Genomic DNA, 57,057 nt, shown 5'->3' on the forward strand with positions numbered 1-57,057 from the left:
CTCACAGAGCTTTTCCTGATAAATTTCTGGCCTTCACGGAAGGATGTAAAGAACAGTTCAGTATGGATAAGATTTATGATGTAAGTCTGGGAGAATTGTACAGCAAAAATATGCTGAATGATTTCAACAAAGGGAATGCACTATGGACCGACTGGAATATTCTGTTGGATGAAACCGGAGGACCTAATCATAAAGGAAATTTCTGCTTTGCCCCGATTATTGCAGATACCAAAACAGGAGAGGTGTTCTATACCTATGAATACTATTATATAGGACATGTTTCAAAATATATCAAACCAAATGCCCAGAGAATAGGAAGTTCTTCAAACAGGGCTGCGCTGACGTCTTCTGCCTTTATGAACGAAAACGGACAGCTGGTAACTGTAATTATGAATGATTCAGACAATGATATTGAAACCAATCTATGGATTGAAGGAATGGCTGCCAAACTTAATGCTCCTGCACACTCTATACAGACCGTAATTTTATAATATCATATTAATATTATTTTTGACAGACCCGGCGGCCTCGAAGAGGCCGCCGGGTTTATTTTATATTAATTATTCATTCAATTTGATCACTGAAGTTTTCTATTTGAAAAGCCTTTTATAGTTGCTCCAAATGAATGGATGAGGTTTCAGGTAGTAAAAAAAGAAAACCCATGAATCTGTTTCATGGGTTTTCTTTTATGGTAAAACGAAACGTTATCAGTTCGTTATTTTTTCGATGAATTATTATTCAGTATCATATTTACTGATTACTCTCTGAGTAACACCTGAGCTGCTGAAACCACCATCATGGAAAAGGTTCTGCATCGTTACTTTTTTCGTAAGATCAGAGAATAAAGTTACACAATAGTCTGCACATTCAAGAGCTGTGGCGTTTCCTAGTGGAGACATATCTTCTGCATATCCAAGGAATCCTCCGAAACCTTTCACACCACTACCGGCAGTAGTCATTGTAGGAGACTGAGAAACTGTATTTACACGTACTTTTCTTTCACCCCAATAGTTTCCGAAAGTTCTTGCAATGCTTTCAAGATAAGCTTTGTTATCAGACATATCATTATAATCCGGGAATGTTCTCTGAGCAGCAATGTATGTAAGCGCTAAAATACTTCCCCATTCATTCATGCAGTCTTTTTCCCAGGCTACACGCATTACCTTATGGAAAGAAACAGCGGAAATATCCCAGCCTTTTTCCAACCAGTCGTAGTTCATTTCTGTATAATGTTTTCCTTTTCTTACGTTGATAGACATTCCGATAGAGTGAAGGATAAAGTCGATTTTTCCAAATTTTGCAACAGCGGCATCAAAAAGTTTTTCAAGATCTTCTATAGAAGTAGCATCTGCTGCTATTACTTCAGAACCTGTTTTTTCTGCTAATCCATTAAGTTCCCCCATCCTCAAAGCAATAGGAGCATTGGATAAGATAAATTCAGCACCTTCCTCATGGCATCTTTCAGCAACTTTCCATGCGATAGATTGTTCATTAAGGGCTCCAAAAATAATTCCCTTTTTGCCTTTAAGTAAACCGTATGACATAATTTTTTAATGTTTATTATAATACAAATGTAGCAATAATTGTGGTTATGGCATAATAAAAAATGGAGCCTTATCAATTTAAGACTCCATTTTATTGAAAATATTTATATGACTGAAATACTAATTGGTTTTCTTATTCCATTCTGCCTTTACATCCTCTGCTGCATCTTTGGTTTTTTCCCATGCCTCATCTGCTTTATCCTTGATATCCTCCCAGGCATCAGATACATTAGCTTTTACCCTGTCAAGCCAGTCTTCCTGGCTGGCCTCCTGATCATTGTTTCTCTTCTCATTGATATAATCTTTGGCCTTGTCTGCCAATTCATTGATTTTCCATTTGGTTTTATCCGTTGCATTCTGTAAAGAGTTTTCTACATTATTTACTGCATTTTCCGCTTTGTTGTACTCTGAATTGTTCATAATATTATAAATTTGGTTAGGTATCAGTAATTAAACAATAACCATTCCTAAAACAGGACACCTCTGTTAAACTTTTCATAATCTTTTGTTATATTTTTCTAAATCAGCAGTATCTTTAGTTGATAAAATTTGATAATTATGGAAACAGTACGATGTGGATGGTGCGAAAAAGATGACCTCTACAGAAAGTATCACGATGAAGAGTGGGGAAGACCCGTGTATGATGATGAAACAATATTTGAATTCCTGATTCTTGAAAGCTTTCAGGCCGGCCTGAGCTGGTACACTATCTTATCTAAAAGAGAAAACTTCAGAAACGCTTTTGATCATTTTGATTATAAAAAAGTAGCCGCCTATTCAGAGAAGAAGATCGAAGAATTAATGAACAACTCCGGAATTATCAGAAACAGACTTAAAATTCTGGCAGCAGTTACTAATGCTCAGCGATTTATGGAAATTCAGAAAGAATTCGGGAGTTTTTCCAGCTATATCTGGAGCTTTACAGGCGGAAACCCCATAGATAACCGTCCTGAAAAATTGTCTGATGTTCCTGCTACAACGGAAATTTCCGATCTTATTTCCAAAGAACTTAAAAAAAGAGGGTTCAAATTCGTGGGTTCTACGGTAATTTATGCCCATATGCAGGCTACCGGAATGGTAAATGACCACATAAAAGACTGCTTTACGAGGAAGCAATAGTTGGGTTTTATTTGAAATTTGGTGATTTTTTATTTATCCCGGACATTTTTATGTGATGATCAACGAGTTTTTAAATAATAGATTTTAATTGACCTTTCGGGACCGAATTTCCTTTCGGACATTTTGCCAGCTATTTCTTATAATCAGGTACAAGGGAAAAAAAGCTAAAGGGAGTGGAGTTATTCCATTGAAACCTTTCTTTATGGTAACATAGATACAGGCTGCTATTAATATTCCCATAATAATACAAAAGGTAGTATGAGCCGCAGAACGTTTTTTTTCTTCTTTTGTAAGTTGCTCAATAGAAAGTTCGGAAAGCTTACTGACGTCAGACTGTTTGGTGTTTTTCATGTTCAATGGTTAGTTTTTACTTTCGCTAAAGTAATAAAATAATCATAGCCTGGAACAAAAATATATTCTGGGTTCTATTAAATGATTCTAGTTTCTCATGTCACTTACAAGAATAAATATTTTAAGCAAAAATATTGTGCACAAAATAAATAAACTATCTTTGTTTATAAAAAAACGATGATCCCTTTATCAGAACATTTATGTTTTAAAACCTATGCCGTTTCCCGGTATATTACAGGCTTATATAAGCCTTATCTGGATGAAATTTCATTAACCTATCCTCAATATCTTGTAATGATTGTTTTGTGGGAACATGGTGAAATGAATATCGGAAAGATTGGCGAACACCTTCATCTGGATAATGGAACATTGACTCCACTCCTGAAACGAATGGAAAAAAATGGACTGATCATCCGAACCCGAAGTTCAGAAGATGAAAGAGTAGTACTGATCAACCTTACAGAGAATGGAACAAAGCTCAAAGAAAAAGCAAAACATATTCCTGAAGCTGTTCAGAGCTGTATACATCTGAGTGATGAAGTGAAAACTCAGCTGATGGGTTCTTTAGATGAAATATTATCAATTCAATCTGTATCCGAAATATGAAGAAAATAGGAATTATTGGCTATGGCTGGCTGGGAGAGAGAATAGCGTCTTCCTTATCCGGAAAATATACCATATCTGCAACGACAACAACTGAAAATAAAGCAGAAGATCTGAATAACAAAGGAATGAATGCTGTCGTGGCATCTTTTCCGGACTATCAGTTGAAAGAACCTGTTCCTCAATGGGAGGAAGTTAAAAATATAGATATTTTGATTATTACTATTCCGGTTTCTGAAAAAAGTTGCTGTGTAAGTTCTTTATATAATAGAATCCAAAATTTATCAGCATTTATCGGTGATTTTACAGGGCAGATGTTTCTGATGAGCTCCACAGGAGTTTACCCGGATCTTCCCAAAGAGTTTACAGAAGAGGATGTTCCTTTTGAGAATGTATCAGGAGAAAGAATGTTGAGAAACAAATATCCTCAGCTTAGTATTCTGAGATTAGGAGGTCTGATGGGAGATAACAGACTTCTGAAAAACTATAACGTGGGTAATCTTGATCATGCAGTGAATCATATTCATTATGCTGATATCAGTGCTATTATCACACAAATGATTGAAAATAAAGCAGAAGCTAAACTTTATAATGTTACGGCCCCGGTTCATCCGGCAAAAAGTCAGGTGATTAATGTACAGAAAAATATACCTGATGAGGAAGTTTTTGAAATAAAAGGTAAGAAGGTTTTATCTTCAAAACTGATTTCAGAACTGGATTATGTTTTTCAGTATCCCGATCCAAGGACTTTCCATTTGTAATCATTGTATCGATTCCTATCCGTTTTTACCTACGAAACTTCTTTTGACCTCTTTGTCATTCCGTAGGAATCTCTATTCTGTTTTTAAAAGTTAGTATTTGGATTCCTACGGAATGACAAGGAAGGATGTGGAGTTCTATTGATTGTGAAGGGATCAAAATTCAATAGGAACGGGCTTTAGCCCGTTTTTAAAATAAACAAATACCATTGGCTTTAGCCAAAACCTATAAAAAAACTCCGGAAATAGTTTCCGGAGTTTTTTTATGTAAAATAAAAGTAATTACTTAATAATTCTTTCCAATACCCAATCAATAAGGTTTTTCTCTGAAGCATGGTGGTCTGCAGAGAACTCCCCGCGTCTTCTGTTGGCAATAACGTTATTTACGGTAATGGCTTTGTGTCCTAATAGTTTTGAAAGCGCATAGATTGCAGACGTTTCCATCTCGAAATTGGTAATTCCAAGATCGTTCAATGTTTCTAGGAATTGATCATCTACTGCTTTCAGACGAAGCTGTCTTCCCTGTGGCGCATAGAATCCTGGGAAGGTTGCCGTATTTCCGTGGTATTTGGCATCTTTGTAGTAGTCACCCATTTCTTCAGCCCAGTCTGAGAAGTAAAGCATCGGCTTAATTTTTTCGTAAGGGAATTTTTCTAAGAAGTTTTTGGAAAACTCATTTTCAAAGCTATAATCCTGATAGAAATGCATCAGTCCGTCTAATCCTACTACATTTTGGGTAACCAGCATATTGTCAACCTGTACATCAGGGTTTACACTTCCACAAGTTCCCATACGGAATAGTTCAAGAGCTTTATGCTCAGTCTTAAATTCTTTATTTTTAAGATCGATATTCACCAAAGCATCCAGTTCGTTCATTACGATATCGATGTTTTCAGTTCCGATACCGGTAGACATTACAGTAATTCTTTCTCCACGAAGCGTTCCTGTATGCGTATAGAATTCTCTTTTATTTTTTTTGATCTCTACAGTATCAAAATATTTTGAAACTTTTGCCACTCTGTCAGGGTCACCCACAAGGATGATTTTGTCAGCAATATCTTCAGGTAAAAGATTCAGGTGGTATACACTTCCGTCTTCATTCAGAACAAGTTCTGAGGCAGCAAGTTTGTTTAGCATAATATGTATAATTTTGTTTTTTTAATTAATGATAATCGCATCTTTATAAGGAGATGCCATCACTTCATAGATGTCATTATATTCTTCTACAATTCTTTTCTGGCCGTTCATCACTTCGTATACCGTAACAACAGTTTTTTCAATGTTTTTGGGATCTTTTCGCTGTGATGTGATTTCGTAGAAATGATTATCTTTTGTAAGAATGGAAATCAGTTCTTCCTTTGTAGAATTGTTGGAAGTCATCATTCCCGGGAATTCTGTTACGATATCTTTAAGATCAGAATAATTTTTGTAAGGCTTGGTAACACCGTTGGAATACACATACACATTGGGAATGTTTTTATCCTTTTCAAGGCGGACCAGATAATAATCAGAACCTCTTTTCTCTGCGTAGACAGCCATTTCCTGCGGCTTTCCGGACTGTTTTTCAGGCTGCTTTTTTTTCTGTGAAAATGCAGTCAGAGAAAGGAAACTTGCTGCAACAGCAAACCATAGTTTTGTTTTCATAATACTATTTTAGTTTTTTTGATGTGTTGAATTCAATTAAAAAAATCCTCGCCCAATAATCTCCCGCCATTATTTTTACCGGTATTTCGAATAACCGTTTTCTTTAGAATAATGAATTTGATTTCGGGGTTTAAAATTAGTGAAAAATATGATATCAGAAATATAAACATTATTTAATCTGTTATTAAAACTGAGATAACATCAGAGTAATACTTTTGCCGCTAAAAATTCATGAGATCTTATCCACTGCTTGTAATCGTCCTTTTGATAGGATTTGCAGTAATGTCTTTTAATCCTGTTTATAAAGGAAAAGAAAGCGAAAATACATTTGTCAATAAAGGGTTGTCCGACTTCAAAACCAAGCTTGAACAGCTGAAATCAGATGTTGATAAATTCTCAGAAGACCGTATTTCCCTTGAAGAACTGCAGAAATCACTGAGCAGTACCAGAAATTCATTCAAAGAAATAGAATTTTATGTGGCTTATCATTATCCTGAATTTACCAAAACCCATCTGAATGCGGCCCCTTTGTTTCATATTGAAGCTGCAGGAACATCCGCATATACACTTCCTCCGGAAGGATTACAGGTGTTGGATGAATTGATATTTTCAGAGGAAGCAGGAAATGAAAAAGAAAAGATCAAAACAATTACTACCTTTTTATACAACAGCTATTCCGGATTTTATCTAAGTGCTTTAAAAAATGGTTTAAGCAAAGGCAATAACAAGACATTGCCCTTACGAATTGAGCTGATTAGAATCTATTCTCTCGGAGTGACAGGTTTTGATACTCCGGGTTCTTTAAATATTTCCGGGGAAGCAAGCCATGCTTTTTCAGGAATGCAGAAATACATTAATGATGATCCTTATTTTAAAAATTATAATACTCAGAAAGCTAATCAGATTTTAACGGAAGCCATCAGCTACCTTTCAAAAAATACTGATTTTGAAAATTTTGACAGGATTGAATTTTATAAAAAATACATACAGCCTTTATATGAAGAGCTTGGAAAATGGGACGGAAGACCTGATGATCTTAAAGAATTTTCCGGCTGGAATGTAGGAAACAAGAACTTTTTCAGCAGTGATTTTTTAGATCCGTATTTTTATACCTTATTGAAATCCTCAGAAGATAATCCTGAACTCCGCAATCTTGGAAAATCAATTTTCTATGATCAGAATTTAAGTGGCAGCGAGAAAATGAGCTGTGCCACATGCCATCTTCAGGAAAATGCTTTTACAGACCTTAAAGCAAAATCACAAAGCAATGTGGAAGGAAAAACAGTACTGAGAAATTCCCCGTCTTTATATAATGCTGTTTTTGCCAAGAGGTTTTTCTATGACCTTCGTGCTTTTTATCTGGAACAGCAGGCGGAACACGTAATTTATAATGACCAGGAATTCAATACAAGTTATGAAAGCATTATTCAGAAATTAAAAACAAAACCTGAATATAAAAAGGCTTTCCGTGCAGCTTTCAAAGATGGAAAGATCAGTAAAGAGAACTTTTCGAAGGCATTAAGCTCTTATGTAGCTTCATTGTACTCATTTGACAGCGATTTTGATCGTTTTATGAGAAATGAAAAGAATGTTTCTGATGATGTGAAAAAAGGATTCAACCTCTTTATGGGAAAAGCCAATTGTGCGACATGCCATTTTGCCCCTCATTTTTCAGGATTGGTACCGCCGTTTTTTAATGAAAATGAATCTGAGGTTCTGGGAATTACTACGAAGCCCATTAAACAGCTTCCTGTAGAGCTTGATCAGGATTTAGGAAGAGGAAACAGCCCTGTGAAAAAGGAAAAATCATGGATTTATGATTATTCATTCAAAACAGTCACGGTCAGAAATATTGCCCTTACCAAACCTTATTTCCATAACGGAGCTTTCAATACGCTAGAAGAAGTTCTTGACTTTTATAATGAAGGAGGCGGAGAAGGATTAGGATTAAAAATGAAAAACCAAACTCTTGCACCGGATAAATTAAACCTTACTGAAACAGAAATAAAACAGATCATAGCCTTTCTGAATGCCCTTACAGATGTGAGTAAAGCGAAATAGGTGAGGTGAGGGATTCGAGTTTGTGAGATTTCGGGATGCAGGTGCGAATACATACATCATAACTCGAATCACGTACCTCGAATCTCAAAACCCCGCATCTCGTAACCCGTACTATTTAACAAAAAATTAATCCCATTAACATTAGGTTTTTGATAAGTTAATATTTGTCGATTTATATTTAAAATCCTATTAACAGAAGGAAAGCTCTAAAAAAATAGTTTTGCAGTGTCTAATAAATCAAATAAAAAATGAAGAAAAAACTACTAACAATGGGAGCGTTGGCTATACTGGCAAGTTCAGGTATTCAGGCGCAGACTCTGATATTCAATAAGAATGCGTCTTGGAGCTACAAAGATAACAACCAGGCACAGCCTGCCGGATGGAATGCCCAGGCCTTCGATATTTCAACATGGGCGGTAGGAAACGGTCCGTTAGGATATGGAGATCCGGTAACCACAACAATCAATTCAGGGCTTACTACAGCTTATTTTGCTAAAGATTTCACAGTAGATCTTTCAACGCTTTCCGATACTATGGAGTTGGGAGTAATGAGAGATGACGGTATTATAGTATACCTTAACGGAGAGGAAGTCGTAAGAGACAATATGCCTGCTGGTGCTGTTACATTCAATACTTTTTCCAGTACAACTATTGATGGAGCGGCAGAAAGTGTTTATAATATTTTCTCTATTCCAAAATCAAAATTTGTAAACGGTGTCAACAGATTTTCTATAGAATTGCACAACAGAAGCACAACCAGTTCAGATTTAAGAATTGATGCTTACCTGAAAACAACAGCCAATACAACGATCCCTGTAACTTGCAACGGAACACACATCAGCTGCTTTACTTCAATTGTGCCTACAGCACAGACTGATAAATTAATTATCCCTGCTGAACACAAATACCAGCTTATTTTAAAAGAAGGAGACAGTTATACAGAAGGAGGAGGATTAGTTGGAGGTCAGAATGACTTTACAGCTTATGTTCCAAAAACAGGAAGCAGTACCAATGGATATCTTTCTGTAAACCATGAAACGAATCCTGGAGGAGTTACCATGGCAGAAATCAATTATAATGCGACTTCAAAGCTTTGGCAGTTAACAAAATCAAGAGCGGTAAGTTTCTCAGACCCAAGTTTGGTACAAACCATCAGAAACTGTTCAGGAGGAATTACACCTTGGGGAACAGTGGTGACCGCTGAAGAATCTGTGACTTCCAATGATGTGAACAATGATGGATATAAAGATTATGGTTGGTTGGTAGAGATTGATCCTGCAACAGCTCAGGTAATTTCTAAAAATACCGACGGATCCAAAGGGAAACTTTGGCAGATGGGAATCATGAACCACGAAAATGTAGTGGTGAATAACGCAGGAACAACTGCTTATTATGGGGAAGACGGTGGAACACACATGGTATATAAATATGTAATGGATACTCCAAACAACCTTTCTTCAGGAAACCTATATGTTTTAAAATTAGATCAGGGATTATCAACTGCGGGAGATCCGGTAGGAACTACAGCAACATGGATTCAGGTTCCTAATAAAACCAAAGCAGACCAGAATAATACAGCAACACTTGCACAATCATTGGGCGGAACAAAGTTTAATGGAGTAGAAGATGTTGACATCAGCCCACTGGATGGAAGAATCTATTTTACAGCAAAAGGATTAGACAGAGTATACCGTTTACAGGATAACGGAACAACAGCTTCACAAGTAGAAACATTTGTAGGAGGAGGTTCTTCAGTATATTCTTTCAATACCGCTCAGGGAATGAAATCTGAAGCTTGGGGAGACGGAAATGACAACCTTACTTTTGATGAGCTTGGAAACCTTTGGGTACTTCAGGATGGAGGTAAAAACTATATCTGGGTAATTGCTCCGGATCATACACAGGCCAACCCTAAAGTAAAACTATTTGCTTCTATGCCAGCTGGGTCAGAACCTACAGGATTGACATTTACGCCTGATCATAAATTTGGTTTCTTCTCTATTCAGCACCCGGATTCAACAATCTCTACAGATGTGGATGCTACAGGGAATACAATCAATTATAAAGGAAAATCTGCTACCATCGTCATTGCACTTAAAAACAACTTGGGAACTGAAGGAACTTTAGGGACTATCGACAGCAAAACTGTAGAAAATACAGTAACAGTAGCACCAAACCCAACTTCCGGAATCGTAAAAATCAATTCAGTAAAAGGATTGAAAGATATTTCAGTGACAGCTTACAGCATGGACGGAAAAATCGTTTATACGAAGAAGTTCAACGGTACAAACAAAGTATTGGACCTGGATTTCACACAACAGTTGGAAGGATCCCGTATTTTAGTTTTAAATATTGAAGCTGAAGGAGGTTTCCAGAAAACAGTTAAACTTTTAAAGAAATAAATTATTTATAATTCTTGTCTGTCAGTGACTTCTGTTGCTGGCAGACTTTTTTATGTTTATGAAAAAGCTTTTCTTACTTATTTCCATACTATCACTTTCTCAGATCAAAGCACAGATTGATCCGGTGAAATATCCTACTTTTACCAATATTGAAGATGCTTTAAGCAGTAAAAAAGCAGTATACAGTATGAGTTTCAGAGAAAAGGGATTGTTTAATCTTCCCCCTCAGATCGTGAAACTGGATTCATTATTTTTTCTGAATATCATGGCTAATAAGCTTGAAAAAATGGATCATGAACTCTTTGAATTGAAAGAACTGGAAATTTTAAATGTGAATGAAAACAGCATTAAATATATTCCGGATGAAGTAAGCAGGCTTAAGAAACTGACCACTTTTTCAATGAATCTGAATAGTCTGACAAGCATTAATCCCAATATTGCAAAGCTTCAGAACTTAAAAGTAGTACATTTTGATGCCAACAATCTGAATACCTTCCCCGAAGCACTTATGGAAATTGCAGCGTTGGAAGAAATTAACCTTCAGGGAAACCAGATCAGTTTTATTGCAGACAGACTGGATCAGATCAGAAACCTGAAATTTCTGAACCTTTCTGATAATCAGATCAATGACCTTGGAAATTTGTCTTTTCCTAAAAACTTAAAATATCTTGAACTGCAGCAGAATGCCATCAACAAGCTTCCGGAAAACCTTTTCAAAGCTCGGCATCTTGAATTTCTGAATGTAAGTGGAAACAATATTTCGGAAATCTCACCCAAAATAAAAGGACTGAAAAGTGTAGTCAGCATGAATCTGGCCAACAATAATCTGAAAGATATTCCTGTAGAAATCAAACAGCTGAAAAATCTGAAAACTTTGATTCTTACAGGAAATCCTATAGAAAAATCTACAATTGAAAATTTAAAAACCTTACTGCCGGATACGCAGATCTATTTCTAGATCTATCCGCCAACACGTTTGGTTTTATATCCCATTTCTTTAAGGATATTCATGATTTTATCACGGTTGTCCCCTTGAATGATAATCGTTCCATCCTTCTCAGAACCGCCTATACCTAAGGTGGTTTTTATTTTCTTTGAAATTTTTTTCAGGTCTTCCTCACTGCCTTCCCAGCCTTCAACAACGGTGACAGGCTTACCATTTCTTCCTTTTTTCTCAAATTTGCATACCAAAGGCTCTTTCTGCTTGAATTGTTCTTCAGGCATCTCAAAATCCTGCTCTTCATGCTCAGGAAAAAGATTCTTCAATTGATCTCGTAAATCCATACCGCAAAATTAAAAAGATTTACTGATTAATGAACTGAAATAATCAATGAAATTTCAATTTTTCAATCGTGTCAAGGTTTTAAACCTTGACACGGTTGAGTGTTTACAAATTAACCCGGTTTTTACCTTATAACTTTAAATGGAACTGGTTGATGATCAGTAATCAATAAAATTCAAGACCTCAAATTCTTCTATTCATAGGAAATTAGGTAAATTTGTCTAACAAAAGTTTTACAAAATGTCAAAAAAAGCAATACTGGCAATTCTTGACGGATGGGGATTGGGAACAAACCCTGACGTTTCTGCAATAGATAAAGCAAATACACCATTCATAGACAGCTGTTACCAAAGATTTCCACATACTACGCTTGAAGCGAGTGGGCTGGCTGTAGGGCTACCTGCCGGGCAGATGGGAAATTCTGAAGTTGGGCACATGAACCTTGGGGCAGGTAGAGTGGTTTACCAGAATCTGGTGAAACTGAACATGGCGGTTGAAAACGGAACATTGGGTCAGGAAAAAGTGATTCAGGATGCATTTGAATACGCAAAAAAAGAAAATAAAAAAGTACACTTTATCGGTTTGGTTTCCAATGGAGGAGTACATTCACATATCAATCACTTAAAAGGATTACTGACTGCTGCCAAAGAATTCGGTTTGAATGAAAACGTTTTTGTTCATGCATTTACCGATGGCAGAGACTGTGATCCACATTCCGGATTCGGATTTATTGATGAACTTCAGAAGCATATGGAAGCCACTACCGGAAAACTGGCAACAGTGACAGGAAGATACTATGCGATGGACAGAGATAAGAGATGGGAGCGTGTAAAATTAGCTTATGATGCCCTTGTTGAAGGAGTAGGCGAACCAACAACTGATGCTTTGGCAGCAATTAAGACTTCCTATGATAATAATGTTACAGATGAATTTCTGAAACCAATCATTTTAATGAATACTACCGCTACAGGAAATGTGGTGCCGGTAGCAAAAATTATTGATAATGATGTTGTGATCTGCTTCAACTTCCGTACAGACAGAGGGAGAGAAATTACAGAAGTTCTTTCTCAGAAGGATTTTCCGGAATATTCTATGAAGAAACTGAACCTTTACTATATCACGTTAACAAACTATGATAAAACATTCCAGAATGTACAGGTTGTTTTTGATGAAAATGTATTAACGGAAACAATGGGGGAAGTTCTTGAAAGAAATGGAAGATCTCAGATCAGAATCGCAGAAACAGAGAAATATCCTCACGTTACTTTCTTCTTTTCAGGAGGAAGAGAAAAAGAATTTGAAGGCGAAAGAAGACTGCTTTGTCCAAGCCCGAAAGATGTTCCTACGTATGACCTGAAGCCGGAAATGTCAGCTTATGATATTACCAATGCTATTGTACCGGAACTGGAACAGGGAACTGCTGACTTTGTCTGTTTAAATTTTGCCAATACAGATATGGTAGGACATACAGGCGTTTTTGAAGCTGCTGTAAAAGCTGCTGAAGTAGTAGATCAGTGCATCGAAAAAGTAGCAACCGCTGCTTATGAAAACGGATATGCTGTTTTTATCCTTGCTGATCACGGAAACTCAGACGTAATGATGAATCCGGACGGAACTCCTAATACACAGCACTCAACCAATCTTGTACCTTTCATCGTAATGGATAAAGATCATACCTGGAATTTAAAACCAGGAAAACTGGGAGATGTAGCCCCTACAATCCTTAACGTAATGGGCGTTGAAATACCGGCTGCAATGACCGGAGATATTTTAGTTGATTAAAATTCAATAATATTGTCAAAAGAATGCCGTTATACTTTGTATGACGGCATTCTTTTATGATTTATGTCAGATAAGGTATGACTTGCATACTTTATTATGCGTTAAATAATAAATAAATCATATCTTTGTAAATTAAAACTGAATAGTAAAATGTATCAAAAGCTTGTTAGGAAAGAAGTAATGGGATTATTGGAAAAGGAAGTAGGTTCTTTTCTTGATAAATTTTTAACGCCAATTGAAAAAATATGGCAGCCTTCCGATTATTTACCAGATCCTTCAAGCGAAGAATTTAAACACGACTTAGAAGAAATTCAGACTTTTGCCCGCGAAATGCCTTATGATCTTTTCGTAACATTGATCGGGGACTGTATCACAGAAGAAGCTCTTCCTTCCTATGAGTCTTGGTTAATGGGAGTTGACGGAATCAATCAGGAAGAAAGATTAGGCTGGTCCAATTGGGTAAGAGCATGGACTGCTGAAGAAAACAGACACGGAGATTTATTAAACAAATATCTTTATCTGTGTGGAAGAGTAAACATGAGAGAGGTTGAAATTACTACTCAATACCTGATTAATGATGGTTTCGATTTGGGAACAAGTATGGACCCATACAGAAACTTCATTTATACAAGTTTCCAGGAGACAGCTACCAATATCTCTCACAGAAGAGTAGGTACATTGGCTAAACAGTCCGGAAACGGGAAATTGGCAAAAATGTGTGGTGTAATTGCTGCAGATGAAGCAAGACACGCTAAAGCATACAAACATTTCGTAGCGAAAATCCTGGAAGTAGACCCTTCAGAAATGATTCTTGCATTTGAAGATATGATGCGTAAAAAGATCGTAATGCCTGCTCACCTGATGAGACAATCCGGACAAAAAGCCGGAGAACTTTGGGGACATTTCTCGGATGCTGCACAAAGATGTATGGTATACACTGGTCAGGATTATATCAATATTATGAAAGACCTTTTAGATGAATGGAAAATTGAGCACGTAAAAGGACTTACAGAAAAAGCAGAAAAAGCTCAGGAATACCTGATGAAGCTTCCTGCAAGGCTTCAGAAGATCACAGACAGAGTTTCTACTCCGGATCTTCAGTTCCAGTTTAGCTGGGTAAAAAGCTAATAGGATTTACATTATTATTTAAAATATAAAAGTAATTGAGTGCCTTTCTTTTGGGCACTCTTTTTATTTCTTATCTTTGCAAAGCTAAAAAAAACAACGAAATGTTAAATAATAAAAAGATTGCTGTTGACTTTGACGGGACTATTGTTGATGACGCTTACCCGGCCATTGGAAAACCGAAAACTTTTGCATTCGAAACTTTAAAAAGACTTCAGGCTGAAGGATACAGACTTATACTTTGGACTTACAGACACGGAAAAACATTAGATGAAGCCGTAGAATTCTGTCAAAAAAACGGAATAGAATTTTACGCTGTGAATTCAAGTTTTGAAGGAGAAGTTTTTGATCATGAAACTCAATCCAGAAAATTAGATGCAGATTGGTTTATTGATGACAGGAACTTAGGAGGATTTCCGGGATGGGGTGAGATCTACAATATTATTCAGGAAAGAATAGAATTCCGTGTAGAAGGGAAGGAAGTTCTTGCCTATTCAAAACTTAAAAAAGAAAAGAAAAAAGGACTTTTCTGGTAGGATAGAAATGAGAAGCCAGATATTAGAAATTAGTTTTTGATGTCACATTAAAGCTTCTGTTTTTTATCAGAAAGAGTCTTAGATTGTTATAATATAGAAATACACATCATGCTGTAATCTAGCTTCTAACATCTAATATCTAACATCTATATACAATGATTCAATTAAAAACGATAGACGAATTGCGTCTGATGAAGGAGAGTGCCCGACTGGTTTCTAAAACATTGGGAATGTTGGCAAAAGAAATTAAACCAGGGATTACAACCTTATATTTAGATAAACTGGCTCATGATTTTATTAAAGATCATGGTGCTGAGCCTGCATTTTTAGGATATGGAGGATTCCCGAACTCTCTTTGTATCTCTCCGAATGATCAGGTGGTTCATGGGTTTCCAAACAATGATGTAGTAAAAGAAGGAGATGTTCTTTCCGTAGACTGTGGAGTTATTCTTAACGGTTTCGTAGGAGATCATGCCTATACTTTTGAAATCGGAGAAGTGAAGCCTGAGGTTAAAAAGTTACTGCAGGTTACCAAAGAATCTCTGTATAAAGGAATTGAGCAGGTTGTCAGAGGAAAGAGAATAGGAGATATCTCCCATGCAATCCAGGCACATTGTGAAAAAGAAGGATATGGAGTGGTAAGAGAACTTGTAGGACATGGTTTAGGAAGAAAAATGCACGAAGATCCACAGGTTCCAAACTATGGAAGACAAGGAAGCGGAAAGGTAATAAAAGACGGTTTGGCAATTGCTATTGAGCCAATGGTTAATATGGGAACTGAGAAAGTGAAGTTCCATAATGACGGCTGGACGGTGACGACTTTAGATAATATGCCATCTGCTCACTTTGAGCATGATGTGGCAGTAATCAATGGTAAACCGGTATTGCTTTCAACATTTGATTATGTGTATGAAGCTTTAGGGATTGTAAGTGATGAAGAAAAGCAGTTCCAACTGGATTTTTAATGAAAAAGGTAACAAAACTTTTACTGAATAAAATTCCACGCCCTATGCTTATTAAAATGAGTATTTGGGCCAGACCGCTTATTTATCAGTTTTTCAAAGGAGATCAGTTCTATGACCCTATTGATGGAAGATCTTACAGAAAATTCCTTCCGTATGGATATGGAAAACAAAGAGAAAATGCTCTTTCTCCCGGGACTTTAAGCCTGGAGAGACACCGTCAGATGTGGCTTTATCTTCAGAATGAGACTGATTTTTTTATTAAAAATTATAAAGTTCTGCATATTGCTCCCGAACAGGAATTTTTAAGGAAATTCAAAAGAATGAGTAACCTGAATTATATTTCAGCAGATCTTTATTCTCCGATTGTAGATGTGAAAGCAGATATTCTGGATTTACCTTTTGAAGACGAAAGTTTTGATATTATTTTCTGTAACCACGTTCTGGAACATATCGAAGACGATGCCAAAGCAATAAGTGAGCTGTATAGGGTTATGAAGCCCGGCGGATGGGGAATTCTTCAGGTTCCGATGAAAAATTCATTGGAGAAAACGTATGAAGATTTTACCATTAAAGATCCGAAAGAACGCCAGAAGCATTTCGGACAATATGATCACGTCCGCTGGTACGGAATGGATTATTTCGACCGCTTAAAAAAAGCAGGCTTTGAAACAGAACCGAACTTCTATTCACAGAAATTCTCAGAAGAAGAAATTAAAAAATACGGGTTAAGACACAATGAAATCTTGCCTATAGTTTATAAAAAATAAAAAAAGCCTGTCATTTTTTGGCAGGCTTTTTTCGTGTAATCAGGATGAGAATTTTTTTACATAACTAAAAAACCGCCTTCAATACGAAGACGGTTGCCATTTTTAAATATAGAGAAGTTTATGCTTTTTTAATGTGATGAAGACACTGCCTTCAAGCCTACCACAGAGCCAATAAGCGTTACAATAAAGAACACTCTCCAAAAACTTACAGGATCTTTAAAGAAAATAATTCCCATTAAAGCCGTTCCTACAGCGCCTATTCCTGTCCATACCGCATAAGCTGTTCCGATAGGTAAGGTCTGAGTAGCTTTGATCAGCAGAAGCATGCTGATAGTCATTGTGATCAGGAAGCCCGTATACCATAGGTACATCTCAGTTCCTGATGTTTCTTTTGCCTTTCCCAGACATGATGCAAAGGCAACTTCAAATAATCCCGCGATAACTAATATTAACCAATTCATTTTTTTAAATTTTTCTACGGCAAAGTTCAGAATTTGAAAGGAGAAAAAATTTTACAATTGTTAAAAAATGAAAATGTAGAGAGAGTAAGAAAGGAAGATGGAGGCTGGAAGAAAGAAGTTATGATAGCCTATTAAGAAATCTTGCTCAATTTTATTAATTAATGGGAATGCTTAGTAGTTATCATATGAGAAAATAACTTCCATCCTCCAGCTTCCATTCTCAAAATCGGAATTACTTTATTTCCGCCCGTATCCTGCTCAAACTCACCTGGGTAATGCCCAGATACGAAGCAATATACCCCAATTGAACTCTTTTAAGCAAATCAGGTTGATAGGCTATAATATCCTTATAACGCTCCAAAGATGTTTTGAACTGTCTGGAAATAATCAGTTCTTCAGATTTTATCATCTCGGCTTCCGCTAGTTTTCGGCCCCAGTTGGCAATATGGATGTCTTCATTAAACAGTTTTCTGAGGCTTTCTGTTTCCATTCTGTACAGATCGCAGTCTTCCAGTAGTTCGATGCTTTCATAACCGGGTTTGTCCTCCACATAGCTTTTCATAGAAAGAATGCACTGCCCTTCACTTCCAAACCAGAAGGTAATATCATTATCAGCCGTTGAAGAATAGGCACGCGCGATCCCTTTGCGGATAAAGTAGAGATAAGGAATCACCTTATCAGCTTCCATCAGGCAAAAACCTTTAGGATGAGAAATTTCAGTGATGTGCTCTTTTAAACTGTTTTTTGATGTTTCAGGCAGGATGTAAATCTGATCGAGAATCTGGTCTATATTCATAAAGATGAATTCTAATATTCAAAAATATTAGTTTTAAGTAATGCAATACAAAATTATTTTATGGTTTTTGCAGAAAACAGAACTGGCAGGCTGGCTATAAAGTTAAAGCATTGATTGAAAAGGCCTGAGTTTGTGATTAAACCTAATATATATTCCTTAAATCCTTTTTTAAAACGAATGTAAAATCCAATAACTCTCTTTTTTCTTTTAAAAATTGAGATTAACCGTAAAGACCAATTTTGTTTTAGTAACTTTGCAGTTCGTAATATTATTTTTATGCACAAAGCTGGATTTGTAAATATAGTTGGAAAGCCCAATGCGGGAAAATCGACCTTGCTCAACCAATTAATGGGTGAGAAATTGGCGATTGTAACGCAGAAAGCTCAGACAACCCGCCACAGAATTTTTGGTATTTATAATGAAGATGACCTTCAGATCGTATTTTCTGATACTCCGGGAGTATTGGATCCAAAATACGGATTGCAGGAAAAAATGATGGATTTTGTAAAAGACTCTTTACAGGATGCCGATGTTTTCCTGTTTATTGTAGACGTTACCGACAAAGCGGAACCGTCAGAATTTTTAATTGATAAGCTGAATAAAATCCCTGTACCTGTACTTCTTTTATTAAATAAAGTAGATCAGACTGATCAGGCAGGCCTTGAAAAATTAGTAGAAGACTGGCATAACAGAATTCCGAAAGCTGAAATTCTGCCTATTTCTGCTTTGAATGCTTTCAATACAGAGGTTATTTTACCTAAAATAAAATCTTTACTTCCTGAAAATCCTCCTTACTACGATAAAGATCAGTACACGGATAAGCCTGAAAGATTCTTTGTAAACGAAGCAATACGTGAGAAAATCCTTTTGAATTATGATAAGGAAATTCCATATTCGGTAGAAGTAGTGACTGAGCAGTTCAAAGAGAAAGAAGGAATTATCTTCATAGATTCTATTATTTATGTGGAAAGAGATACTCAGAAAGGAATTATTATCGGGCACAAAGGAGAAGCAATCAAGAAAGTGGGAACTGAAGCAAGATTAGATCTGGAAAAGTTTTTCACCAAAAAAATTCATTTAAACTTATTTGTAAAAGTGAAAAAAGACTGGAGAAAGAACGACAGAGATCTTAAAAATTTCGGTTACCGATAAACTAAAACGGCTGTAACCCCGTTGTATTAAAAGATTTTTATTACCTTAGTATAAATTTTTTAGTAAATGAACTATAATAATTCAAATTGGAGCTCAATACCTAAAGATGTTATTTTATTAGCAGTGAGAGTATTTGTTGGTTTTGCAATGCTGTCTCATGGCTTTCCAAAACTTCAGATGCTGTTGGCGGGCGGTAAAATTGAATTTTTCGATTTTATGGGACTCGGGCCTCAGATATCTTTGATTCTTACGGTTTTTGCTGAATTTGTTTGTTCAATACTCCTTATATTAGGGCTTTTTACAAGAGTTGCTTTAGGTTTTCTGATTTTTACCATGATCATTGCTGCTTTTGCAGTACATGGCGCAGATCCTTTTGAGAAAAGAGAAATGGCGCTAATCTATCTTTCCGTTTATCTTTTGCTCATGGTAATAGGAGCTGGAAAAGTTTCGGTGGATCATATGATAGAAAGAAGAAAAAGAGCTTCAGACTGGTAATCTTACAATAAAAAACAATACACAATAAAAAGAAAGGCACTTCAGAAAATGAGGTGCCTTTTCTGTTCTTAATAATTGCAGTTAGGTAAGCATTCCCAGATAGGAGCACCGCTTGGAGTTTTTCCTACTCTGCAAGCCATGTATCCTGGATCACATAATGGTGCATTTCCTCCTTTAATTGTTTTCAAATTGCTCTTTGATAATTTTCTTAAATTTTTCATACTATTTTAATTTGTAAGATAAAAGTAATGAAAAAATAAATATGACACCAAAAAGAGTCTTATTTTTTAGTGTTAGAAATTTGTTAAAATTTACTACATTCGTAGAAAATGAATTTATATGAAGATAAAACTGACTATTTGCCTTTTGGCATTTCTCAATTTTTATGATGCTCAGGAAAATATTACTTACCAGAAACCTTCTGCTGAGATTTTAAAATTGGCAGATTATCAAAGACCTCCAAGTGTTCTGATGAACAGCAAAAAAGACTGGGTAGTTTTTACTTATCGTCCAACATATAAAACACTGGAAGATCTCAGCCAGAGTGAAATGAAGCTTGGTGGGCTTAGAATCAATCCGGTTACCAATATCTCAAGCAGTATGACCTACTCAAATAATCTGAAAATCAGAAAGATCAATGATAAAAATGAGATTCAGGTAAAAAACCTGCCTTCCAATCCGAAAATTGCCTATGTTTCGTTTTCGCCGGATGAAAAGAAACTGGCTTTTACCAATACAACAAATAAAGGAGTAGAGCTTTGGATGGTAGATATGGAAACAGCTTCTGCCAAAAAAATTACAGCTGATAATCTGAATGCCAACTTGGGAATGCCTTACGTATGGTATAATGACTCTCAAAGTTTCCTGATCAGAACACTTCCACAAAACAGACCCGCTCTTATAGATGCAGCCAAAGACCTTCCAACAGGCCCGATTGTTTCAACGGCGGATGGTAAAGTTTCTCAGAACAGAACTTATCAGGATCTTTTGAAAAATCCTCAGGACGAAAAAAACTTTGAAACACTTACTGCTTCTGAAATTTATAATGTAGATCTTACAGGAAATCTTAAGAAATTAAAAGATCAGGATATGTATGCCGGCTTGAGTTTTTCTCCAGACGGAAATTACCTGATGGCTACAACCATTAAAAAGCCGTTTTCCTATATCGTTCCGCTCAACAGGTTTCCATCAACAACGGTTATATATGATATGAAAGGAAATGCTGTAAAAACAGTGAATGAAGTTCCTTTGAATGAAATCATGCCGAAAGGGTTTTCCTCTGTAAGAACCGGAAAAAGAGATATGGCATGGAGAAGTGATGCTCCTGCTACTCTTACCTATGCTGAAGCTTTGGATGGAGGAGATCAGTCTAAAACAGCGGACTACAGAGACGAAATATTTACCTGGGAAGCCCCATTTGCAGCAGCTCCAAAATCTTTCTTCAAAACAAAGCAGAGATATGATGATGTAGTTTGGACTAATGATCATTATGCTATTGTTTCTGAAGGCTGGTATGACACAAGAAATACAAAATCTTACCTTATAGATACTAATAACGGGGAATCTAAAGTTTTTGATGACAGAAATTATCAGGATGTTTACAGTGATCCTGGAAATTTTAACACAACGAAAAACCAATATGGAAGATATGTAATAGATATGAAAGGAGGAAAAGCTTACCTGATCGGAGATGGATTTACTAAAGACGGACAGCATCCTTTTATTGATGAAATGGATGTGAAATCACTGAAAAAGAAAAGACTTTATACCTCTAATGTAAAAAACGGTAAAGAAGAGATTATTGATATTCTTAATGCTTCAAAGGGTGAAATTCTTACTACTCAACAGTCACCAAGTCTTTATCCTAATTATTTCAAAAAGAATATTAAATCTAATAAGGCAGAAGCCGTAACTAACTTCGCAAACCCCTTTGAAAGTATCAAAGACGTTTACAAAGAAGTGATTACTTACAAAAGAAATGATGGGGTGACTTTAACGGGAACTCTTTATCTTCCTGCCAATTACGACAGAAAAGCGAAAAAAGAGAAGCTTCCGTTGCTGATTTGGGCATATCCTACCGAATATAAAGATAAAAATACAGCAGGACAGAATACCCAAAATCCTAACGACTTTACATTCCCGTATTACGGATCTTTTGTATACTGGACCACTAAAGGATATGCTGTTCTGGATGATGCTGCTTTCCCGATTATTGGGGAAGGAAAAACAGAGCCTAATGATACTTTCATCCCTCAGTTGGTAGCAAATGCTGCTGCGGCAATTGATGCAGTGGATCATCTGGGATATATTGACAGGAAGAAAGTAGCTGTAGGAGGACATTCTTACGGTGCTTTTATGACTGCAAACCTTTTGACACATTCAAACCTTTTTGCATGTGGTATTGCAAGAAGTGGAGCTTACAACAGAACTTTGACGCCATTCGGATTCCAGAGTGAGCAGAGAAATTACTGGGATGTTCCGGAGATTTACAACACAATGTCTCCGTTTATGAATGCTGATAAAATGAAAACACCGCTTCTTCTGATTCACGGTGATGCAGATAACAACCCCGGAACTTTCACCTTACAGACTGAAAGATACTTCCAGGCATTGAAAAATCTGGGTGCTCCGGTAAAAATGGTTCTTCTTCCAAAAGAAGCCCACGGATATCAGGCTAAAGAAAATATCTTACACCTTTTATGGGAACAGGATCAGTTTCTTGAAAAGTGTTTGAAGAAATAAATTACAAAAGAGACTGTTTATCACAAACAGTCTCTTTTTTTGATTAAAAAATATAATAAGGAAGTTAAAGGTATTAATTAAAACTTTATAGAACATCGCACTAAGCTTTTACTTAAAGCGCGACTCATCTTAATAATCTTACTTTCTTAATAGACCTTAATGGTTGAAATATTAAAGATGTTTCAGGATTTCATCAACACTCTTAAGCTCCATAAAATTCGGATGCTCCAGATTGACATCATGCTGTTCATGACTCCATGTGACATGATAAGGAATATGAGCTGCTGATCCTCCGATTTCCAATACAGGCATAACGTCTGATTTTATAGAATTTCCGAGCATCAGGAAGTTTTCGGGTTTGCAGTCCAGATGTTTCAGAAGTTTTTTATAATCATTTTCTTTTTTATCACTCATGATCTCGATATGATGGAAATAGTCCTGTAATCCTGAATTTTTCAATTTACGCTCCTGATCCAGAAGATCTCCTTTTGTAGCCACAACCAGTCTGTATTTTCCCTTTAACCTTTCAAGAGTCTCTGTAACTCCATCTAATAATTCAATAGGTTTTTGAAGAAGTTTCTGCCCCAGCTGGATAGTTTTGTTTACCAGTTCCAACGAAGCAGTGTTATTGGATACCCTGCCAATGGTTTCAATCATACAAAGCATAAATCCTTTTACTCCATAACCGTACAGATGGAGATTCTGCATTTCTGTTTTAAATAATTCCTGTGATACCGAATGTTGTGGAAGATAATCCTCAAGCAGCATACAGAACTCTTTTTCTGCCTCCTGAAAATAAGGTTCATTGATCCAAAGGGTATCATCTGCATCAAAGGCAATCGTAGTAATATGATTATTCATTTTTGTTTTGTAATTTTCTGTTCGCAAAATTCAGTATAAAAATTCAATAAGCAAAGGACATTTGTCCCGGGTAAATATGTTAAGGACAAATCAGACATTTTTAAACTATCTTGACGAGCTGTATGAAAAACAGAAGGGTAGTGATGATATTACATTAAAATCTTTTTCTGCAGGGAATAAAATATTAATACAGGATCATCAGCCTTCCCATGTAATGTTGATTAAAAAAGGGATTGTCAAATGTTATTTCGTTGAAGAGAACGGGAAAGAATATATTGTAGAATTTCTCGGAAGTGGGGAAGTGATAGGAGAAGTGGAGCTTATTAAGAATATAAACTGTCTGTGTACTATTGAAACGCTCACAGAAGCTACGGTGTATGCCGTAAAGATTCCTGCTTTCAGGTCTTTGATTAAAAACGATCTTGTCCTAAACAATCTTCTTTTAGAGTCTTTCGCGGAACGGATTATCAATACTTCCAGCAGGGCTTCTTATCAGCAGTTATATACAGTAGAACATACTTTAAAACAGTTGTTGCAAATGCAGTCTAAGCAGGATATTCAGATATCAAAAGAAGATATGGCGGCCTATCTCGGAATCACAGTAAGGAGCTTGAATAGAATCTTGAAGGATTTGAAATAGTTTTGTTTGGAAAATTGCAAAGACTCAAAGTTTTTTTTAATTCCTATTTTTAATTTTAATACACAGGAAAATCAAATATTTTCAGCAAGTTGAAGAAATTGTGCCCTTCTTTTTAATTATAATCTGCTTAATTAGTAAGTGATTAAAAAATAAACACTGTTCAATTTTATCAGAGATAAAATCTTTGCGCCTTAAAAATATTAGATCTTTCAATTCCATTGCGCCTTTGCGTATTCTAATAGGATTTTTTTTAAAGATTAATAATATTTTCAAGGGGTTGTTTGTTGTAAATATTAAAATTTGATAATTTGCGTATGATTTAAATGGGGTGTGTTTTAAAAATTTATTATTTTTGTATAAAATTAGGTTGAATATTCATCAATGGAAAAATTAAAGTTCAGAAATGCTGAGTTGGCAGATTTAAATAAAATCGTAGCCATATATAATTCAACAATTGCTTCAAGAATGGTTACTGCAGATATGGAAGAAGTCTCTGTAGAAAGCAAACTAAAGTGGTTTGAAGAACATAATCCTCAGACAAGACCACTTTGGGTGGTTGAAGATGAACAAAGTGACATTATCGGATGGGTAAGCTTCAGTTCATTCCATGAGAGAGCAGCATACAACGGAACGGTGGAAGTAAGCATTTATCTGGATGAAACCTGCAGAGGAAAAGGATATGGTAAAACAATTCTTCAGTACTGTATTGATAATGCAGGGAAATTCGGAGTGAAAAATCTTGTAGCTCTCATTTTCCTTCATAATGAGCCAAGTTTGAAACTGTTCAGGCATTTCGGATTTGAAGATTGGGGAAGCCTTCCTAATGTAGCCATTCTGGATGGCGTTGAGAGAAGTCTGAAGATTTTAGGAAAGAGAATAGATTGATGCGCTTATATGGTAAAAAAATCTGCGTAATCAATAAGATCTGCGAGAGAATATAGATCAATGCTTTATTACAAATTAACGAATATAAAAAAAGCTGTTTCAAATACTGAAACAGCTTTTTTATTTTTATGAATTCTGCTTAATTCGTTTCGCAGACATATTCAGAAATCGTTTTACCAGGAAAACGGCCGATACTGTCAGTCCTAATCCTAGTGCGATCCACATTCCGAATGCGCCCATTTCCAAAGTAACACAGAAGAAATACCCCAAAGGAATTGTAATCACCCAATAGGCGATAAAAGTATAAATAGATGGGATTTTCACATCCTGTAGCCCTCTCAGCATTCCTAAAGCCGTTACCTGGATTCCGTCAGAAAGCTGGAACAGTGCGGCAATAATCATAAGTTTTGATGCCAGCATAATAACTTCCACTTCTTCTTTTTTCGTGAAGAAAGTCGGAAGTATGTTTCTTCCTAGAATAAATACCAATCCACAGATACACATGAAAATAAAGGCAATCTTCAGGTTGTTGATTCCAACCTTTCTGAGTTCCACAAAATTCTGTTCACCCACTTTTCTACCGATCATTACCGTGGAAGCAACACTAAACCCTACACATAAGTTAAAAGTGAAAGAGGCCATACTTAAAGCGATCTGGTGAGAAGCAATATCATGAGCAGAGATCAATCCGCAGATAAATGCAGCTCCGGCAAAAGCAGTTACTTCAAAGAACATCTGTAAAGCTGTAGGCAGCCCCAGTTTCACCATTTTATCAAACATTTGCTTTGAGAAATCCTTAATTTTTAAAGAGAAATCTTTGATATAACGTCTTGTTTTTTCTTCTTTTACCAAAACAAAATAAAGGAAAACAACCATGAAAATTCTGGAAATCAAGGTGGCAAGAGCAGATCCCTGTACACCCATTGCAGGTATTCCCCAAAGTCCTTTGATGAAAACATAGTTTAACGCAATATTGATGATATTCGCAATAATGGTTGCCTTGGTAACTCCAATGGTATAAGATAAACCTTCAGAAACTTCACGAAGCGTCTGAAATGCCATAAATGGGATCATGCTGATCACCATGATACTTAAAAAGCTTACCGTATCAGGAATGATCTTGGCGGGCTGTCCGGAATGATAGAGGAGTGGCATTCCCAAAAGGAGAATGACCATCAGGATAATTCCGACCGACATATTGATAATAAAGCCGTGGCTGAATACAGAATTGATCGTAGCGTGATCCTGTTTGGAGTGCGCTTCCGAAACCAATGGTGGAATGGCAAATGAAAAGCCCAGGGCTAGCACAAATATGGAGAAAAACACAGCATTCCCCAATGAAACAGATGCCAGAGCATCGGCACCCAAAAGTTTTCCGACAATAATATTATCGAATAAGTTGACCGAAACCTGCCCCACCTGAGTAAGCATCACAGGCAGAGCCAAAGTCAGGCATTCTTTCGTATAGTTTTTGTTTAAAAATTTCATAATATTTTAAGATTCATATAGTTTATAATTCAAATAAGGCAAAAAAAAAATTTGCAGTGATAACACTGCAAATTTTTATAATATCGTAAATAATAGCTTTATTATTTCCTTACAAAACTTGCAACGTCACCTTCAGAAACAGTGTTTCCACCAAGAATAATCAATCTTTCCACAACATTCCTTAGCTCCCTGATATTTCCAGTCCATGAAAGAGATTTTAAAGCGTCAACAGCTTTATCATCAAACTTTTTCACAGCAGTACCATGCTCATCAGCAATCATACCTGAGAAATGGTCAACCAGCAATTTGATGTCCTCTTTTCTGTCATCCAATGGTGGAACATAGATTTCAATAACAGATAGTCTGTGGTAAAGGTCTTCTCTGAATTTCCCTTCCTCAATTTCTTTCTGCATATTCTTATTGGTTGCCGCAATAACTCTTACGTCAACTTTTATTTCTTTATCGCTTCCTACAGGAGAAACTTTGCTTTCCTGAAGTGCTCTCAATACCTTAGCCTGAGCAATAAGACTCATATCACCAATCTCATCAAGGAAGATGGTACCACCATTAGCCTGCTCAAATTTTCCCTGCTTATCCTTAATAGCTCCTGTAAAAGATCCTTTTACGTGTCCGAAAAGTTCAGATTCAATAAGTTCAGACGGAATTGCAGCGCAGTTTACCTCTATCATAGGACCTCTTGCACGTTCACTTTGATTGTGGATGGCATGGGCTACCAATTCTTTTCCGGCGCCGTTAGGTCCTGTAATCAGAACTCTGGCATCAGAAGCGGCTACTTTTTCGATCATATCCTGAATCTTTTGAAGAGCAGGAGAATCACCGATCATCTGGTATTTTTTATTTACTTTTCTCTTTAAGGTTTTGTTTTCAGTCTGAAGATTTTTGTTTTCTTTCTTCAGGGTTTCCTTCACCAAAGCGTTTTTTACACTCGTAATCAATCTGTTGATGTCAATTGGCTTGGAGATAAAATCGTATGCACCCTCTTTTAAACAGGAAACAGCAGAATCAATATCTGCGTGGCCTGAGATCATGATAAAAGTAGTTTCTGGTTTTAATGCGAGACTTTGCTTCAAAAGTTCAGTTCCTGAAAGTTTAGGCATTTTAATATCGGAAATCACCAATGCGAAATCTTCTTTTTCTACCTGTTTGTAACCTTCAAGGCCATCTTCAGCGATAACAAATTCATAATCGGTTAGTTCATCCGAAAGAATACTGTGAAGTACTCCCGAGATTGCTTTTTCGTCTTCTACTATAAGGATTTTTTGCATAGTTGCAAATTTAAATTTTTTGTTTCAATTATTAGCAAAAACTATACCTAAATATTCTATTTTGAATAGTCTCTTCTTCCAAAAATTGCAGATCCAACTCTCACAGAGTTAGCACCACACTCAATAGCTGTCAGGAAATCATCACTCATTCCCATTGATAATGTATTTAGTGTTTTTAATTGATTTAATTCATCAAAAAGTCCCTTCAGGATTAAAAATTCATTTCTTACCTGCTGCTCATCATCCGTGAATGTTGCCATTCCCATTAAACCGGTAATTTCAACATTGGGAAATTGACCTTCAACATACTGTTGAAACAGATCTTTCGCTTCAGAAATTTCAAGCCCGAATTTACTTTCCTCAGCCGCAATTTTTACCTGCAGTAGAACCTTAATAACCCTATTGTTTTTTCCTGACTCTTTGTTGATTTCTGCTAATAATTTTTCAGAATCCACACTTTGTATCGTGTCTATGAAAGAAGCAATATATTTTACTTTATTGGTCTGTAAATGCCCGATAAGGTGCCATTGGATATCCTGAGGAAGGAGAGGGTATTTCTCCATCAGTTCCTGTACCTTATTTTCTCCAAAAACTCTCTGTCCCAGATCGTATACTTCCTGCACTGCGGAAGTGGGGTGTGTTTTCGAAACAGCAACCAGCTGAACATTGGATGGCAGCTGATCTTTTATGGATTTATAATTTTCTTTAATACTCATAGATGCAAATTTCCGAAAATTCCCTGACAGTTGCCAGCGATGAATATATTTTACATGGCCCTTTTTATACAAAAATTAATTCAAAACTTCATTGATCTTAGGATATTGAGAAATCTTTCTGAAAACAAATTTGTTGCTTTTCTGCAGTTTTTCAATAAAAAGATCCAGCTCATTGATAGAGTCTGTATCTCTGAGATATTGATCATGAGTAAGGAAAACAAGGTGTCTTGAAGTTTTTTCAAGATCGTTAAAGAAAATACTGTCAACTTTCTTGATCATTGCTTCATGGCTTCCTTTTAAAGTCATTTTCTGGGAAGGTCTCCATTCAAGATCCCAGCCGATTACTTTGTAACCTGCCTTTTTAAGACCATCTGCAGCTGCAGTAGAACCTTTGATATCGGTTACATTAATATTGTTAAGCCTCCAGATATTTCTTCCGGGAGTTCTTGCTATTTTATCAGAAAGCTTCAGGCTGTCTTTGGCGATATCAAAATCATGTACTACAGATTCAGCATTTTTATAAAAATCGGTGTATTTGTTATGGGCATGACTAAAGCTGTGGTTGGCCAGTTCTACGAGAGGATTTTGCTTCAGAAGCAGCAGATCGTCTTTTTGTTTTTTGCTTCCATAAGCATGTTTTCCCACCAGAAAGGCGGTTGCACAAACATTTCTTTTATCCAGGATTTTTAAAAGATTTTCGGTTCCCTGATTAGGACCGTCATCAAAAGTAAGGTAGATCACTCTTTTATCCGGGTCTACGCTTTCATCATCCATTTTGGGGACTATTTCTGCGGAAGGATGCTCCTGTGAATTGACGACGGGGTCATTATTCACTTCATTTTTAAAATTACAGCTATACAATAAAGCCGAAGTTGCACTCATCAATGCAAACATCCCGAGAAAAGTCTTATTTGTTGACTTTCCCGCAAAAATTTTTCTCATAAAGATAATGGAATTTAAATTGTTAAAAATCGTTAAAAATAACAATTGAAAGTTAACAAATTACATGCCATGCTGTACATGTTTTTTCTTTTTAAGTTTATTTTAAGAACTTTATTTTAAAGGGTATTTCCATTACCTGAAGAATTGTAGAGTTATGATTTGGTTTTCTTTAGATTTTAACATTTATAAATATGAAACTAATAGTTTTTCTCTATATTTATTGGTGTTTCAATATTCTTCATGTAATGGGGAATTATTTTAGGTGTAGAATCAGATTGTTACAATAAAAGGTAATTATTTTTCTAAAATGCTTTTTAAGTACAGGGAATTTTTAATGGCCGCAGTTCCCCAGGTATTATTAAAGAATATAAAAGCGGTTTGCTGGGAGTTTTTAATTTTTCCGGCAAGTTCATCCAAAAAGGTTTCACTGTATTCAGATTTGTAAAGGACAGGCTTACCGTGAAGTCTGTAGTAGAGTATGGCTGGATGGTTGACAATCATATCTTCAGGGAGCTCAGCCGGAAAACTTACACCGGAAAAAACAATACCAAGATCTTCCAGCAGATCAAAGATTTCTTTTTGCCACCATGAGTTGTGCCGGAATTCAATGACGTTCAGAAACGTATGATCAATAGAACTGATGATATGTTCTATATTTTCCGGAGTGTTTTTAAAAGAAGGAGGAAGCTGGTATAGAAATCCGGAGAGTTTGTCCTTCAGATGGCTTTGAATATGACTGCAGAATGCAGCAATCTCTTCTTTTGAATTTTCAAGACGGTTTTGATGGGTAATGGATTTTGGAATCTTAATGAAAAACCTAAAAGAATGGGGAGTTTCATCATACCATTTCAAAAGTGTTTTTGAGGTGGGTTTTCTATAAAAGGTAGAATTGATTTCTACGGTGTTGAATGTTTTTGAATATAAAGAAAGAAAATCTTTACTCGGGGCATTTTCAGGATATAAAGACCCTTTCCAGTCGTTGTTATAAAATCCTGAACACCCTATGTAAAGATTTTCTTTTGTCATGATGCTATTTTTTATCCAGATCCACGGAGCTTAATCTCAATGAATTCAGAATCACAGAGAGGGAACTGATGCTCATTGCAGCAGCTGCAATCATAGGTGATAACAGAATTCCAAAGAATGGATACAATAATCCTGCCGCTACCGGAACTCCCAATACATTATAGATAAATGCAAAGAATAAGTTTTCTTTAATGTTTTTGAGAAGCTTTTCACTTAATAATTTCGCTTTTGCAACACCCAGAATATCTCCTTTTAACAAAGTAATTTCAGCGCTTTCAATGGCTACATCAGTTCCTGTTCCCATGGCGATTCCTACATTAGATTGGGCAAGGGCAGGAGAGTCATTGATTCCGTCTCCGGTCATAGCAACGATCTTACCTTGTTGCTGCAGTCTTTTTACCTCATTCAGCTTATCTTCCGGAAGACAGTTGGCTTTGAAATGTTTGATTCCTAATTCATCGGCAACGGCTTTGGCAGTGTGCTCATTATCTCCGGTCATCATAATTACATCAATTCCTTCGCTCATCAGCTGTTTAACTGCTTTTTTGGAGCTTTCTTTAATTTTATCCGTAAAACTTATGAAGCCAAGTACCTGCTGATCCTGTGCGATATAAGAGATTGTATGTGCCTTTGACTGTACTTGCACGGCTTTTTGTTTTAAACTTTCCGGAATGGCGATATGATGTGAGGTCAACAGATTTTCATTTCCTAAATAAGCTGTTTTACCATTAATATTTCCTTTTACTCCTTTTCCTGAAATGTTTTCAAACTGATCTACTTTTTCAGAAGTTATACTTTCTTCTTTTGCTCTTTTTATGACCGCATTGGAAAGTGGGTGTTCTGAGTTTTGATTCAGAGAAAAAGCAAGTTTTAAAATCTGATGCTGATCTCCGGTTACTGTTTCAATATATTCTACAGATGGTTTTCCTTCCGTTAAAGTACCTGTTTTATCGGTGATCAGAACATTTACTTTATTCATTTGTTCAAGAGCTTCAGCATTTTTGATCAGGATTCCGTTTTTGGCACCTTTCCCGATTCCTACCATTAAGGACATAGGAGTTGCCAGTCCCAGGGCACACGGACATGCTACAATTAAAACAGCAACAGCGTTCACAAATGCAAATAAGATTCTTTTTCCTTCCGGGCCAAAAAACTGCCACAGGATAAAGGTAAGTACCGCGATAAGAATGACCACGGGAACAAACACCTTCGAAACTTTATCAGTAAGTTTCTGGATTGGAGCTTTGCTTCTGCTGGCTTCATTGACCATTTTAATGATCTGTGAAAGCAGTGTTTCATCACCTACTTTCTCAGCCTTCATTATGAATACCTGATTACCATTTATCGTTCCCGAAGACACCTTATCATCTATATTTTTTTCAACAGGAACAGGTTCACCCGTGATCATACTTTCGTCTACGATAGAATTTCCTTCAGTAATTTTTCCGTCCACAGGAATTTTTTCACCTGGTTTTACTTTTAATAAATCTCCGATTTTCACCTGAGAAAGTAGTACTTTCTTTTCTTCACCATTTACAATAAGGTTGGCTTCATCTGGTGAAAGATTCATCAGCTCCTTGATGGCATTACCTGTTTTCTTATGAGCGGCAGCTTCCATTAACTGGCCTAAAATAACAAGGGTTAAAATCACACAGACTGCTTCAAAATATAATGGGATTTCATGATTGTGGCCACGAATTTCATGCGGAATAATATCCGGAAATACTAAAGCAACAATACTGAAAATAAATGCGGCAGCTACACCCAGCGCAATAAGGCTGAACATATTGAGATTCCATGTTTTAAAAGAAACCCAGCCTCTTTTCAGAAGAAACCATCCGGAATAAAACATCACCGGAAGAGTTAAAGCAAGTTCAATAAATCCTTGAATCTGATGAGAAAAAGGAAAATTGATAAACATTCCGCCCATTGATAGAATGAAAACAGGAATGGTAAATGCCAATGAAGTAATAAACTTTCTCTTTAATATATTATAGGTTTCATCCTCTTCATCATCGCCGCTGTCCGGCATTCTTACGAGATCCATTCCACAGATCGGACAGTCTCCCGGTTCATCACGAACGATTTCCGGGTGCATAGGGCATGTGTATTTTGCGGTTTTCTTTTCCGGATACTTTACCAGATCCATACCGCAAACGGGACATCCTACGTTGGAATCATAGGTTTTATCACCTTCACAATACATAGGACAGTAATATCTGCCAGCCATTTCATCAGTTACTTTGGGAGCATCATGGTTATGACTGTGGTGATCATGATGATGAGCGTGGGAGTGAGAATGATGCTGGTATGAACCTCCTTTTTGAATAAGCTCTTCTGTGATCGGTTCTAAATGCATATGGCAGACAGGACAGTCTCCTTTTTCATCGTACACTTTATCACCTTCACAAAACATAGGGCAATAGTATTTTCCGATACTGTCTTTAAAGTTTCCGGGAAGGTTGGTTGCGGAAAAAGTTGGCTTATGATTGGGATCTTTGGCCAGTTTTTCTTCAATAGGTACCAGGTACATTTTGCAGACAGGGCATCTTTCGCCTTGTTTGAAATATACTTTATCTCCTTCGCACTCCATTGGACAATAGTATACAGAAGACGGTGATACCCGGTCCTGAGGTTTTATAAAGGCTTTCTCTGGATTATTCGGATCTTCAAGTCTGTATTTTCCTATTTCTGCCAAAGCATCGTTTAAAACTGAAAGTTTTATTTCATGATCAGAGATAATTGTTGCGGTATTGTTTTCCAGATTGACATCGGCTTGAACACCTTCAACACTGTTCAGTTGATTTGAAATCTTTTTCTGGCAGCCGGAACAGGTCATTCCGAGTATTTTATACTGTTGTTCCATGATTCTTAAATTTATACTACAAATTTCCAAAATGGAATGCTAAGGTTGTTATAAATTTAAGGATAATAGTTATAAAATTAGGTTGGAGGAATAGGAGTGTTGCAAGGGGAGAGCATTTGTAAATGAAATAGAAATATATAACTCCTTCACCCAAATACTCTCGAATGTTCTTACTTATAGATTATCAAGTGCTTTGCGGTTGTGCTCTTTAAGCTTTTTGAATTCAGTGGGGGTGAATCCGGTTATATTCCGGAATTGGGATGAAAGGTGCTGAACGCTTTTATAGCCAAGCTTTCCGGCAATTTCAGTAAGGTTGAATTCATTATAGAGAAGAAGCTCTTTTACCTTTTCAATTTTCTGAAGAATAAAGAATTGTTCTAAGGTGATATTTTCGTTTTGTGAAAATGTTTTTGAAAGTGCACTGTAGTCCTTATGAAGTTTTGAACTTAAAAATTCTGAAAGCAGAAAGTCTTCAGCAATATCAAGGTCGCTGATCTTTATAATGATCAGGTTTTTGATTTTTTCAATAATCTGATGTGAAGAATCCATAATTCTTTCAAAACCAGTATTAAGCAGTTCTTTTTCTATGGCCTGCATTTTTTCAGGAGAAACTTCAGTTTCTGTTTCTGCTTCACCTAATAAGACGACGCTTGTTTTTACATCTGCATTACGGAAGATGGTTTCTACTGCCGCAATGCACCTGTTGCAGACCATATTTTTTATGAAAATTTTCATAGACTGCTGTTTAACCTGTCTTTTACGAATTCAATCTGGGTTTTGCCATGAGCAGAAGGATTGCCTTCCGCATCCAGGTTTACCATTACGATTTTTTCTACAGTAATAATGGTTTGGTGAGTCATCTTATTTCGTACATCACATCTTAAAGTAACAGAGGAGGAACCGAAATGAGTTGCCTCAATTCCTATTTCTATAATGTCACCCTGCTTAGCAGAACTTACGAAATTAATTTCTGAGATAAATTTGGTTACCACTTTTGTGTTTTCCAACTGGATAATGGCATATAATGCTGCCTCTTCATCGATCCATTGAAGGAGTCTTCCTCCGAAAAGAGAGTGATTAGGATTTAAGTCTTCAGGTTTTACCCATTTTCTGGTATGGTAGTTCATATCTTTTAATAATTTGTAGCACAAATTTAGTGTTAAAAGCTGATGTTTTCAAAAGAATAGCATTTATTGATCTGAAAATAATGATTCATTTTCTCAATCATTTTCTTTTGGAGCGCATGGCTTTTGTTTTTGTGGCAGAAGTGTCATTCAGGAAATCCTGATATTCTTTACTTTCTATAGGGAACAGGGCAACTTTCTTATCTTTATTATGATGGATTCCGAATCCATATCTTTTAACTAAAGGAGAAGATCAAAGGCAGGCCTGGCCTGGGAAACAGGGCAGGCTTCGGCTGTTTCAATAAAGGTGTTCATATAATTAGTAGTGTATTGTTTCATTTTCTGACATTTAATTGATGTTTTTATTGAATCCAGCTAGTAAGAGATCTTATGAATATAATTCTATCTTGTGGATTATCAAAGTTATAGATGTCTAATATTTTTTTATTTAAAAAAAATTAACTAATTTTATAATAATGAATTTACAAATATAATCACTTGTAAATCAACATGTTTTATTATTGTTTGGTTGTTTTTAACTTTTGAGATTCAACATAATGTGAGAAATATGTAAAAAAAGCTTTGATTTGAAATTTTTAATTGTATCTTGCATACGTTTATATTTGGAATCAATATTTGTTCATTAATTTATGTTGTTTTTCTTTTATATACCAAATTTTTATTAATTTTTTAATTTATTTAAAATGAACATTTTTGTTTCAAACATCAATTACGCAACTAAAGAGTATGAGTTGCACGATCTATTCGCAGAATTTGGTGATGTATCATCAGCTAAAATCGTTACAGACAGAGAAACTGGTCGTTCTAGAGGTTTCGGTTTCGTAGAGATGGGTGATGAAGAAGGACAGCAGGCTATTGAAGCTCTTAATCAAAAAGAATTCAACGGAAAAGCTCTAAACGTATCTGAGGCTAAGCCTAGAGAAGAAAAACCAAGAAGAAGCTTCGACAACAACCGTGGCGGAGGTTATGGTGGTGGTAACAACAACCGTGGCGGAGGCTATGGTGGTGGTAACAACAACCGTGGCGGAGGCGGCGGAAATCGTTGGTAAAAAATATGAAGCGGCTTAAAGCCGCTTTTTTTATGTAATTTAATTTCCAGTAAATCATTTGATTAGAGTTTGTATTGAAATATTGAGGTGTTTTGGCATAATTTTAGAAAATTATCAATCAATCAAAAAGTAATTATAATGAAAAAACATTTATTAGCATTAATGATGGTGTTTGGTGGATTATTAATCAATGCACAAAACATTTATACGGGTCAGAGCCTAGAGCAAAACAGAAAGTATTGGGCAAGTAACAACCGATATTATCTGATTTTTCAGAATGATGGCAACCTTGTTTTATACAATAGAGCTGGTGCCTCAATGTGGGATGCCAAAACAAATAATAAGGGAGTAAGAGCAGTTTTTCAGGAGGATGGAAACTTAGTAGTTTATACTCCGGGAAACGGAGTGGCTTTCAGTTCTAATACCAATGGCAGAAGAGCAGAAAGGTTAACTGTTCAGGATGACGGTAATCTTGTGATTTATAATGGTTCAAATCCTTTATGGGCGTCAAAAAGCGATTTAAAAAATGGCGGAAGAAATAATGGCTTCGGTCGCGGAAATGGTAATGTAAATACAGGACACAGATTCCGCAAAGGTGAAAAAGTATTTTCTCCTAATGGCAACTATTATTTAGGTTTCCAAAATGATGGAAATCTGGTTTTATCCTATGATAGCGGTGATGTAATCTGGGCAGCCGGAACAGATAACAAAGGGAGCAGAGCTGAATTTCAAACTGATGGAAACCTTGTTGTATATGATTCTTATAATAAACCTGTCTGGAGTTCAAATACTTCCCGCAGAGGAGCGAATAAGCTTTCCGTACAAAATGACGGAAATCTGGTAATCTACGGAGATTATACTCCACTATGGAGTTCCGGAACCAATAGATAAAACATTTTCTATATACAATAAAAAAGACTGTCCCTGTGGCAGTCTTTTTTATGATTTATTATTTTAATCTTATCAGAATATAAACATTCTCATAATAAATGCTGGCCAGCTCATTATCTGAATATTTTTCTTTTGTAATTTCACTGAAAATAAGCTTGACATGGTACTTGCCCAAATCAGATTCCATTGCTATATCAGGAACTTTTACGGTGCCGTTTTTGTTTTTGTTTTCTTCAAATAAATGAATGATTTTCGGCCCAAAATCTACCTCTTCTTTAGAATTTAATCTCAGTCTCAATGAGGATTTATCAGTCAGCTGATCTATAAGTTCAAACTGGTCTTCATTCAGTTTCTGCGGGTCGCTGCTGTAACGATGGAAAGAAAGTAAATACTGATAGTTTTCGATTCCTATAATTTGTTTTTCAGGAACAAGAACGATTCTGTTCAGTTCGTAAGGTCTATTTTTAACGGTGATATTTACATCCGAAAATTTATTTTGAATAGTATAATTGATGCTGTAAAATGTACCCTTTTCAATATTATCAGATAACTCATTCTGATCTTTTTTATTCAGGAGACTTGATAAAAATTCACCTTGTTTTCTCTCTGCCAGAAATTCAAATTTATCAGCAATTTCATTACGGATTGTATCTGTAACTTTTTTATTAAAATTAATTTTACCGGCACTGATTAACTGATTTTGATTTAAAATATTCATCAGTTCTGTCTTCTGACTTCTCCTGGCAACACTGAAAGCATTAAAGTAAGGGAAGATTAAAGCAAAAGCTCCAAATAAAAATAAGCTGACTGGAATAAACTTTATTGTTGCCTTTCTATTGAAAATAAAGTAAATAACAATGCTGAGCAGCCAAAGTGCAAGAAGGAAAACAAAGTATCTCGGTTCTGTATAGCCATACTCCAGAATTCTTGTGAAAATAGCCGTGAAAAGCAAGATGATCAAAGGAACAATAGTATAGTAAAATGCCTTTGAAAATATCTTAACCCATGATTTTGCATTTTCCTCTTTTAATGGATGTACCAGAAGCAATGCCAGAATCCCAACAATGCTGTAGGCTAAAACAAGATAAGAAACCCAGCCTCTTGGAAGCTGCCAGTTGATCAGGATTTTAAAAGAATAAAAATAAAGAATTGCTACATAAATAAGCAGCAGCGGGATTAAGATAAACTGAGTGAAAAACTTTAAAACAACAGGATATGTTCCGTCTTTTTCAAGATTATTTAGCCCTTTATCACTGAATAAAAGAAAAATGAAACAGCTCCCGAAAATAGCCAGAACAAAAAATGTATCTGTATAAATTCTGTGATGAAAATGAAAATCAAAAAGTTTATCAACAGCTAAAATGGCCAATTCAACTCCGCCGGTCAAAACGCCTGTGAATACAACAGTAAGGAAGAAATTGACAAAAAGATTTTTGTTATACTGCCAGAATCTGAGCTCTCTGTCTTTTTGAAGAAACGGAATAAAAGAAACCAATAAGTGGGAGAGAAGAGCCGTAATTGCAATGATATAAGCATAAACTTCGGTGAAATTATTCTTTTTATCAGGCAGGATACAGTAGAACCCAATAAGAAAAGCAACGCCACATAAGTGTAATAGTAACTCTTTCCCGATTCTCTGTGATACCATTTTCAGGGCAAACATGAGCGAAATACCGAGACAGGCACAAATAGTGAACTTTATATATGTTGTAACTTGTTCAAGCTCTGTTTCAACAATGCAGATGGCACCAACTGCAGCTAATAAAGCCACTGCCAGAACCATTGGATAACGGAAAATGACCTCATTAGCCCGGCTTAATGTTTCTTGGAATTTTGTTTTCATAATTTGGTGTTTTTGAGAGTAAGATTAATCTTTTTTCTTCTTTTTCTTTTTGTCCTTGTCCTTGTCTTTCTCTTTTCCTTTGGTTCTCTTTTCTTTTTTAGGACTTAAGATTTCTTCAGCAATTTCAAACTTCGGTTCTTCAACCTTTGCTGGTTTTATTTCGATTTTTAGATCAAAATATCCTTTCATATCTTCCTGGGAGATTAATTTTTGGCTTAATAAAAGCTCCAGGATTTCCTTCCCTGAATTATTAAAGAAGGTATGTGAAAGTTCTTTCAATAGAAATTTTTTATATCCTTCCAAAGGAACAAGCACTGTATATTTGAAAATTCTTCCTTCTTTTACGGTGGATAGATAGCCTTTCTCAACCAATATTTTCAAATAAGTTGAAACCGTATTCTGGTGTGGTTTAGGTTCCGGATGCTGTTCCATAACTTCCTTCAGATAGAAAGATTCCATTTTCCAAAACAGCTTCATAAAGTTTTCTTCTGCGGCAGTAAGATGATTTATTTTCATAGAGAATTCTAATGTTGAAATTGAATATTGCAATAAAGATAGATAAAAGATACCATAAAAGCTATTCCAGCTCCCATAAATACTTCTTTTACGGTATGTCTTTTTAAAATAACGCGGGTAATCCCGACCAAAGCGGCAATTCCCAGCCATAACAGACCCATTTTCCAGTTGAGGCTAAAAAATAATGCTGCTACAAATATATTGAATGCGGTATGCATCGAGCTTTTGATGAAAAGATTGCTGATCTGTAACGCAAAAAGAAGAATTAAAATAAACAGCATGACAAGATCAACAGATCCGTTTCTGATGTAATGGAAAAGAAGATAAGCAACCACACAGACTGCTATAAATATATACAGTGTTTTTCTTTGAACCCGGTTGGATACATCCATATTGGTATATCTTCCTGTTTTCACATTCCATACCAGCCAAATGACAACCGGGATAATAATCATTGCTAATATGGGAATGAAGTACATCATAGAATCTTTAAGAGTGTATTCCCTGATACTCATATATATGAAAAAAATGATCAGAGAGACCAGAGGATTGAAAAAATCGGAGATGACTTTTGAAATTTTGTGTAATAATGAAGACTGCTTTTCTTCCATAATCAAATTTAAAAACCAAATATACCAATATAACCTCAAAAACCAAACGAAAAAGCAGAGGGGTGAAAGGTGCTGGATTATCTGAAAATGACTCAATGTCAGTTGCTTTTGATAAATAAAATTTTTTTCAGCTTTTTTAAACTAATATTAAATTTTGCCGAAAATGTATACCTTTAGCTAACCAGTTTTAATCTTATATCATGAAACATTTATTCACATTCTTCCTGATAATTGCAGGTTGTTTTACTTTTGGACAAAAGCTTTCTCAGGAAAATACTTCTGCACTGCCAGCTCCTGTGCATCAGTTAAGAATTTATGAAGTTCCCAAAGAGAATAAGCAGGTTTTTCTGGACCGCTTCAGGGATCATGCACTCAGGATAATGAAGAAATATGGTTTTACTATTGTATCGATCTGGGAATCGGAATTCAGGGAAAAAACAGAATTTGTTTACCTGCTTGAGTGGAAAGATGAATATACAATGAAAACAGCGTGGGAAGGATTTATGGCAGATAAAGAATGGAAGGAGATTAAAGCGAGAACAGCAAAACAATATGGTAATTTCGTTAATGAAATTGAAGACAGAACCCTGAAACTTACAGATTTTTCCCCGGAAAAGAAGCTCTTGAAATAACCAAAAGATATATTAACAATAATTAAAGAGGAAAGAAACAGGGGCGCAAAAAGTAACAAATCCTGATGTCTCCGAATTATGTATTGTTTCAGAAAAACCATATGGATAGGCTGATTCCTTATATATCATGGTAAGAATGTAATGGATAAAGCGCCACCTCATCAGTCTTTCAAGGGGTCGAAAATTAAGAATAATCCATTCGGCCTGCAAATAGATTTTACAGAAAAAACGAAAAGTTATCTATGTATAGAATAAAAACAAAGTTTTTTTCATAATTTTGCTCAACTATTTCATCATAAAAAAGCAAGAGCTAACACATGAAAGAATTTTCTAAAGAGGTATACCTGAAGTGGTATGAAGATATGACAATGTGGAGAAGGTTTGAAGACAAATGCCGTTCTCTTTACCTAAAACAAAAGATCAGAGGATTTTTACATTTGTATAACGGTCAGGAGGCTATTCCTGCAGGATTCACGCATGCCATGGATCTGACAAAGGATAGTATGATTACTGCTTACAGATGTCACATCCATCCAATGGCGATGGGAGTAGATCCCAAAAGAATTATGGCTGAACTTTGCGGTAAAGCTACAGGTACATCCGGAGGTATGGGTGGATCTATGCACATTTTCAGTAAAGAACACCGTTTTTACGGAGGACACGGTATCGTTGGAGGACAAATTCCTTTGGGGGCAGGGATTGCTTTTGCAGATAAATATTTCGACAGAAAAGCAGTGAATATCTGTTTCTTCGGAGATGGAGCTGCAAGACAAGGTTCTTTACATGAGACATTCAATATGGCGATGAACTGGAAACTTCCTGTAGTATTTGTGGTAGAAAACAACCAATATGCAATGGGAACTTCTGTAAAAAGAACAGCCAACCACGAAGATATCTATAAACTAGGATTAGGATACGAAATGCCTTGTCTTGCTGTAGATGCAATGGATCCTGAAAAAGTAGCTGAAGCTGCTTATGAGGCTATTGAAAGAGCAAGAAGAGGAGATGGACCTACATTCATTGAAGCAAGAACATACCGTTACAGAGGACACTCTATGTCTGATGCTGAGCCATACAGATCTAAAGAAGAAGTGGCTATTCATAAAAACGATGACCCAATTGAGCTTGTAAAACATAGAATTTTAGAAAACGGATGGGCTACGGAAGCAGACTTGGAAGCGATGGATAATAAATCAAGAGACTTCGTTGAGGAGTGTATTGAATTTATGGAAAATTCTCCATATCCAGAGGCAGAAAAGATCTATGAGTATGTATATGCTCAGGAAAACTATCCATTCCTAGACAAATTAGAAAATTAATAATTAGATAATTTGAGAATTTGAAAATGAATTAGATTTTTTAATTCTCTCATCATCACATTAACAAATTATCATATTAGAAAATTATGGCAGAAGTAATTACGATGCCCCGCCTATCCGACACTATGACGGAAGGTAAAGTGGCAAAATGGCATAAAAAAGTAGGAGATAAAGTAAAAGAAGGAGATATTTTAGCGGAAATTGAAACCGATAAAGCTGTTCAGGATTTTGAATCTGAAATAGAAGGTACCCTTTTATACGTAGGCGTAGAAGAAGGAGGCGCTGCTGCTGTAGACTCTGTTTTGGCTATTATCGGGAATGAAGGAGAAGATATTTCAGGATTGACAGGTGGAGCTGCTGCTCCCGCTGCAGGAACTGAAGAAAAAAAATCAGAAGAACAGCCTAAAGCAGAAACTGCTGCCCCTGTTGCTGCGGAAGTTCCGGCTGGAGTAGAAGTTATTACAATGCCAAGACTTTCTGATACAATGACAGAAGGTAAAGTAGCTAAATGGCACAAAAATGTAGGAGATACAGTAAAAGAAGGTGATCTTCTTGCTGAGATCGAAACAGATAAAGCAGTACAGGATTTCGAATCTGAATTCAATGGCGTATTATTGAAGCAGGGTGTAGAAGAAGGAGGTGCTGCTCCGGTTGATTCTGTATTAGCAATCATTGGTCCTGCAGGAACAGATGTTTCTGCTGTAGGAGCTCCAAAAGCTGAAGCTGCATCAACTGAAAAACCGGCTGAACAGAAAGCAGAAGTTAAAACAGAAGAAAAAGCGGCTCCTGCTGCAGACTCTTCATCTTCTGACAGAGTAGCAATCTCTCCACTGGCTAAGAAAATGGCTCAGGATAAAGGGGTTGATATCCACAGTGTTCAGGGATCTGGTGAAAACGGAAGAATCGTTAAAAAAGATATCGAAAACTATCAGCCAGCTGCAAAACCAGCTGCTTTAGCTCCAACAGCAAGTGCTGCTCCGGTTGCAGTAAGCTTTGTACAGGGTGAAGATACAGAGACTCCAAACTCTCAGGTAAGAAATATTATTGCAAAACGTCTTTCTGAAAGTAAATTCTCTGCTCCTCATTACTATCTGATGGTTGAGATCAACATGGATAAAGCTATTGAAGCAAGAAAAGAAATCAATTCTTTACCTGATACTAAAATCTCTTTCAATGATATGATCATTAAAGCAACTGCAATTGCTTTAAGAAAACACCCTCAGGTAAATTCAAGCTGGGCAGGTGATAAGATCATCCATAGAGGAAATATCAATATTGGTGTAGCAGTAGCTATTCCTGACGGATTGGTAGTGCCTGTATTGAAAAATACAGATCAGATGACATATACACAGATTTCTGCATCCGTAAAAGATATGGCTTCAAGAGCTAAGAGCAAAGGTCTTAAGGCTAACGAAATGGAAGGATCTACATTCTCTATTTCCAACTTAGGAATGTTCGGAATCGAAACCTTTACAAGTATCATCAATCAGCCAAACTCTGCCATCCTTTCAGTAGGAGCAATTATAGAGAAACCAATCGTAAAAGATGGTCAGATCGTAGTTGGAAACACAATGAAACTTTCATTGGCATGTGACCACAGAGTTGTAGATGGTGCTACAGGTGCTCAATTCTTACAGACATTAAGAACATATTTAGAAAGTCCATTAACATTGTTACTGTAATTTTCTGAAATGAAAATATTGAAACCTCCCAGCTTGGGAGGTTTTTTGTTTTGGCTACATTAAAATGCAGATTCTTAATAAACTTATAGGAGGGAAATAAACTCTGAAAAAGAGAAAATACTTTTTTACATACGTTTTATAGCCAAAACATGAAGAAAATAATTAAAAAAATTAATAGAAAAGACCTATATAAATGGATGAAGAAAATCTAATCGTAATAAAAGTAAAATAAAATACAAACCGCTTCAAAAAGCGGTTTTTTATTTGAAGGCAATTCACTATTTTTGAATCATGATTAAAGCAAGAAATATCCATAAATCTTATGGGAATTTAGAAGTACTGAAAGGAGTTGATATCCATATCAAAATGGGTGAGGTAGTTTCTATTGTTGGAGAATCAGGAGCAGGTAAATCTACGTTACTGCAGATTTTAGGAACGCTGGATCATCCGAGTCAATCCAACAAATATGATACTGAAATTGAAATAGCAGGAGAATCATTTATTAATATGAATGATAAACAGCTTTCAAAGTTCAGAAACCAGAATATCGGTTTTGTATTTCAGTTTCATCAGCTTCTTCCTGAGTTTACAGCGCTGGAAAATGTATTGCTTCCGACAAAAATTGCCGGAGCCAATGAAAAAGAAGCACTTGAAAAAGCTTATGCTTTATTTGAAGATTTAAAAATAGAACAGAGACTACAGCATAAACCCAATCAGCTTTCAGGTGGAGAGGCGCAAAGGGTAGCTGTAGCAAGAGCTTTAATCAACTCACCGAAAATCATTTTTGCAGATGAACCTACAGGTAACCTGGATTCTAAAAATGCGGATGATCTTCACAGATTGTTTTTTGATCTTAGAGACAAATACAACCAAACTTTTGTAATTGTAACCCATAACCCGAATCTTGCAGAAATTACAGACCGCAAGCTCGTTATGAAAGACGGAATGATCATAGAATAGAAGTATACAATAGCAGATGATGAAACACCTTATTTTTCTTTTTATAATTTTAATTTCCTGTTCAAAAGCTGAATCCCAGCAGTTGAATTCACTGCATGTGCCTCAGGCAAGGATTTCGGAAATTAAAAACTATATTAAAGGGAAAGAGTATAATCAGGAATTGGCTGTTTTTATCAACTTTAAGATACCTTCCGGGAAATACCGTTATTTCATTTATAATCTGAAAAATAATACAATTGTACAACAGGCCGTTGTATCCCATGGTTCAGGTTCAGTCATTCCACGGTCTGATGCTTTAAAATTCAGTAATATTGAAGGTTCCTATCAGTCGTCTTTGGGAAAATATGTCATTGGAGAAAGCTATGTAGGAAAGTTTGGTAAAGCTTACCGGTTAAAAGGGCTTGATTCTACGAACAGCAATGCAATGCAGAGGGCAATTGTCCTTCATTCCTACGGATGCATTCCGGATGTGGAATCTCAGACTCCGGCATGTTTAAGCTTAGGATGTCCGATGCTTTCGGTGAATGCTCTGAAAGAAACAGCAATATATGTTGATCAGTCGACTAAACCGATGATCCTGTATGCATTTTATTAATTCATAATCTTTTTTTTCATGGCTATAAAATTTCTTGCAGAAGATGACAGACCCAGAGAAAAGTTTTTGCAGAAAGGCAAAAGCTCACTTTCTGATTCTGAGCTGCTGGCTATTATTATGGGAAGTGGAAATAGAGAAGAAGATGCTCTGGAACTATCACGGAAAATTTTAGCCTCTGTTAATAACAGCTGGCATCAGTTGAGCTTACTTTCTGCTAAAGATCTGATGAAATTCAAAGGGATTGGAGTCACAAAAGCGATTTCAATTATTTCAGCTTTAGAAATCGGAAAAAGAAGAACGGTACAGGAAATTCCTGAAAAAGCAGTAATTGGTAACAGTAATGATGCTTATCTTATTCTTCAAAACCAGCTTTCTGATTTAAGAACAGAAGAGTTCTGGGCTATTTTCCTTAACAACAGCAACAAAGTGATTCATGTTTCCCAACTGACTCAGGGAGGAATAAGCCAATCTATTGTAGATGTAAGAATTCTGTACAAAACAGCACTGGATCATTTTTCAACGGGTATTATCATTGCCCACAACCATCCTTCCGGAAGTTTAAAACCAAGCCGGGAAGATATCAGTATTACACAAAAAATAAAAGAAGCAGGAAATACTTTAAGTATCCAACTTTTAGACCATATTATTGTCACGCAGGATTCCTATTTTAGTTTCTCGGACTCAGGATTATTATGATTAGAAGATTGAAATACCATGAAATTAATTTTGTAAAATATGCTCAATGTTTAGAAAATTCCGAACAAAGAAAATATTCTGCTACAAAAGATTTTTTAGATATAACTTCTACAATGCCATGGGAAATTCTCGTTTATAAGGATTATGAGGCTGTGATGCCTGTCCCTTTTGTAAGAAAATATGGGATGAAAATTGTTCATAATCCGAAACTTTGCCAGCAGCTTGGTGTTTTTTCTGTTAAAGATAATCTTGAACTTAATGAGGCTTTTTTAGAATATCTGGAAAAAAATTACATGATCAGGGCCTATCCGTTCAATGATGTAAACCAGCTTCGAACGAAGATCAGAATCAAGAAGAACTTTTTATTATATCCCAATACTTATGAGAAAGTACGTGCCAATTATTCTCCCAAAAGAAAAAGAAAACTTCGTTTAGATGAAGAAGTTTTAAAAGAATCAGAAGTTAAAACCATTTCTTTTAACAAAGCAAAGACTTTTATAGAAGCCCACACGATAGGGTTGAGTAAAGACAATGATTTGTGTGAATTCATGAGGATTTTTGAGAGTTTTCATAAGTTGGATTACCTGAAGTTCACAGCTTTTTATTATCAAAACAAGATTATCAACGTAATAGCTACTTACAGAGACTGTAACATGGTGGCACTTTTGGGTAATTTTAATGATAAAGATTACGTCAAATTATCTGGAGCTTCAGTATTGATTGATACTCTTATTAAAGATAATATCGAAACTCATATTTTTGACTTTGAAGGGGGAGAGCTACCCAATATTGAAGAATTTTTCAGAGGTTTCCGCCCGGAATTAAGACCTTACGGAATTATCGAAAATTCAAAAAAGAACCTCTTTAAAAAATTAGGGTATCTTATCATGAGAGGGAAGTCATTTTTATGATGAAAAGCATTGTTTAGATTGGTTCTAATTAAGTAATATTCCGTAACTTTATAAAATCCTTAGTAAAACACTTATGTTACAACAGATTCGTCAGTACAAATTATCATATATGCTTTATAACTTGTTTAAAAAGAATAAATTAAAGCATAATATTCCATTGTATAAAAAATACGGAATCAATAAGAATTATTTTTCAAGTATTTCGAGTAAAGATTTTGCTCATCTTCCTGCAAGCGATAGAAAGGTAAATTATGCAAAACTTACAGAAACTCCCTTTTTTAAGAAGTTATCGGAAGAAAATAAAGAAAGTGTTCTTCAGTATGATGATAATGGCTACCTGATTTTGAGAAATTTCCTGACTCCGGAAACGGCTGATCAAATCAATACTGAAATTGATAAGCTGATGGAAGATGGTACACTGAAGTTTATTTACGGGGGAAAACTGATGTTTGCCATTCATCATTCAGAAATTATTAAAAACATTGGAAGTGATAAGGAATTATTAGACTTTTTATCTGTTTTACTGGACGGAAAATCTAAACTTTTCCAAAGTATCAATTTCATCAACGGAAGCCAGCAAAAAACACATTCAGATAGTATTCACATGACGACTTACCCTTTGGGAGGATTACTTGGAGTCTGGATTGCATTGGAAGATGTGGATGAAACGAATGGTGCTCTTCATTACATTCCTAAGAGCCATAAATTACCTTATTTCCTGAATTCTGATTATGATAATGAGGGTACAGCCCTGAAAATCGGTAAGAAAAGTTACAGAGCTTATGAAACATTTCTTGAAGATAAAGTAAAAGAGCTGGGATTGAAAAAAGAAGTCTTTAAGGCAAAAAAAGGGGATCTATTGATCTGGCATGCCAATATTCTCCATGGCGGTGAGCCTCATACGGATAAAAACAGAACTAGAAAAAGCCTTGTATATCATTTCTTTGATGAAAATAGCGTTTGTTATCATGAAGTGACTCAAAGGCCGGCATTGTTTGAATTGTAATCCTTTATTATAAAAGCTTTTTATAAGAATAGAAGTTGATAGTTTTTTTACATTTGTATACTTATAATATCAACGTATGAAAAAAAGGGAGAATATTCTTGTTTTTATATTTTCAATCTATGTATGCATCATGTCATACTACCTGTATGCCAACCATTATTACAATACTGATATGGAAGCTTATATGGGATTGATTTATAAAACGGAATATCCCGAAATGAAAATTGAAGAGATTCATCAGAAAGTATATGATGAATTACGGGAAAAGAATCCTGATTTTGCGGGATTAGGACCTGTAGATCCAATGGTGAAAGAAGTAGCGAAAGGTGAAAGTAGCTATTACAAAATATTGTCACAAAATCCTAAAGCCTATGAAGAAGAATTGAAGCTTTTTGTAGTGAAACCTTTTTATAATTTTATCAATTGGGCATTCTTTAAATTAGGTTTTAGTGCATCTGCTTCCAACTCTTTAATTTCAGCTATTTCTTACGCCCTGATTCTTATTTTGATTTTCGTTTTTTTGATAAAAATTCTGAAAAATTATAGTCTTGCTTTTATCATCACGATTTTAATTTCCTTGTTCAAACCTCTTCAGGAATCAGGCAGGCATGTCTCTGCAGATTCTTTATCATGTCTGTTGCTTCTCTTGAGCTTCTATGTATTTTTAGTAAGAAAAAATTTTTTTCTTGCGGGAATCTTTGCTATGCTGTGTATTCTTACAAGACCGGAATATTTTATTTTTTATTCTTTTCTGTATGGCATTATTTATCTTTATAGAAACAGGCTGCAGGTGAAAACAGTTCCATTATTGATATCATATGGATATCTGTTTCTTTCCTTCTTTTTAATACAGGCTTTTAATCAGGTTTCATGGTCTGCACTCTTTATGAATCAGTTTACTAAAGTTCAGATTTACCCTGTCTCACAACCCGATCCGTTTTCTTTTTCAGATTATATTCATTTTATTAAAAGTAAAATAATGCTGGAGTTCAACGCTTCGTATTTTCCGGTTCTTTTGATTTTTATAATCATTATTCTGGCTAATAATTTTTCACTTTATAATAAAAAAAGACAGGCTCAGGTCTTATTTTTTGTAATTATTTATGGAACTGTCATCATGAGATTCCTGGTTTTTCCGTCCTTGGTAAACAGGATGATGTCGGGCTTTTACCTTATAATTATATTAGCATTAGTTTATATACAAAATTCTAAAGTGGATATCTTTAAAAACTCTTTAGAAGACGGAAAATAATTAGTAATTTTGCAGTCTAAAATTATGACGAGTCTTTCAGGATATCTACCGTATGCATTTGCATTGATTATTGCAATTCCTTTTTTGGTTTTGCTCAGACAATTTGTACATTCGTACATTACTCTTAAAAACCAGGAAATCAAACTACTCACCGTGAAATCTAATTCAGAGAACAAAGCACATTCTTACGAAAGAATGACCTTGTTTCTGGACAGAATGAAGCCGTCAAACCTTATCCATAGATTTGATAGAGAATTAGCGGTTCATGAATTTATTTTCCTTACCGAAAAAACAATCAATGAAGAATTTGAATATAACTCCTCACAGCAGTTATACATCACAAAAAATTCATGGAAGAATATTGTAGACTCTAAAAATGCGATCATAGAATTGCTTCACAAAACCTATGACGGATTGAAAGGGGAGGTTCAACTGGATGAATTCAAAACGATTTTCATCATGAACTACATGGAAGGCAATGATTATATTGTGGAAACAATAGAAGACTTAAGAAAAGAAATCTTAATAATAACTTAAAAAATAACAGATAAATAATGATTCCAAATTTTAAAGCACATCCATGGCACGGAATTTCTGCAGGAGAAGATGCGCCAAATGTTGTAAACGTATTTGTGGAAATTGTTCCTTCAGATACTATTAAATATGAAGTAGATAAAGAAACAGGATACTTAAAAGTAGACAGACCACAGAAATTTTCTAACATCATTCCTGCTTTATATGGTTTTGTTCCAAGAACATACTGTGATAAGGAAGTAATGAGACTTGCTGTAGAAGCAGGAGCTACGGATGTTACAATGGGAGATCATGACCCTCTTGATATTTGTGTTTTAAGTTCTCACAACATCCATGCTGGAGGTTTATTGATGGAAGCTATTCCAATCGGAGGTTTTAAAATGATCGACGGAGGAGAAGCTGATGATAAAATTGTTGCAGTAATGATCAATGACCATGCTTTCGGACACTTCAGAGATATTTCTGAATTACCAGAAGCAGAGGTAAAAAGATTAATGCACTACTTCCTAACGTATAAAAACCTGCCGGATGAGCCTGCTAAATGTAGAATTCAGGAGGTTTATGGAGCTGAGCATGCTAGAAAAGTGATTAAAGCTTCTCAAACAGACTATGCAGATAAATTCGGAGGATAAGATTCTCTTTATTCATAAAATAAAAAAGGGTAGACAGGTTTCTGTTTACTCTTTTTTGTTGAGTAAAAGTCATTGCGAACAGACTGTGAAGCAATCTCAAACTCTGAAAAACCTTTGAATAATTTAAAGGTTTTTTTTATGCATGAAATGTGTCTGAAAGCCTTATTCAGTACTGTTTCTTCATCAATTTCTACCACGATAGGTTCGGTGTCATATTTTTATCCTTTTTGATGGTAAGCATCATACTGTTAAAGTTTTTAGTGCTTTGATGGTAATTATTTATTATATTTAATTTTCTATTACCAAAAAAATATTAAACTATGGATCTATTTGTGTTAGTGCCAATTTTTGGTGTCATCGCTTTACTTTATACATTTCTTCAGAGCAACTGGGTAAATAAACAGAATGCAGGAAATGAAAAAATGAAAATAATCAGCGGCCATATTGCAGACGGTGCAATGGCTTTTCTAAAGGCTGAATATAAAATCTTAATGTACTTCGTGGTGGTAGTCGCTATTTTACTCGCCGTAATGGGATCAAGTAATGCCAACTCGCATTGGAGTATCGGTATTGCCTTTGCAGTAGGAGCTGTATTTTCCGCATTAGCAGGTTTTATCGGGATGAAAATTGCTACCAAAGCCAATGTCAGGACAGCAGAAGCGGCAAGAACTTCACTGTCGAAAGCGCTTAAAGTATCTTTTACAGGAGGTTCTGTTATGGGAATGGGAGTTGCCGGACTTGCTGTTTTAGGCTTAGGAGCATTATTCCTGATCATCAAACAGATTTTTGCACCCGATGCCACAGTAGATTCTCATGAAATGGAAAAGACCATTGAAATTCTCACAGGGTTTTCTCTAGGTGCAGAATCCATAGCACTTTTTGCAAGAGTAGGAGGCGGTATTTATACAAAAGCGGCAGACGTAGGTGCTGACCTTGTAGGGAAAGTAGAAGCGGGAATCCCTGAAGATGATCCCCGAAACCCTGCAACGATTGCAGATAACGTAGGAGATAACGTAGGTGATGTAGCAGGAATGGGAGCCGACCTTTTCGGGTCTTATGTTGCAACAGTTCTGGCAACCATGGTGTTAGGTAGAGAAACTATTTCCGATGATGCCTTCGGTGGTTTTGCTCCAATCCTTTTACCGATGCTGATTGCAGGAACCGGAATTATATTTTCTATGATCGGAACTTTATTTGTGAAAATTAATGATAATGAAGGCTCATCCACTTCCAGTGTACAGAATGCTTTAAACCTTGGAAACTGGGGAAGTATTGTTATTACAGCTATATCATCTTACTTTCTGGTAACTTATATCCTACCTGAAAAAATGGTTCTAAGAGGCCATGAGTTTACTAAAATGGGGGTATTTGGTGCCATCATGGTAGGATTGGTTGTAGGAACTTTAATGAGCATCATAACAGAATACTATACCGCAATGGGTAAAAGACCGGTTTCCAGTATTGTGAGACAGTCTTCTACAGGACACGCAACTAACATTATCGGAGGTTTATCCGTGGGTATGGAATCTACTTTACTTCCGATTATCGTGTTGGCAGGCGGAATCTATGGATCTTATCTGTGTGCCGGGCTTTATGGTGTTGCCATTGCAGCAGCAGGAATGATGGCTACTACAGCTATGCAGCTGGCAATTGATGCCTTTGGACCTATTGCTGATAATGCCGGTGGTATTGCCGAAATGAGTGAACTTCCCAAAGAGGTGCGTGAAAAAACAGATATCCTGGATGCGGTAGGAAATACAACTGCAGCTACCGGAAAAGGATTTGCTATTGCTTCAGCAGCTTTGACAGCATTAGCATTATTTGCAGCTTTTGTTGGAATTGCAGGAATTGACGGAATTGATATTTACAGAGCAGATGTTTTGGCTGGTTTATTTATTGGTGGAATGATTCCGTTTATCTTTTCATCATTGGCAATCACTGCAGTTGGGCAGGCTGCCATGGCGATGGTGGAAGAAGTAAGAAGACAGTTTCGTGAAATTCCGGGAATTTTAGAAGGAAAGGCACAACCTGAATATGAAAAATGTGTTGCTATCTCTACAGATGCCTCCATCAGAAAAATGATGCTGCCTGGTGCTATAGCAATCATTTCCCCACTCTTAATGGGATTTATTTTCGGTCCTGAAGTATTGGGAGGATTTTTGGCTGGTGCCACGGTATGTGGTGTTTTGATGGGAATGTTCCAGAATAACGCAGGAGGTGCCTGGGATAATGCTAAAAAATCATTTGAAAAAGGGGTGGATATTAATGGACAGACCTATTACAAAGGTTCAGAGCCACATAAAGCATCTGTAACAGGAGATACGGTTGGAGATCCTTTTAAAGATACTTCCGGCCCATCCATGAATATTCTGATCAAGTTAATGTCAATTGTTTCTTTGGTTATTGCACCTACTTTAGCTGTTTTGCATAAAGATAAAATTGAAGCCAACAGAAAAGCAAAAATTGAAAGCCTTACCGGAGTATCTGCTGCTACAACGGCTGGTCATGCAGATCTTACAACAGTTCCGGTTTCCTCTGGTGGAGTTCAGGGACATCTTAATGAAAGTGGCGACTTTGTGTATGAAACAGGAAATGTTCAGAAAATAAAATTGGATGGAGGAAAAACGATTGCCATAGGAGATGGAAGCCAGCTTTATCAGCTTTATAATGTGGTGAAACAGAAAGATAAATCTGCTTTAGACCCTAATAAATGGTACACCATTGAAAACCTTTATTTTGAAACAGGTTCCAGTGACCTGAAGGCAGGCTATGAACTCCAGCTGAATACTTTAGCGGAAATCTTAAATGCATATCCTGATCTGAAAATAAAATTAGGCGGATATACAGATAACAGTGGTAATGAAGATAGTAATCTTAAATTATCAAATCTGAGGGCACAAACAGCAAAACTTAAATTACTCGAGCTGGGTGTTTCTGCAGACAGAGTAGAAGCTGAAGGATATGGTTCACAGCATCCGGTATGTGAAGCCAATGACACTGATGAGTGTAAAGCAAAAAACAGAAGAATTGATGCAAGAGTTCTGGCTCTTTAAAATCATTAAAATATAATGGAAGCACTGCCTTGGCGGTGCTTTTTTTATTATATTTTGGGATAGCATGAAAATTAAAATTATATGAATAGATATCCACAATCATCTGTGAAAATCTGAGAAATCTTTGAGAAAAATCAAAGATTCCTTTTTAAATGTTCCAAAGCCTGGATAATCAGTTCATCTTTTTTAGCAAAACTAAACCTGACATAATCTGAATTCTGTCTTGAGTTGTAAAAAGCCGAAAGCGGAAGACAAGATACTTTTTTCTCAATTGTAAGCCATTTTGAAAACTCTACATCCGTCATGGTAGTAGAAATATTCCGGAAATTAACGACCTGGAAAACACTTCCTTCCGCTTGCTGTTCAACTTGCAGGGGAGTTTCCTGAATCAGCTGATTGAAAATATTTCTTTTATTCTGCATTATTTCTTTATTGATGGCCGGATCAAATACATCCAGATACTTTGCGATAGCATATTGCGCCGGAGCATTGGCACTGTAAGAAATATACTGTTGGTGGCACTGGAATTTTGCCGTTAAAGTTTCAGAAGCTAGCATGTAACTGACTTTCCATCCGGAAGTATGAAACATTTTGCCAAAAGAAAAAATACAGAATGTCTTTTCCCTGAGCCCCGGATGAATAAAAGAACTGTAATGCTTAACTTCATCATAGCAGTAGGTGTCATATATTTCTTCAGAAATCAAATATATATCGCGATCCTTAATCAGTTCATACAAGTGATTCCAATCTTCCTTTTTCCATACTTTTCCGGTTGGATTTTGAGGAGAATTTACAATGACAGCTTTGGTTTTTTCAGTAATACAGTTTTTAAACAAATCCCAGTTGATCGTAAAATCACCATCAAGATCATAATAGACAGGGATTCCGCCATTCATGACAACAGCAGGTCCATAAGTATAATATGAAGGTTGGATAATAATTACTTCATCATATTGATTTAAAATTGATTTGAGGGAAGTATATAAAGCAAAGGTTGCACACGGAACAATGGTTATTTCTCTAGCTGTAACAGGAATTTTGTGAGTCCGTTTTGCATTGAAACGAATGATACTTTCGATCAGAAGGGGATTGCCGGCAAGAGGTTCATAATGGTAAGTGTCTCTTTCGGCTGCTTCTTTTAAGAATATTTTAAGTCTTTCATCAATATCAAAATCGGGAAGTCCCAGAGAAAGATCAAAGCTTCCGTGTCTGGCTGCAAGTTCGGACATTTCTGTAAAAAAGGAATAATGAGTAAATCCGTAAATTTTATCCACCTATTTTGTATTTTAATCAAATATAATAAAAAATTAATACCGTATTGAGTTTTAAATTGGAGTATCGTTAATTTTATAATGGGAAGCATATGATATTGCGATTTTGATCTGTTTTATTAGAATTCAATAAAATTTGTTATTTTTAAGAAATTTATTCTTTATGAAAAAAATACTTATTCCGTTATTTGCCATGGCTATAGTGACCAGTTGTGGGACGGCAAAAATATCTGATGGGAATTCTTCACATCCTGTTTCAACAAAACATAACAAGGCCTTTAACAATGCATACAAGGTAATTAATGCTGAGGATTTAAAGAAAAATCTGTATGTCATTGCAGCAGATGATATGGAAGGGCGAGATACAGGAAGCAAAGGGCAGAAGAAGGCGGGAGAGTATATGATTAATTATTATAAAAATCTTGGTATTTCCGGACCTAAAGCATTAGGCTCATACTATCAGAAAGTTCCATCTGAGTTTATGAAAAAAAGAGGTGGAGGTAACCTTCCTGATTCTGAAAATATCATGGCTTTTATTGAAGGAAGCGAAAAACCGGACGAGATTGTTGTAGTTTCTGCACATTATGATCATGTAGGAACAAAAAATGGAGTCGTGTACAACGGAGCAGACGATGACGGAAGCGGCACTGTAGCAGTAATGGAAATCGCCAAGGCATTCCAGCAGGCAAAAAAAGCAGGAAAAGGACCTAAAAGATCGATCCTGTTTCTGCACGTTACAGGAGAAGAACACGGATTGTTTGGTTCAGAATATTATTCCGAAAATCCTGTTTTCCCATTAGCCAATACCGTTGTTGATCTTAATATTGACATGATTGGACGTGATGATCCTGCCAACAGAGGGAAACAATATGTATATGTCATTGGTTCTGAAATGTTAAGCTCTCAGCTTAAAGTAATTAACGAAGCTGCAAATAAGAGAACGAATAACCTGGAACTTAATTACAAATATGATGATTTGAATGATCCGGAACAATTATATTACCGTTCAGATCACTATAATTTTGCCAAACATAATATTCCTGTCGCATTCTTTTTTGATGGGATTCATGAAGATTATCATAAGCCAACAGATGATCCTGAAAAGATTGATTATCAATTATTAGAGAAAAGAACCCAGCTTATTTTTACTACAGCATGGGATATTGCCAACAGAGAAGAAAGAATTGTGGTTGACAGAAAATAATCAAGAATTAAGAAAAACAATCACCATGAACATAGTAATCCGAGAAGCAAGACCGGAAGACATTCCACAGATTCAGGTCGTAAGAAATTCTGTGAAAGAAAACACATTATCAGATCCAGGTTTGGTTACAGATAAAGACTGTGAGGAATTTCTTTTTCAAAGAGGAAAAGGTTGGGTAAGTGAGGCAAAAGGTCAGATTGTAGGCTTTTCCATTGCAGATCTGAAAGAAAATAATATCTGGGCTTTATTTGTACATCCTGATTTTGAAAATCAGGGAATCGGCAGAAAGCTTCATGACATCATGCTCGACTGGTATTTTAAACAAAAGAAAGACGATCTGTGGCTTGGTACTTCACCTGGAACGCGGGCAGAGAATTTCTACAGAAAATCTGGCTGGAAAGAAACCGGAACCCATGGAAAAGGAGAGGTAAAATTTGAAATGACCTATGAACACTGGAAAATAAAATAGTATGACACCGAAACTAAAATCCATCAGACCTTTTATCGGAGCAAAGAATTTTGAGATCAGCAGAAACTTTTATAAGGATCTCGGATTTGAAGAGGTTGTTCTGGAGCCCAAGTTATCACTGTTTATACGAGAGGAAATAGGCTTTTATCTTCAGGATTATTATACAAAGGATTGGGTTGATAATACCATGATCTTTATGGAAGTGGTCAATACAGATGAATTCTGGAAGGAGCTTTTATCCTTAAAGCTTACAGATACCTATGAGAATGTAAAACTTATTCCTGTAAGAACCATGGAATGGGGAAAAGAGTGTTTTGTACATGATCCTTCAGGGATTTTATGGCATTTTGGCGAGTTTTTTTAAGGGAATAAAATATGATTTACGCATTTGATACCTATTATTATGAGGATTATGCCAATACGGTGTGTATTGCATTTGAGGACTGGACGTCTGAAAAAGAAGTGGAAGTTTTTATAGAACAGACTGCTGTGAGTTCAGCATATGAAAGCGGGGCGTTTTACAAAAGAGAATTACCCTGCATTTTAAGTCTGCTCACGAAAATTACATTAAAATCAGAAGATATTATCATTGTTGACGGATATGTTACTCTTGACAATGATGGAAAAATAGGGTTGGGCGGCCACCTCTACGAAGCATTGGAAGAAAAGTGTCCTATTATTGGGATCGCCAAAAACGAATTTACAACTCCGGATTCCCAAAGGAGAAGTGTATTTCGCGGAGAAAGTAAAACACCACTTTTTGTGACAGCCAAAGGAATGAATGTAGATGAAGTTCAATTGAAAGTAGAACAAATGCATGGCACTTACAGAATGCCCACGCTGCTTAAAAAACTGGATCAGCTGAGCAGAACATAAAAATTAAAGTCTTACTTATTACAGTAAGATTTTTTTTAATCCTTAATATACCGATTGGTATATTTTAATTATCTTTGTATTGTTCCCTGTGAAAAGAAAAGAATTTTTTTAACCAGAAATATACCGATTGGTATTAAAAATAATATCCTATGAAAGAAGTATTTATATTGGCTGCAAAACGAACTCCAGTGGGTGGTTTTATGGGAAGCCTATCCGGATTTACAGCTCCTCAACTTGGAGCAGTTGTAATTAAAAATGCCTATGAAAACATCGGATTGGCTCCGGAGCATATAGACAGTGTGTATATGGGAAATGTACTCAGTGCCGGGCTGGGGCAGTCTCCTGCAAGACAGGCCGCTATTTTTGGAGGAATTCCGGTAGATAAAGATGCAACAACAATAAACAAAGTCTGTGCTTCCGGAATGAAAGCGGCTATGATCGGTGCTCAGCAGATTCAGCTTGGTCTGGAACATCTTGTCATGACTGGTGGTATGGAAAGTATGAGCAATGTTCCTCATTACGTTAAGCTTCGTCTGGGAACAAAATTAGGAGATACCAACCTTACTGATGGCGTGATTAAAGATGGTCTGTGGGATGTGTATAATGATTTCCATA

58 protein-coding genes (2 of these 58 cut by a window edge) are annotated in these 57,057 nt (G+C 36.0%); 36 read left to right on the plus strand and 22 right to left on the minus strand.

Annotated elements, in window-relative coordinates:
* A protein-coding gene (locus KYG33_RS01960; RefSeq protein WP_219072571.1) for a glycoside hydrolase family 30 protein crosses the window boundary here: on the plus strand, window positions 1-491 show its final stretch. 949 nt of this gene lie to the left of the window's left edge; the window shows 491 of its 1,440 coding nt (coding positions 950-1,440); the start codon falls outside the window, past its left edge; it ends in the stop codon at window positions 489-491.
* Between the two features lie 243 nt (window positions 492-734).
* Here the strand turns inward: KYG33_RS01960 and KYG33_RS01965 are convergent, their stop codons facing one another.
* Together KYG33_RS01965 and KYG33_RS01970 are read right to left on the minus strand one after the other, a co-directional pair.
* Window positions 735-1,544 (minus strand): enoyl-ACP reductase, encoded by an 810-nt coding sequence (locus tag KYG33_RS01965; protein ID WP_077414448.1) that lies wholly within the window; start codon window positions 1,542-1,544, stop codon window positions 735-737.
* Window positions 1,545-1,664: 120 nt separating this feature from the next.
* The gene (locus tag KYG33_RS01970) at window positions 1,665-1,964 is read right to left on the minus strand and encodes a hypothetical protein (protein ID WP_077414446.1); all 300 of its coding nucleotides are present in this window, start codon (window positions 1,962-1,964) and stop codon (window positions 1,665-1,667) included.
* A 138-nt stretch (window positions 1,965-2,102) separates the two neighbouring features.
* Here KYG33_RS01970 and KYG33_RS01975 point away from each other — a divergent pair, with 138 nt between their 5' ends.
* A complete protein-coding gene (locus KYG33_RS01975) occupies window positions 2,103-2,663 on the plus strand; it encodes a DNA-3-methyladenine glycosylase I (RefSeq protein WP_077414444.1) in 561 nt (186 codons plus the stop codon).
* An 84-nt stretch (window positions 2,664-2,747) separates the two neighbouring features.
* Here the strand turns inward: KYG33_RS01975 and KYG33_RS01980 are convergent, their stop codons facing one another.
* Window positions 2,748-3,014 carry a hypothetical protein gene (locus KYG33_RS01980; protein WP_077414442.1) on the minus strand — a complete coding sequence of 89 codons (267 nt, stop codon included), beginning with the start codon at window positions 3,012-3,014 and terminating at the stop codon, window positions 2,748-2,750.
* A 177-nt stretch (window positions 3,015-3,191) separates the two neighbouring features.
* Here KYG33_RS01980 and KYG33_RS01985 point away from each other — a divergent pair, with 177 nt between their 5' ends.
* Entirely contained in the window at window positions 3,192-3,620 is a 429-nt protein-coding gene (locus KYG33_RS01985) for a MarR family winged helix-turn-helix transcriptional regulator (protein WP_077414440.1), read from the plus strand.
* A complete protein-coding gene (locus KYG33_RS01990) occupies window positions 3,617-4,378 on the plus strand; it encodes a hypothetical protein (RefSeq protein WP_219072572.1) in 762 nt (253 codons plus the stop codon). Before KYG33_RS01985 ends, KYG33_RS01990 begins: the two co-directional genes overlap by 4 nt.
* A 279-nt stretch (window positions 4,379-4,657) precedes the next feature.
* Here KYG33_RS01990 and KYG33_RS01995 read toward each other — a convergent pair whose 3' ends face one another.
* The gene (locus KYG33_RS01995) at window positions 4,658-5,512 is read right to left on the minus strand and encodes a nucleoside phosphorylase (protein ID WP_077414436.1); all 855 of its coding nucleotides are present in this window, start codon (window positions 5,510-5,512) and stop codon (window positions 4,658-4,660) included.
* A 21-nt stretch (window positions 5,513-5,533) separates the two neighbouring features.
* Window positions 5,534-6,019 (minus strand): hypothetical protein, encoded by a 486-nt coding sequence (locus KYG33_RS02000; protein ID WP_077414434.1) that lies wholly within the window; start codon window positions 6,017-6,019, stop codon window positions 5,534-5,536.
* A 231-nt stretch (window positions 6,020-6,250) separates the two neighbouring features.
* Between KYG33_RS02000 and KYG33_RS02005 the strand changes: the two genes are divergently transcribed.
* The 3 genes from KYG33_RS02005 to KYG33_RS02015 all read left to right on the plus strand — a co-directional run bounded on the left by KYG33_RS02005 (window position 6,251) and on the right by KYG33_RS02015 (window position 11,440).
* On the plus strand, window positions 6,251-8,080 hold the full coding sequence (locus tag KYG33_RS02005) for a cytochrome-c peroxidase (RefSeq protein ID WP_219072573.1): 1,830 nt from the start codon (window positions 6,251-6,253) through the stop codon (window positions 8,078-8,080).
* 248 nt (window positions 8,081-8,328) lie between these two features.
* On the plus strand, window positions 8,329-10,482 hold the full coding sequence (locus tag KYG33_RS02010; RefSeq protein ID WP_219072574.1) for an alkaline phosphatase PhoX: 2,154 nt from the start codon (window positions 8,329-8,331) through the stop codon (window positions 10,480-10,482).
* A gap of 58 nt (window positions 10,483-10,540) precedes the next feature.
* Entirely contained in the window at window positions 10,541-11,440 is a 900-nt protein-coding gene (locus KYG33_RS02015) for a leucine-rich repeat domain-containing protein (protein WP_077414428.1), read from the plus strand.
* A 2-nt stretch (window positions 11,441-11,442) separates the two neighbouring features.
* On the opposite strand, the gene KYG33_RS02020 is transcribed toward KYG33_RS02015, so the two are convergent.
* Entirely contained in the window at window positions 11,443-11,766 is a 324-nt protein-coding gene (locus tag KYG33_RS02020; RefSeq protein ID WP_047384528.1) for a translation initiation factor, read from the minus strand.
* A gap of 238 nt (window positions 11,767-12,004) precedes the next feature.
* Here KYG33_RS02020 and gpmI point away from each other — a divergent pair, with 238 nt between their 5' ends.
* From gpmI to KYG33_RS02045, 5 genes are all read left to right on the plus strand, one after another.
* Window positions 12,005-13,546, plus strand: coding sequence for a 2,3-bisphosphoglycerate-independent phosphoglycerate mutase (gpmI, locus tag KYG33_RS02025; RefSeq protein WP_180563505.1), 1,542 nt, complete (start codon window positions 12,005-12,007; stop codon window positions 13,544-13,546).
* 150 nt (window positions 13,547-13,696) lie between these two features.
* Window positions 13,697-14,674 carry an acyl-ACP desaturase gene (locus KYG33_RS02030; RefSeq protein ID WP_047384532.1) on the plus strand — a complete coding sequence of 326 codons (978 nt, stop codon included), beginning with the start codon at window positions 13,697-13,699 and terminating at the stop codon, window positions 14,672-14,674.
* A 101-nt stretch (window positions 14,675-14,775) separates the two neighbouring features.
* On the plus strand, window positions 14,776-15,207 hold the full coding sequence (locus KYG33_RS02035) for a BT0820 family HAD-type phosphatase (RefSeq protein WP_047384534.1): 432 nt from the start codon (window positions 14,776-14,778) through the stop codon (window positions 15,205-15,207).
* Window positions 15,208-15,362: 155 nt separating this feature from the next.
* Window positions 15,363-16,172: a type I methionyl aminopeptidase gene (gene map / locus KYG33_RS02040; RefSeq protein WP_077414424.1), complete on the plus strand. Its 810-nt coding sequence runs from the start codon at window positions 15,363-15,365 to the stop codon at window positions 16,170-16,172.
* The gene (locus KYG33_RS02045) at window positions 16,172-16,939 is read left to right on the plus strand and encodes a class I SAM-dependent methyltransferase (RefSeq protein WP_077414422.1); all 768 of its coding nucleotides are present in this window, start codon (window positions 16,172-16,174) and stop codon (window positions 16,937-16,939) included. The genes map and KYG33_RS02045 overlap by 1 nt, the downstream gene beginning before the upstream one ends.
* Before the next feature lie 128 nt (window positions 16,940-17,067).
* On the opposite strand, the gene KYG33_RS02050 is transcribed toward KYG33_RS02045, so the two are convergent.
* Window positions 17,068-17,400: a DMT family transporter gene (locus KYG33_RS02050; protein WP_077414420.1), complete on the minus strand. Its 333-nt coding sequence runs from the start codon at window positions 17,398-17,400 to the stop codon at window positions 17,068-17,070.
* 232 nt (window positions 17,401-17,632) lie between these two features.
* Entirely contained in the window at window positions 17,633-18,196 is a 564-nt protein-coding gene (locus KYG33_RS02055; RefSeq protein WP_077414418.1) for a Crp/Fnr family transcriptional regulator, read from the minus strand.
* A gap of 276 nt (window positions 18,197-18,472) precedes the next feature.
* Between KYG33_RS02055 and era the strand changes: the two genes are divergently transcribed.
* From era to KYG33_RS02070, 3 genes are all read left to right on the plus strand, one after another.
* Window positions 18,473-19,348: a GTPase Era gene (gene era, locus KYG33_RS02060; protein WP_047384549.1), complete on the plus strand. Its 876-nt coding sequence runs from the start codon at window positions 18,473-18,475 to the stop codon at window positions 19,346-19,348.
* A gap of 66 nt (window positions 19,349-19,414) precedes the next feature.
* On the plus strand, window positions 19,415-19,843 hold the full coding sequence (locus KYG33_RS02065; RefSeq protein ID WP_077414416.1) for a DoxX family protein: 429 nt from the start codon (window positions 19,415-19,417) through the stop codon (window positions 19,841-19,843).
* A 339-nt stretch (window positions 19,844-20,182) separates the two neighbouring features.
* Window positions 20,183-22,585, plus strand: a complete 2,403-nt coding sequence (locus KYG33_RS02070) for an alpha/beta hydrolase family protein (RefSeq protein WP_219072575.1) — start codon at window positions 20,183-20,185, stop codon at window positions 22,583-22,585.
* Window positions 22,586-22,756: 171 nt separating this feature from the next.
* Here the strand turns inward: KYG33_RS02070 and KYG33_RS02075 are convergent, their stop codons facing one another.
* Window positions 22,757-23,446, minus strand: coding sequence for an HAD family hydrolase (locus tag KYG33_RS02075; RefSeq protein WP_077414412.1), 690 nt, complete (start codon window positions 23,444-23,446; stop codon window positions 22,757-22,759).
* A 76-nt stretch (window positions 23,447-23,522) separates the two neighbouring features.
* Here KYG33_RS02075 and KYG33_RS02080 point away from each other — a divergent pair, with 76 nt between their 5' ends.
* Window positions 23,523-24,086: a Crp/Fnr family transcriptional regulator gene (locus KYG33_RS02080; protein ID WP_077414410.1), complete on the plus strand. Its 564-nt coding sequence runs from the start codon at window positions 23,523-23,525 to the stop codon at window positions 24,084-24,086.
* A 381-nt stretch (window positions 24,087-24,467) separates the two neighbouring features.
* A complete protein-coding gene (locus KYG33_RS02085; protein ID WP_180563509.1) occupies window positions 24,468-24,971 on the plus strand; it encodes a GNAT family N-acetyltransferase in 504 nt (167 codons plus the stop codon).
* 126 nt (window positions 24,972-25,097) lie between these two features.
* Here KYG33_RS02085 and KYG33_RS02090 read toward each other — a convergent pair whose 3' ends face one another.
* From KYG33_RS02090 to KYG33_RS22415, 9 genes are all read right to left on the minus strand, one after another.
* Window positions 25,098-26,459 carry an MATE family efflux transporter gene (locus KYG33_RS02090; protein ID WP_219072576.1) on the minus strand — a complete coding sequence of 454 codons (1,362 nt, stop codon included), beginning with the start codon at window positions 26,457-26,459 and terminating at the stop codon, window positions 25,098-25,100.
* 101 nt (window positions 26,460-26,560) lie between these two features.
* Window positions 26,561-27,745: a sigma-54-dependent transcriptional regulator gene (locus tag KYG33_RS02095; protein WP_047384561.1), complete on the minus strand. Its 1,185-nt coding sequence runs from the start codon at window positions 27,743-27,745 to the stop codon at window positions 26,561-26,563.
* A 56-nt stretch (window positions 27,746-27,801) separates the two neighbouring features.
* A complete protein-coding gene (locus tag KYG33_RS02100; protein ID WP_219072577.1) occupies window positions 27,802-28,461 on the minus strand; it encodes a YggS family pyridoxal phosphate-dependent enzyme in 660 nt (219 codons plus the stop codon).
* Window positions 28,462-28,536: 75 nt separating this feature from the next.
* Window positions 28,537-29,403: a polysaccharide deacetylase family protein gene (locus KYG33_RS02105; RefSeq protein ID WP_077414404.1), complete on the minus strand. Its 867-nt coding sequence runs from the start codon at window positions 29,401-29,403 to the stop codon at window positions 28,537-28,539.
* A 294-nt stretch (window positions 29,404-29,697) separates the two neighbouring features.
* On the minus strand, window positions 29,698-30,429 hold the full coding sequence (locus KYG33_RS02110; protein WP_219072578.1) for a DUF72 domain-containing protein: 732 nt from the start codon (window positions 30,427-30,429) through the stop codon (window positions 29,698-29,700).
* Between the two features lie 4 nt (window positions 30,430-30,433).
* The gene (locus tag KYG33_RS02115; protein ID WP_219072579.1) at window positions 30,434-33,295 is read right to left on the minus strand and encodes a heavy metal translocating P-type ATPase; all 2,862 of its coding nucleotides are present in this window, start codon (window positions 33,293-33,295) and stop codon (window positions 30,434-30,436) included.
* 174 nt (window positions 33,296-33,469) lie between these two features.
* A complete protein-coding gene (locus KYG33_RS02120) occupies window positions 33,470-34,030 on the minus strand; it encodes a helix-turn-helix domain-containing protein (RefSeq protein WP_180563513.1) in 561 nt (186 codons plus the stop codon).
* Window positions 34,027-34,422: an acyl-CoA thioesterase gene (locus tag KYG33_RS02125; RefSeq protein WP_077414396.1), complete on the minus strand. Its 396-nt coding sequence runs from the start codon at window positions 34,420-34,422 to the stop codon at window positions 34,027-34,029. The genes KYG33_RS02120 and KYG33_RS02125 overlap by 4 nt, the downstream gene beginning before the upstream one ends.
* Before the next feature lie 97 nt (window positions 34,423-34,519).
* Window positions 34,520-34,639, minus strand: coding sequence for a DUF6157 family protein (locus KYG33_RS22415; protein ID WP_317169713.1), 120 nt, complete (start codon window positions 34,637-34,639; stop codon window positions 34,520-34,522).
* A gap of 484 nt (window positions 34,640-35,123) precedes the next feature.
* Between KYG33_RS22415 and KYG33_RS02135 the strand changes: the two genes are divergently transcribed.
* The gene (locus KYG33_RS02135) at window positions 35,124-35,489 is read left to right on the plus strand and encodes an RNA recognition motif domain-containing protein (RefSeq protein WP_047384580.1); all 366 of its coding nucleotides are present in this window, start codon (window positions 35,124-35,126) and stop codon (window positions 35,487-35,489) included.
* Between the two features lie 138 nt (window positions 35,490-35,627).
* The gene (locus tag KYG33_RS02140) at window positions 35,628-36,380 is read left to right on the plus strand and encodes a hypothetical protein (protein WP_219072580.1); all 753 of its coding nucleotides are present in this window, start codon (window positions 35,628-35,630) and stop codon (window positions 36,378-36,380) included.
* A 58-nt stretch (window positions 36,381-36,438) separates the two neighbouring features.
* On the opposite strand, the gene KYG33_RS02145 is transcribed toward KYG33_RS02140, so the two are convergent.
* The 3 genes from KYG33_RS02145 to KYG33_RS02155 are packed head-to-tail and all read right to left on the minus strand — an operon-like array spanning window position 36,439 to window position 39,350.
* Entirely contained in the window at window positions 36,439-38,223 is a 1,785-nt protein-coding gene (locus KYG33_RS02145) for a DUF4153 domain-containing protein (protein WP_219072581.1), read from the minus strand.
* A gap of 24 nt (window positions 38,224-38,247) precedes the next feature.
* Window positions 38,248-38,739 (minus strand): BlaI/MecI/CopY family transcriptional regulator, encoded by a 492-nt coding sequence (locus KYG33_RS02150; protein WP_219072582.1) that lies wholly within the window; start codon window positions 38,737-38,739, stop codon window positions 38,248-38,250.
* Between the two features lie 8 nt (window positions 38,740-38,747).
* Window positions 38,748-39,350 carry a phosphatase PAP2 family protein gene (locus KYG33_RS02155; RefSeq protein WP_077414389.1) on the minus strand — a complete coding sequence of 201 codons (603 nt, stop codon included), beginning with the start codon at window positions 39,348-39,350 and terminating at the stop codon, window positions 38,748-38,750.
* Between the two features lie 200 nt (window positions 39,351-39,550).
* Here KYG33_RS02155 and KYG33_RS02160 point away from each other — a divergent pair, with 200 nt between their 5' ends.
* The 12 genes from KYG33_RS02160 (at window position 39,551) to KYG33_RS02215 (ending at window position 52,622) form a co-directional block, all read left to right on the plus strand.
* Entirely contained in the window at window positions 39,551-39,982 is a 432-nt protein-coding gene (locus KYG33_RS02160; protein WP_077414387.1) for an NIPSNAP family protein, read from the plus strand.
* Window positions 39,983-40,299: 317 nt separating this feature from the next.
* Window positions 40,300-41,301 (plus strand): pyruvate dehydrogenase (acetyl-transferring) E1 component subunit alpha, encoded by a 1,002-nt coding sequence (gene pdhA / locus KYG33_RS02165; protein WP_047384590.1) that lies wholly within the window; start codon window positions 40,300-40,302, stop codon window positions 41,299-41,301.
* An 86-nt stretch (window positions 41,302-41,387) separates the two neighbouring features.
* Complete coding sequence (locus KYG33_RS02170; RefSeq protein ID WP_077414385.1) at window positions 41,388-42,983, plus strand: 2-oxo acid dehydrogenase subunit E2; 1,596 nt, start codon at window positions 41,388-41,390, stop codon at window positions 42,981-42,983.
* A 291-nt stretch (window positions 42,984-43,274) separates the two neighbouring features.
* A complete protein-coding gene (locus KYG33_RS02175) occupies window positions 43,275-43,943 on the plus strand; it encodes an ABC transporter ATP-binding protein (RefSeq protein WP_047384594.1) in 669 nt (222 codons plus the stop codon).
* 16 nt (window positions 43,944-43,959) lie between these two features.
* Window positions 43,960-44,538 (plus strand): murein L,D-transpeptidase catalytic domain-containing protein, encoded by a 579-nt coding sequence (locus KYG33_RS02180; RefSeq protein ID WP_219072583.1) that lies wholly within the window; start codon window positions 43,960-43,962, stop codon window positions 44,536-44,538.
* Between the two features lie 18 nt (window positions 44,539-44,556).
* Window positions 44,557-45,234 carry a RadC family protein gene (gene radC, locus KYG33_RS02185; RefSeq protein WP_077414381.1) on the plus strand — a complete coding sequence of 226 codons (678 nt, stop codon included), beginning with the start codon at window positions 44,557-44,559 and terminating at the stop codon, window positions 45,232-45,234.
* The gene (locus KYG33_RS02190) at window positions 45,231-46,145 is read left to right on the plus strand and encodes a hypothetical protein (protein ID WP_219072584.1); all 915 of its coding nucleotides are present in this window, start codon (window positions 45,231-45,233) and stop codon (window positions 46,143-46,145) included. Before radC ends, KYG33_RS02190 begins: the two co-directional genes overlap by 4 nt.
* A 73-nt stretch (window positions 46,146-46,218) precedes the next feature.
* The gene (locus tag KYG33_RS02195) at window positions 46,219-47,151 is read left to right on the plus strand and encodes a phytanoyl-CoA dioxygenase family protein (protein WP_077414377.1); all 933 of its coding nucleotides are present in this window, start codon (window positions 46,219-46,221) and stop codon (window positions 47,149-47,151) included.
* Window positions 47,152-47,227: 76 nt separating this feature from the next.
* Window positions 47,228-48,403, plus strand: a complete 1,176-nt coding sequence (locus KYG33_RS02200) for a hypothetical protein (protein ID WP_219072585.1) — start codon at window positions 47,228-47,230, stop codon at window positions 48,401-48,403.
* 24 nt (window positions 48,404-48,427) lie between these two features.
* Window positions 48,428-48,940, plus strand: a complete 513-nt coding sequence (locus KYG33_RS02205; RefSeq protein WP_077414373.1) for a hypothetical protein — start codon at window positions 48,428-48,430, stop codon at window positions 48,938-48,940.
* Window positions 48,941-48,957: 17 nt separating this feature from the next.
* Window positions 48,958-49,569, plus strand: coding sequence for an inorganic pyrophosphatase (locus KYG33_RS02210; RefSeq protein WP_077414371.1), 612 nt, complete (start codon window positions 48,958-48,960; stop codon window positions 49,567-49,569).
* Between the two features lie 320 nt (window positions 49,570-49,889).
* Window positions 49,890-52,622 (plus strand): sodium-translocating pyrophosphatase, encoded by a 2,733-nt coding sequence (locus tag KYG33_RS02215; protein WP_219072586.1) that lies wholly within the window; start codon window positions 49,890-49,892, stop codon window positions 52,620-52,622.
* A 134-nt stretch (window positions 52,623-52,756) separates the two neighbouring features.
* On the opposite strand, the gene KYG33_RS02220 is transcribed toward KYG33_RS02215, so the two are convergent.
* On the minus strand, window positions 52,757-53,896 hold the full coding sequence (locus KYG33_RS02220; RefSeq protein WP_219072587.1) for an aminotransferase class I/II-fold pyridoxal phosphate-dependent enzyme: 1,140 nt from the start codon (window positions 53,894-53,896) through the stop codon (window positions 52,757-52,759).
* Between the two features lie 160 nt (window positions 53,897-54,056).
* On the opposite strand from KYG33_RS02220, the gene KYG33_RS02225 reads away from it, so the two are divergent.
* The 5 genes from KYG33_RS02225 to KYG33_RS02245 form a co-directional block, all read left to right on the plus strand.
* Window positions 54,057-55,097: a M28 family metallopeptidase gene (locus tag KYG33_RS02225; RefSeq protein ID WP_077414365.1), complete on the plus strand. Its 1,041-nt coding sequence runs from the start codon at window positions 54,057-54,059 to the stop codon at window positions 55,095-55,097.
* Between the two features lie 25 nt (window positions 55,098-55,122).
* A complete protein-coding gene (locus tag KYG33_RS02230) occupies window positions 55,123-55,566 on the plus strand; it encodes a GNAT family N-acetyltransferase (RefSeq protein ID WP_257468892.1) in 444 nt (147 codons plus the stop codon).
* A gap of 1 nt (window position 55,567) precedes the next feature.
* Entirely contained in the window at window positions 55,568-55,930 is a 363-nt protein-coding gene (locus KYG33_RS02235; protein WP_219072588.1) for a glyoxalase, read from the plus strand.
* An 11-nt stretch (window positions 55,931-55,941) separates the two neighbouring features.
* A complete protein-coding gene (locus KYG33_RS02240; protein WP_077414361.1) occupies window positions 55,942-56,442 on the plus strand; it encodes an endonuclease V in 501 nt (166 codons plus the stop codon).
* A gap of 149 nt (window positions 56,443-56,591) precedes the next feature.
* Window positions 56,592-57,057, plus strand: the start of a protein-coding gene (locus tag KYG33_RS02245) for an acetyl-CoA C-acyltransferase (RefSeq protein ID WP_219072589.1). The gene runs 710 nt beyond the window's last position; 466 of the gene's 1,176 nt are visible here — the first part of the coding sequence; it begins with the start codon at window positions 56,592-56,594; its stop codon lies off the right edge, out of view.

It is taken from the genome of Chryseobacterium sp. D764, from assembly GCF_019317325.1.
Classification (GTDB): domain Bacteria; phylum Bacteroidota; class Bacteroidia; order Flavobacteriales; family Weeksellaceae; genus Chryseobacterium.

What these genes read in the sequence shown, in the direction of transcription:
- KYG33_RS02015 (WP_077414428.1), top strand. Translation starts at nt 10,541, where the DNA reads ATGAAAAAGCTTTTCTTACTTATTTCCATACTATCACTTTCTCAGATC.
- KYG33_RS02140 (WP_219072580.1), top strand. Translation starts at nt 35,628, where the DNA reads ATGAAAAAACATTTATTAGCATTAATGATGGTGTTTGGTGGATTATTA.
- KYG33_RS02150 (WP_219072582.1), bottom strand. Translation starts at nt 38,739, where the DNA reads ATGAAAATAAATCATCTTACTGCCGCAGAAGAAAACTTTATGAAGCTG.
- gpmI (WP_180563505.1), top strand. Translation starts at nt 12,005, where the DNA reads ATGTCAAAAAAAGCAATACTGGCAATTCTTGACGGATGGGGATTGGGA.
- KYG33_RS02050 (WP_077414420.1), bottom strand. Translation starts at nt 17,400, where the DNA reads ATGAATTGGTTAATATTAGTTATCGCGGGATTATTTGAAGTTGCCTTT.
- KYG33_RS02230 (WP_257468892.1), top strand. Translation starts at nt 55,123, where the DNA reads ATGAACATAGTAATCCGAGAAGCAAGACCGGAAGACATTCCACAGATT.
- KYG33_RS02215 (WP_219072586.1), top strand. Translation starts at nt 49,890, where the DNA reads ATGGATCTATTTGTGTTAGTGCCAATTTTTGGTGTCATCGCTTTACTT.
- KYG33_RS02205 (WP_077414373.1), top strand. Translation starts at nt 48,428, where the DNA reads ATGACGAGTCTTTCAGGATATCTACCGTATGCATTTGCATTGATTATT.
- KYG33_RS02045 (WP_077414422.1), top strand. Translation starts at nt 16,172, where the DNA reads ATGAAAAAGGTAACAAAACTTTTACTGAATAAAATTCCACGCCCTATG.
- KYG33_RS02115 (WP_219072579.1), bottom strand. Translation starts at nt 33,295, where the DNA reads ATGGAACAACAGTATAAAATACTCGGAATGACCTGTTCCGGCTGCCAG.
- KYG33_RS01975 (WP_077414444.1), top strand. Translation starts at nt 2,103, where the DNA reads ATGGAAACAGTACGATGTGGATGGTGCGAAAAAGATGACCTCTACAGA.
- KYG33_RS02075 (WP_077414412.1), bottom strand. Translation starts at nt 23,446, where the DNA reads ATGAATAATCATATTACTACGATTGCCTTTGATGCAGATGATACCCTT.
- KYG33_RS02200 (WP_219072585.1), top strand. Translation starts at nt 47,228, where the DNA reads ATGAAAAAAAGGGAGAATATTCTTGTTTTTATATTTTCAATCTATGTA.
- KYG33_RS02195 (WP_077414377.1), top strand. Translation starts at nt 46,219, where the DNA reads ATGTTACAACAGATTCGTCAGTACAAATTATCATATATGCTTTATAAC.
- KYG33_RS01985 (WP_077414440.1), top strand. Translation starts at nt 3,192, where the DNA reads ATGATCCCTTTATCAGAACATTTATGTTTTAAAACCTATGCCGTTTCC.
- KYG33_RS02155 (WP_077414389.1), bottom strand. Translation starts at nt 39,350, where the DNA reads ATGGAAGAAAAGCAGTCTTCATTATTACACAAAATTTCAAAAGTCATC.
- KYG33_RS01970 (WP_077414446.1), bottom strand. Translation starts at nt 1,964, where the DNA reads ATGAACAATTCAGAGTACAACAAAGCGGAAAATGCAGTAAATAATGTA.
- KYG33_RS02240 (WP_077414361.1), top strand. Translation starts at nt 55,942, where the DNA reads ATGATTTACGCATTTGATACCTATTATTATGAGGATTATGCCAATACG.
- era (WP_047384549.1), top strand. Translation starts at nt 18,473, where the DNA reads ATGCACAAAGCTGGATTTGTAAATATAGTTGGAAAGCCCAATGCGGGA.
- KYG33_RS02180 (WP_219072583.1), top strand. Translation starts at nt 43,960, where the DNA reads ATGATGAAACACCTTATTTTTCTTTTTATAATTTTAATTTCCTGTTCA.
- pdhA (WP_047384590.1), top strand. Translation starts at nt 40,300, where the DNA reads ATGAAAGAATTTTCTAAAGAGGTATACCTGAAGTGGTATGAAGATATG.
- KYG33_RS02210 (WP_077414371.1), top strand. Translation starts at nt 48,958, where the DNA reads ATGATTCCAAATTTTAAAGCACATCCATGGCACGGAATTTCTGCAGGA.
- KYG33_RS02170 (WP_077414385.1), top strand. Translation starts at nt 41,388, where the DNA reads ATGGCAGAAGTAATTACGATGCCCCGCCTATCCGACACTATGACGGAA.
- KYG33_RS02030 (WP_047384532.1), top strand. Translation starts at nt 13,697, where the DNA reads ATGTATCAAAAGCTTGTTAGGAAAGAAGTAATGGGATTATTGGAAAAG.
- KYG33_RS02095 (WP_047384561.1), bottom strand. Translation starts at nt 27,745, where the DNA reads ATGCAAAAAATCCTTATAGTAGAAGACGAAAAAGCAATCTCGGGAGTA.
- map (WP_077414424.1), top strand. Translation starts at nt 15,363, where the DNA reads ATGATTCAATTAAAAACGATAGACGAATTGCGTCTGATGAAGGAGAGT.
- KYG33_RS02110 (WP_219072578.1), bottom strand. Translation starts at nt 30,429, where the DNA reads ATGACAAAAGAAAATCTTTACATAGGGTGTTCAGGATTTTATAACAAC.
- KYG33_RS01995 (WP_077414436.1), bottom strand. Translation starts at nt 5,512, where the DNA reads ATGCTAAACAAACTTGCTGCCTCAGAACTTGTTCTGAATGAAGACGGA.
- KYG33_RS02190 (WP_219072584.1), top strand. Translation starts at nt 45,231, where the DNA reads ATGATTAGAAGATTGAAATACCATGAAATTAATTTTGTAAAATATGCT.
- KYG33_RS02000 (WP_077414434.1), bottom strand. Translation starts at nt 6,019, where the DNA reads ATGAAAACAAAACTATGGTTTGCTGTTGCAGCAAGTTTCCTTTCTCTG.
- KYG33_RS02145 (WP_219072581.1), bottom strand. Translation starts at nt 38,223, where the DNA reads ATGAAAACAAAATTCCAAGAAACATTAAGCCGGGCTAATGAGGTCATT.
- KYG33_RS02085 (WP_180563509.1), top strand. Translation starts at nt 24,468, where the DNA reads ATGGAAAAATTAAAGTTCAGAAATGCTGAGTTGGCAGATTTAAATAAA.
- KYG33_RS02160 (WP_077414387.1), top strand. Translation starts at nt 39,551, where the DNA reads ATGAAACATTTATTCACATTCTTCCTGATAATTGCAGGTTGTTTTACT.
- KYG33_RS02005 (WP_219072573.1), top strand. Translation starts at nt 6,251, where the DNA reads ATGAGATCTTATCCACTGCTTGTAATCGTCCTTTTGATAGGATTTGCA.
- KYG33_RS02175 (WP_047384594.1), top strand. Translation starts at nt 43,275, where the DNA reads ATGATTAAAGCAAGAAATATCCATAAATCTTATGGGAATTTAGAAGTA.
- KYG33_RS02090 (WP_219072576.1), bottom strand. Translation starts at nt 26,459, where the DNA reads ATGAAATTTTTAAACAAAAACTATACGAAAGAATGCCTGACTTTGGCT.
- KYG33_RS02100 (WP_219072577.1), bottom strand. Translation starts at nt 28,461, where the DNA reads ATGAGTATTAAAGAAAATTATAAATCCATAAAAGATCAGCTGCCATCC.
- KYG33_RS02120 (WP_180563513.1), bottom strand. Translation starts at nt 34,030, where the DNA reads ATGAAAATTTTCATAAAAAATATGGTCTGCAACAGGTGCATTGCGGCA.
- KYG33_RS02020 (WP_047384528.1), bottom strand. Translation starts at nt 11,766, where the DNA reads ATGGATTTACGAGATCAATTGAAGAATCTTTTTCCTGAGCATGAAGAG.
- KYG33_RS02055 (WP_077414418.1), bottom strand. Translation starts at nt 18,196, where the DNA reads ATGAATATAGACCAGATTCTCGATCAGATTTACATCCTGCCTGAAACA.
- KYG33_RS01980 (WP_077414442.1), bottom strand. Translation starts at nt 3,014, where the DNA reads ATGAAAAACACCAAACAGTCTGACGTCAGTAAGCTTTCCGAACTTTCT.
- KYG33_RS02225 (WP_077414365.1), top strand. Translation starts at nt 54,057, where the DNA reads ATGAAAAAAATACTTATTCCGTTATTTGCCATGGCTATAGTGACCAGT.
- KYG33_RS02010 (WP_219072574.1), top strand. Translation starts at nt 8,329, where the DNA reads ATGAAGAAAAAACTACTAACAATGGGAGCGTTGGCTATACTGGCAAGT.
- KYG33_RS02080 (WP_077414410.1), top strand. Translation starts at nt 23,523, where the DNA reads ATGTTAAGGACAAATCAGACATTTTTAAACTATCTTGACGAGCTGTAT.
- KYG33_RS02070 (WP_219072575.1), top strand. Translation starts at nt 20,183, where the DNA reads ATGAAGATAAAACTGACTATTTGCCTTTTGGCATTTCTCAATTTTTAT.
- KYG33_RS02235 (WP_219072588.1), top strand. Translation starts at nt 55,568, where the DNA reads ATGACACCGAAACTAAAATCCATCAGACCTTTTATCGGAGCAAAGAAT.
- KYG33_RS01965 (WP_077414448.1), bottom strand. Translation starts at nt 1,544, where the DNA reads ATGTCATACGGTTTACTTAAAGGCAAAAAGGGAATTATTTTTGGAGCC.
- KYG33_RS02125 (WP_077414396.1), bottom strand. Translation starts at nt 34,422, where the DNA reads ATGAACTACCATACCAGAAAATGGGTAAAACCTGAAGACTTAAATCCT.
- KYG33_RS02035 (WP_047384534.1), top strand. Translation starts at nt 14,776, where the DNA reads ATGTTAAATAATAAAAAGATTGCTGTTGACTTTGACGGGACTATTGTT.
- radC (WP_077414381.1), top strand. Translation starts at nt 44,557, where the DNA reads ATGGCTATAAAATTTCTTGCAGAAGATGACAGACCCAGAGAAAAGTTT.
- KYG33_RS02135 (WP_047384580.1), top strand. Translation starts at nt 35,124, where the DNA reads ATGAACATTTTTGTTTCAAACATCAATTACGCAACTAAAGAGTATGAG.
- KYG33_RS01990 (WP_219072572.1), top strand. Translation starts at nt 3,617, where the DNA reads ATGAAGAAAATAGGAATTATTGGCTATGGCTGGCTGGGAGAGAGAATA.
- KYG33_RS02065 (WP_077414416.1), top strand. Translation starts at nt 19,415, where the DNA reads ATGAACTATAATAATTCAAATTGGAGCTCAATACCTAAAGATGTTATT.
- KYG33_RS02105 (WP_077414404.1), bottom strand. Translation starts at nt 29,403, where the DNA reads ATGAGAAAAATTTTTGCGGGAAAGTCAACAAATAAGACTTTTCTCGGG.